Here is a 50,994-nt window from a genome sequence, read left to right as displayed (position 1 = left end):
ATGCTCTGGCTCCGCCACTCCGAATTGTCAGACAGGCCTTAGTGGTCCGCCTTCACCAGGTCGGCCTGTGCGGAGACTCCGCGCAGCATGATGGCGGCGAAGATCGCCACCCCGGTCAGGATCAGGGCCGCGAGGCCGCCTGTCCATGCGAGTGCCTGGGTGAATGACGTCACCGCGGCGTCGGCGAGCGCCTGTCCGAGCGCACCGGGCAGTTCGGCGGTGAAGGCGAGGGCTGCGGCGAGCGTCTCCTCAGCCGCTGAGAGCACAGTGCCGGGCAGGCCGATGGGCGCATGGGAGGCCAGGCCGGTCCGGTAGAACCCGAGCAGGATGGAGCCGAGAACGGCTGTGCCGAGTGCTGTGCCCACTTCGTAGGCGGTCTCGCTCACGGCTGCGGCTTGCCCGGCGTGCTCCGGGCGCACCGAGCTCATGATGATGTCGTTGGTCAGCGTCAGGCCGACCCCGGCGCCGAGGCCGACCAGGCACAGCGAGATCGCGATCACGAACGGCGGGGTCTGGGGTGTGAGGAACAGCAGCATCCCGAATCCTGCCGCGGTGATGACGCCTCCCGCTGACACGAGGATCGACGCAGGGATCCTCTTGACGAGTGCGGCGGCGAGGAACCCCGCGATCGCGGAGACCGCGGCTTGCGGCAGCATCCAGAGGGCGGCCTGAACGGTGGAGAGCCCTGCGATGAGCTGCAGGTGCTGCGTCAGCGCGAAGAGTGCGCCGACCAGGGCGAACACCGACAACAGGTCGACCACGACCGCGCCGGTGAAGGAGCGGACCCGAAACAGCCGGACGTTGATCATCGGGTTCGGGATGCGCAGCTGGCGCACCACGAACAGCACCAGAAGCACGGCGCCGGAGACGAACGTGACGAGCGCCGCCAGTGGCTGCTCTCCCTCGGCGAGGGTCTTGACGCCGTAGACGAGCGTCACCATTCCGGTGAGGGAGAGCGCGATGCTGGGGACGTCGATGCGTCCCGGCATCGGGTTGGCGCTCTCGGGCACGAAGATCGGGGCGAGTGCCAGCAGGATGATCATGACCGGGATGTTCATCAGGAAAGCGGCATGCCAGCTGAAGGCTTCGATGATCCAGCCTCCAACGATCGGGCCCGCCGCGGCGCCCGCGGAACCCATCGCGGCCCACACCGCCATTGCCGTGCGGCGCTGGTTTCGATCGAGGAACATGTTGCGGATGATCGACAGCGTCGAGGGCATGATGGTCGCGCCGGCTACCCCGAGCAGCGCTCGGGCGAGGATCAGCATCCACGGCGCACTCGCCAGCGCTCCCAGCACGGACGCCGCCGCGAATCCCACCGCTCCGATCAGCAGGAGCCGACGGCGGCCGATCCGGTCGCCGAGGGACGACATCGTGATCAGGAGACCCGCGAGCATCAGCGAGTAGATGTCGAGGATCCACAGTTGCTCGGTGCCCGAGGGCTGGAGATCCGTGGTGATCGCGGGCAGCGCGAAGACCAGCACCATGCCGTCGATGGCGATCAGCAGCATCGGCAGTACGAGCACTGCCAGTCCGATCCAGGTACGAGCTGTCGCCCGCTGTGTGTTCTCGGTCATCTTTCCCTCCCGAGCCAGTTACTTCACCAAACGGTATACTACACCAGGCGGTATACTAACCCTGCGGAGACGAGGAGGGGACATGGCGCGACCGAATGCGCGACCGGCGATGATCGAGGCGGCCCTGCGCGTCGTCGAGGAGCGCGGCATCACCGCGCTCACCCTGGACGCGGTCGCGGCCGAAGCCGGGGTGACCAAGCGCGGGCTGATCTACCACTTCCCGACGAAACACGCGCTGCTCGCCGGGATTCACGAGTTCCTCGCCGACCGCGTCGAGCGGGGGCTGCGCGAGGCGACCGGCAAGGAACCGGAGGAGGCGACGCTCGCCGAACGCACGAGGGGATACGTGCTGGCATGCACCGGAGCCTCCACGCGTCTGGAGACGCGTCTGATCGCCGAGGCGGGCAACGAGCCCGACTGGATGGCTCCCTGGCAGCGGGTCTACGACCGCTGGTTCCCCGGTGACGCGGCGCCGATCGACGAGCACGACGACGAGGCGATGCGGTGCCTCATGGCGCGCATGGCCGCCGACGGGTTCTGGGGATACGAGAACGCCCTCGGCGCCTCCTTGCCCAGCGGGGTCAGGGAGCGGCTTGTCGACGAGATTCTTGCCCTCATTCCTGAGCCGCCGGCGCCCTGAGCGGGTCTGCCCACCGCCTGGGCTCACCTTATGAGCGGTACCGCAACTCGATCTGCCCGGCCTCCTCGCCGACCACCGGCGACGGCCCTGCCCGCCAAGCCCTCGCCGTCGGGCAGGTCATCCGCCGCGGCCAGGGCCACTCGCTGCGCCCGTCGGCCCCGTTCACCCTTCACCGCGCCGTGTTGGAGCAGGACGTCAGCCTCATCGAGGGCACCGAACCGCGTCATCAGTGGCAGGCGGTACCGCGGACGACGCCCGCCGCTGACAAGAACTCGACGTCGGCTCCTCAGCGGCCCGGCGCCCAGCAGTGGCTTCCGCTCGCATCCTGCTTTGAGGGCCTCGGGAACGATTGACAAGCTGACCTGGCATCAGCCGGTCCGCGACGAGGCATCGGGCCGGTTGCGTCGTCACCCTGCCGGAGTGACGTCCTTGACGCAGGTGACGTCGCCACCGGGCAGGACGCCGTCGATCAGGTAGCGCTCGACGGTGGTGTTGACGCAGGAGTTGCCGGCGCCGAGGTAGGTGGCGTGGCGATAGGCGCCGCGCAGGGTGACCATGCGGGAGCCGGTCAGCGCCCGGTGCATGGCCTGCTGGCCGAGGTAGGGGGAGCCTGGGTCGCCGTCGTTGCCGACGACCAGCACCGGGACACCGTTGCGGACCTTGGTCGGCGCCTCCACCGGAGCGGTGGGCCAGAACGCGCACGGGGTGATGTTGCGGATCAGCGGCCCGTACAGCGGCTCGTCGGCGCGGTGGGCCTGGATGTCGCGGAAGTAGGTCTCCGGGTCGCGGGAGGCGGCCCGGTCGGCGCAGATGATCGGGGCCTGGGCGTCGAGCGCGCCCGTCCCGGTGAACAGGCTGTCGAGGGACGCCTTCAGCGACGGCGGGGCGGTGACCACGGTGCCGCGGGTGGCGTCGGCCAGCGCCCGCACCTGGGTGGCGAAGTCGGCGTAGGCCTTTTCGCCGTCCTCGTAGAGAGGCCCGAAGAGCAGGTAGGGGATGTGGTGAGAGTCGATCCGGTACCCACCGATCCGCAGCGGGCGCCGGGCGGCGGCCCGGTTGACGTGGTTGACGGTGGCCAGGACCTCGGTGGTGGTGTCGCCCAGGCCGTGATCCTTGTCGTGCGCGGCGGCCCAGGCGGCCCAGTTTCTCAGCGCGGCGGTGATGGCCGGCTCGTTCCCTGACAGCAGGCCGGGGCCGTAGGTGTCGGGGTTGACCGCGCTGTCCAGCACGATCCGGTCGGCTCTCGCACCGAACATCTGCGTGTAGACCGCCCCCAGGTAGGTGCCGTAGGAGTATCCGAGATAGGACAGTTTCGGCTCACCGAGGACGGCGCGGACCACGTCCATGTCGCGGGCGGTGTTCCGGGTGGAGGCGTACGGCAGCACGTCGCGGTTGCCCCGGGCGCATTTGGCCGCCAGTTCCTTCATCAGGGCCGCGCTCTCGTTGAAGGTACGGCGGTTCGGACCGGCCGAACGCAGGAAGACGTCGGTCTTCCATCCGCAGCGGATCGGTGTGCTGCGGCCCGTGAAGCGCGGGTCCATTCCGATCAGGTCGTAGCGGGAGGTGAGGGCGGGTGACCACTGCGCGAGGGACGCCACCAGGTCCAGTCCGGGTCCTCCGGGGCCGCCAGGGTTGGTCAGCAGAACGCCGCGCCGTCCGGCGGGGTCGGTGGCCTTGATCCGGGAGATCGCCACCGAGATGGTTCGCCCGCCGGGCCTGCGGTAGTCCAGCGGGACGGTGACCTCGGCGCACTGGGCGCCCGCCGCGTCCAGGCTCGCGCCCGCCCTGTCGTCCGGTCCTGTCTTACAACCGTGCCAGTCGAGCCTTTGATGGTGGAAGCGGATCGGCCTGTCGGCTCCCGCGGGGGTTTCCGCGAAAGCCGGGGCGGCGGCCAGGCCGAGGGCGCCCAGTGCGACGGCGGCCGCGGTGGCCAGGGCCGGCAGGCCGTGCCTCCTGGCAGGACCGGACGTGACCGGAGGGGATGGAACGGTGGAGTGCGACATGGGATCTGTCTCCCTGCTTGATGACCGGTTTGCGGTGCTATCGAGCATGGTGCCGAGATGATCCGTGATCGACCCCGCTGAATGGAGTCGTGAAGGTACGGCCAGCCCTACCGTCACGCCGCAGGAAACTCGCCGAGAACCCGTGACGGTGACGAGCCGACCGGCGCGGGAAGGCGAATGAGGTCTCGTCGGGCGACCGGGTCACCGTACTTCTCGGAGACGCCGCCGAAGGTGACACCGCTCATGAACGGCGCCGGGCGTAGTGGTGGACGATCAAGGCCGCGATGGAGCCGCCGGAGATGATCCCGGCGACCAGGCCGACGCCCTCGCCGACGCCGCCGATGCTGTTGCCGACACTGTTGACGACGGCGCACACGGTGAAACCGGTCCACAGGAGCACGCGGAGCACGGTGCCGTCGCGCGGTGGCTCGGGCCGGCGGAAGGGGGCGGACGGCCGAGGCCGGTCGGCAGGTGTGACGCGGCAGGGGTCATTCATACTGATCACCCTAGAAATTGGCTCTGCCTGGGGAAATGCCGTAATCTGCCAGGCCGATGGTAGTGCAGGGTGGAATGAAACGGTCCTCCGCCTCAGCTTAGGGTGGGGGAGATGAGCAGGGACGCTTTCGAGGCTTTGGAGCGCCTGGCGGGAGGTCTCGGCACCGCGATCCTCGCCTTCCTGGTCCTCGTGTTCTGGATCATGGTCGCCGCGGCCTGCCTCGTGGGGGTGGGTCTGCTGATGATCCCGCCGATGCTGGCGCTGACCAGGGCGGTGGCCGAACGGGAACGCGGCCGGCTCAACCGCTGGGGGCTGGAGGTCGTCACCCCCTATCCGCAGCAGGACACCGCGACGGGCTGGACGGCCAGGATCCGCGCCGCCCGCCGCGACCCGGCGACCTTCCGCGATCTGGGCTGGGTGGCCGCGCACGCCACGCTGGGGCTGGCGCTCGGCCTTGTCGCCGTCCTGATGCCGACGATGACCTTGCGGGACGCGACGTCCCCGTTCTGGTGGGGCCTGATGCCGCCGGAGGGCCGGATCACCAGCTACGAGCTGCCGATCACCACGTTTCCGGCCGCGCTGGCAGCCGCGCTGGCGGCCGTGGTCGTCCAGGTGATCGCCGTCATGCTCGCCCCGCGGATGGCCAGGTTGCAGGCGCTGCCCGGGGTGCGGCTCCTGCGCCCGCATCCGTCGATCGACCTGTCGCGGCAGGTCGCCCGGCTCACCGCGACGCGCGCGGGCGCCCTGCGGGCACATGCGGCCGAACTGCGCAGGATCGAGCGGGCGCTGCATGACGGCGCGCAGAACCGGCTGGTCGCCGTCGTGGTGACGGTCGCCGTGGCCAAGCGGGCGCTGGCCAGAGAGGCGGCTCGGACAGGCCTGGCGCTCGACGGGCCGCGGGAGGCGCTCGACGAGGCGCAGAGTGCCGCCGAGCAGGCGGTGGCCGAACTGCGCGGGGTCGTCCGCGGCATCCTGCCGCCTGTCCTGGAGGACAGGGGGCTGTCCGGGGCGCTGAGCGCTCTGGCGGCGGGCAGCGCGATCCCGTGCGCCTTGACCGCCGACGACCTGGGGCGGCTGCCGCTGTCGGTGGAGACCACCGCCTACTTCGTCGTCGCCGAAGCGCTGACCAACGTGGCGAAACACAGCGGCGCGCGGAGAGCCCTGGTCGAGGTGCGCCGTGACGGCGGCCTGCTACGCGTGGTGGTGAGCGACGACGGCAAGGGCGGAGCCTCGGAGGCCGACGGCACCGGGCTGGGCGGCATCCGCCGCCGGGTCGAGGCACACGACGGAACCATCGTGCTGACCAGCCCGCGGGGCGGGCCGACAACCATCGAAGTGGAGTTGCCGTGCGGATCGTGATCGCCGAGGACGACGCGTTGCTGCGCCGGGGCCTGGTGCTGCTGCTGACCGGCGAGGGATTCGAGGTGGTGGCCGCGGCCTCCGAACCTGAGGGGTTCCTGGCCGCGGTGGCCGAGCACCGGCCCGATGTGGCAGTGGTGGACGTGCGCATGCCGCCCACCCACACCGACGAGGGGATCAGGGCCGCCGTCGAGGCCCGGCGGCTGAACCCCGGCCTGGCGGTGCTGGTCCTGTCGGCCTACGTCGAGCAGGCCTTCGCCACGAACCTGCTGGCCGAGGGGACCCACGGGGTGGGATACCTCCTCAAGGAGCGCGTGGGCAAGGTGGAGGAGTTCCTGGACGCCCTGCACCGGGTGGCCGCGGGCGGGACGGCGATGGACCCCGAGGTGATCGCCCAGCTGTTCACCCGCCGCCGCGACCCGATGGAACGGCTGACCGCCCGCGAACGCGAGGTGCTGGCCCTCATGGCCGAAGGGCTGGGCAACACCGCCATCGCCCAGCGTCTGGTGGTGACCGACGGCGGCGTGCAGAAACACATCCGCAGCATCTTCGCCAAGCTCGACCTCGCCCCGACCGACCAGGTCGACCGCAGGGTCGCCGCGGTCCTGCGCTATCTGGAAAGCTGAACGCCACCCGGCTTCTCCGGGACGTCAGGGCCGTCTTGGCTTGTTCAGGTCATCGTTCGGCGGCTCTCCGGCTGACTCGTCCCGCCGTTTCACCTCTATGCCCCAGCGCTTGCGGAGCCACTCCACCCCGGCGTAGAAGCCGGCGACACCCGGCAGGGTGAACAGGGCGGAGCCCCACCCCTGGGAGAGATGCACGTTGATCACGCCGAAGGCCAGCGGCGGGCCGAGCAGGCTCCAGGTGAGCCAGTCCGAGGCGAGCACCCAGCACGCGATCCGGCGTAGCCGATGGAACCGTGGCCGGTCCGGCCTCAGGAGGGCCTCGCGGAGTTGCCACACGCGGCCGAACTGCCGGAGGGCGTAGACGACCTGCACGGTCCTGGTGGACTTCAGCTGTGCCAGGTCGTACAGCTCGGCGTTGAACTCCTCGGCGTAGCGGTCCCGGCGTACGGCCGGGAGCAGCTTCATCATGAGGCTCACCATGTGTTCCGCCGACCGGGATATGGGGACGGCCTTCTCCTCCACCACGACCGGCTCCGCCGGCGACGCCTGCGCACTGAGCCTTTCGAGGCGCTCGGAGATCTCCACGGCCCTCTGCCCCATGGCGTCCAGGTGGTCGGCGAGGATCCGGGCGCGAGCGCGGGTGCGGGCGTAGTCGAGGTCGAGTTCGTAGGTGGGGATGCGGTCGAGGTCGAAGCCGAGGGCGTGGGTGCGTTCGAGCGCGTGGTGAAGGGCGTGGGCGAGGTCGCGGGCCTGGTGGGAGCCGCGCTGGAAGTCCAGCGTGTAGGTACGGACGAAGGTGAGGGTGTGGTCCAGCCTGCGAGCGAGGGTCAGGGCGCGGTCCAGGTCGATGACGTTGGTGCGGCTGAAGCTTTGATCTTCGAAGGAGTGGAGGTAAACGGGGCCGGAAGCGAGGAGCTGGGCCTGGTCGAGGGCGTGGACGAGGGCCCGGTCGAGGGCGAGGGCGAGGTGGCGGTCGATGACGAACCTGCTGGGGTTGGCGATGGAACCCTGGGGGAGGTCGCTCAACTTCCGCCGCCCAGCCGTGGGCTCAGCCCACGCAGCGTGCCGATCCTGGTGTGTGCCTGGGCGAGCGCGAGGCGGGCGTTCTCGGCGCCGTCGGGGGTGAGCCGGTAGTAGCGGCGGCGAGGCCGGGCCGCCTCGTGGGGGTTGACGTCCTCGAAGCGTGACTCCAGCCAGCCGATGCCCTCGAAGCGGGCGAGGATGGGATGGATGGTGCCGCTGGCCAGGCCGGAGGCGGCGCAGACCTCCAGTCCGTACATCTCCCGCGTGGGGTCGTCGAGGAAGGCGCGTAGCACGAGCTGGGTCGGGATGGTCATCCTGGGAGGCTTACCCATGCTCTAACTCTAGCTAGGGTGCGGGCGAAGAGGTAGTGGTGGCGATCCACGCCGTGAACCTGTCTGTCACAACGGCGCCGGCCGTCTCGTCCTTGTGATGTGTTCAACCAAGACAGGAGGTCGTCATGGCACAGGCCGTCACGGGAAACGTGCTCCGCACGCCGGTCTTCGGCGTCTGGACGCGGAGTTGGCCGCAGGCGTGGGAGCGGGTGCGATGAGGGTGCTGCTCGCAGGCGCGACCGGTGCGATCGGGTTGCCGCTGTTGTCGGCGCTGGCCGGGTCGGGGCACGAGGTGATCGCGCTCATCCGTCATCCGGCCAAGCGGCGGCTCGTCGTGGATCGCGGCGCGTTCCCGGTGATCGCGGATGTGATGGATCGTGACGGGTTGCTGCGCGCGGTCGAAGGGCACCGGGCCGACGTGGTCATGCACCAGGCCACGGCGCTGCGGAAACCCGGACTCAGGCTGCGCCCCGACGACCCCACCATCGCCCTCCGCGACAGGGGCACCGCGCACCTCCTTGAGGCATCGCGGGTGGTGGGCGCGCGTCGCTTCGTCACCCAGTCGCTGATCACCGGGTACGGCTACCGCGATCACGGCACCAGGGTCCTGACCGAGAACGACGTCTTCGGGCTGCGCGTCGGCAACGTGGGCGACCTGGTGACGGACTCCAGCGTGGCGACCGAACGGCAGGTGTTCGACGCGGACGGCATCGAGGGCATCGCCCTGCGGTACGGGATGTTCTACGGCAGGAACGCGTTCAGCGACATGTTCGCGGACCTGATGCGCAGGCGGGCTCCCGTACTCCCGCGAGGGAGGACGGGGACCACCTCCTTCGTCCACGTGGAGGACGCGGCGGCGGCCACGGTCGCGGCCATGGAACACGGCGGCGCGGGGGAGGCGTACAACATCGTGGACGACCGGCCGATGAGCTGGCGCGACTTCCTGACCACGGTCGCCCGTGCGCACGGCACGCCTCGTCCCGTCGTGACGCCGAGATGGTTGGTCAGGCTGGCCGTGCCGTACCTGGGCTGCCTGCTGATCGACACCACGATGCGGGTCTCGCACGCCAAGGCCACCCGCGACCTGGGCTGGACCCCGGTGCACCGGAGCGTGTCCGACGGGTTGAAGGTTCGCTGAGAACACGCCGGGGCGGGGCCGCCCCGGCGGTCTCAGAGGATCTCGACGTACCCTTCGGCGCCGTTCACCCGGATGCGCTGGCCGTCCTTGATCCGCCGGGTGGCGTCCTCCACGCCGACGACCGCGGGCAGCCCGTACTCGCGGGCCACCACGGCGCCGTGCGTCATCACCCCGCCGACCTCCATGACGACCCCCTTGACCGAGACGAACAGCGGCGACCAGCTCGGATCGGTGAAGACGGTGACGAGGATGTCGCCGTCCTCAAGGTCGGCCTCGGCCATGCTGTGGATGACCCGCGCCCGGCCCTCCACGACTCCCGACGAAACGGCGATGCCCGCCAGCGCCCCCTCCGGCAGGGCGCCCGGCTCGTACGCGCCGGAGATCACCTCGCCCTCGGAGGTGATCACCCGCGGCGGAGTCAGCCTCTGGTAGGTCTCGTGCTCCTCCCGCCGCCGCGTGATGACCGAGTAGTCCAGCTCGCCGGTGTTGACCACCTTCCTGAACTCCTCGATGGACAGGAAGTACACGTCCTCGGGCTCCTTGACGACCCCGCGCGCGACCAGCCCGGCGGCCTCCTTCATCAGCGCCCGCTTGTAGATCTCGTACCGCAGAAGGAGCGCGTGCTTGGAGTATTCGCGGTAGCCGATGAAGTGGCGGATCAGGCTCATCTTCCTGGCCGCCCTCCTGGCCTTGCCCGCGCCGCCCGGCAACTCGCGGAGGCGGGCGAGCAGGTCGTTCATGGCGCGTTCGGCCTCGGCGCGGCCCTGTTCGGCCTTGCGGCGGCGTTCCCCGGGCGGGAAGTTCCTGATGTCGCTGAGGACGAGCGGCACGAGCAGCGTCGGGTCCTCGCTCCACCGGGTCCTGGTGAGGTCGATGTCACCGGCGCAGTGCATCCCGTACGTGTCCAGGTAACCGCGGACGGCGTCACCCACGGCCGCCCCGCCCGCGCACGCGGCCAGCCCCTCGTAGAAGGTGTCGCACCGGGCGGTCTCCAGGTAGCGCAGCACGTCGGGATGCTCGCGGACGGCGTCGGCGACGTCGAGCAGGTCGAGCCCCATGGCGGCCACGACGTTGTGGTCGGCGGACTGGGCGATCGCGTCGGCGGCGTTCTTCTCACCCAGCCAGGCCTCCATGTGCTTGTTGACCCAGTTCACCGACTGGATGCCGAGGAAGGCCGCCGCCACGCTGCGCGGGTCGAAGGTGAGCTCGGCGAGCACGTCGTGGTCGTCGATGATGCAGGCGAACAGTTCGTCGCCCGACTTGCCGGCGATCTCGCTCCGCAGCCGCTCCACCGTCGCCTCGGTGCGCGCGATCAGGTCCGGCACGACGCCGGGGTCGTCCTCGCGGGCGAGCCTGAGATAGTGACGCACGATCGGCAGCACGCCGCCCTCGCCGAAGTCCAGCATCGAGGTCTTGCCGCGCGCCAGCCCGGCGGCGAACTCCTTGCGCCTCAGCACGGCCCGCAGCGCGTTGGCCATCAGCACGTCGACCTGGTCGAGACTCTTGAGCGTGGCGGGTCTGGCCCAGACCGAGGTGAGCTCGGCCGAGACGTCCTTGTAGAAGCGGTTGCCGGCCACGGCGCCCGCCGTACGGCCCAGCTTGTCGTGCAGGAGCGAGAAGAACGACAGGCCCAGTGGGGCGAAGGCGTCGGTCATCATCTGCCGGTGCCCGTAGGAGACGTACACGTGGTTCTTGCCGTCGTGCGCCGGCGGCACGGGATAGAGCGTGGTGATGGGGCGGCTCTGCAGGATGTGGAACGCGCCGTCGTACAGCGCCCACTCGATGTCCTGGGGGCGGCCGAAGTGCGCCTCGATCTCCCGCCCCAGTCTCTCCAGCAGCAGGATCTGCTCGTCGCCGAGTTTCTGCGCGTTCTGCCGCGCGGGCTCGACGGGAAGCTCCTCGGTGCCGCCCGACGGCAGAGCGCGCAGTTCCTTCGTCTGGGCGGCGATCTTCCTGTCGATGATCCGCCCCGCCCTGACCCGGTAGTTGTCGGCGTTGACCAGCCCGGAGACGAAGGCCTCACCGAGGCCGAACCCGGCGTCGATGGAGACCACCGTGCGGTTGGCCGAGACCGGGTCGGCGGTGAACAGGATGCCCGACGCCTCGGGGAAGACCATCTGCTGGACGACCACGGAAAGCCGTACGGCGCGATGGTCGAAGCCGTTCTGGATGCGGTAGGCCACCGCCCGGTCGGTGAACAGCGACGCCCAGCACCGCCGCACGCTGTCGATCACCGCCTCGGCGCCCCGTACGTTCAGGTACGTGTCCTGCTGGCCCGCGAAGGAGCTGGACGGCAGGTCCTCGGCGGTGGCGCTGGACCTGACCGCGCAGGCCACGTCCGCGCCGCCCATGTCGCCGAGGTTGCGCTCGATGTCGCGCCGGATCTCGTCGGGCACGGTCAGGCCCTCGACGGCGGCGCGCAGCCGGGCGCAGGCGGCGGCGATGCCCGCCCGGTCGTCGGCCCGCAGCCCGGTCAGCCCGCCGATCAGCGCGCTGACCGACGCGTCGCGTTCCACGACCTGCTCGTACGCGTCGGTGGTGACGCAGAAGCCGCGCGGCACGCGGACGCCCCGGATCGCGGACAGCTCGCCGAGGTTGGCCCCCTTCCCGCCGACCAGGGGCAGTCGTGTCTCATCGATGTCGTGGAGCCCGAGCACATAGGCACTCATGGCGGATCCTGTCTCTCACCCGATGTTTCAATACAGTACAGTACTGTATTGAAATCAGGGGTCGCCGACAGGGGAAGGACGCCACCTTGACTCCCAAGATCTGCCTGGTCACCGGTGCCTCGTCCGGCATCGGCCGCGCCACCGCACTGGAGCTGCGCCGGGCCGGCCACATCGTGTACGGCGCAGCCCGCCGGGTGGACCGGATGGCGGAACTGCGTCAGGCGGGCGGTTACGCTCTGGCGATGGACGTCACCAGGGAGGACGATCTGGGCCGCGTCGTGGACGCCGTCCTGGACGAGCAGCACCGGATCGACGTGCTGGTCAACAACGCCGGAGCCGGTCTGCACGGCGCCGTCGAGGACGTGCCCGTCGAACGGGCCCGTCACCTGTTCGAGGTCAACCTCTTCGGCCCGGCCCGGCTCACCCAGCTCGTCCTGCCGCACATGCGTGAACGGCGCTCAGGCACGATCGTCAACGTCTCCTCGATCGCCGGTGAGATCTCGCTGCCGCTCGTCGCCTGGTACCACGCCTCCAAGCACGCCCTGGAGACCTACTCCGACTCGCTGCGCCAGGAGTGCCGGTCCTTCGGCGTCCACGTGGTGGTCGTACAGCCGGGCATCATCAGGACGGAGTTCGAACAGGACACGCCACGCGAGTTGCGCGAGACCTCCGGTCACGGGGCCTACGGCGCGCTGGCCGAGTCGATGGCGAGCCGGGCCGAGGGCAACACCAGGGGTTCCGCCCCCGCCGTGGTCGCCAGGACCATCAGGAGCGCCGTCGAATCACCCAGGCCGAAACCGCGCTACCCGGTCGGCTACCTGGCCAGGACACTCCTGGCCCTGAACCGGATCCTGCCCGACCGCGCTTTCGACGCGCTGGTCACCAAGGCCGGATAGCGCCGCCGTGACACGACCTCGACGACTCCCACCGGGGCGGCCGCGCAGCCAGGAGGTGGACGCGGCGGTTCTCGCGGCGGCTCTCGACCTCTTCATCGAACGTGGCGCGGGCGGAACCAGCATCGAGCAGGTCGCCCAGCGCGCCGGCGTCACGCGGGCCACCATCTACCGGCGGTTCCCCGACAAGACGGCCCTGCTGATCCAGGCCATCGAGTCGGTGCACCACGATCACGACCCCGGCGCCCTCGACTGGCCCGACATCGAGCACATGCTCGGCAACTGGGCGACCTACCTGAGCAACCCGCGCAACCGGCGCATGCTGCGGCGGCTGTACGGCGCCGTGGACGACCACCCCGAACTGCTGCGCGCGTACCGCGACTCCCACGGCGGACGGCGCGCGGCGGCCGAGCACGCCGCGCTGAGCCGCTCGCGTGAGCGCGGGCAGCTTCCCGGCGACTGCGACCTGAACGCCGTCCAGCAGCTGCTCAACGGCGCGGTGCTGCACCACCTGGGTTCCTACCCGGCCACCGAGAGCGCCGACGCCGTCAAGGCCTACTTCGTGACCATCCTGCGACAGGTCGGTTACCGGGAAGGCGCGGACGCCGTCGGCTGACCGGCGAGGCGGGATGAGCCGTGTCACACACCGCCCTGGGCGCTCGTCCTATCACCAGAGCGAGCACAGGAAAGGGACACGACATGACGAACGGCTACAGCAGGCAGGCCAGGACCTTCGTCCAGGTGGCCGTGGTGGTCGGCGCGCTGACGATGCTGGTCTTCGGCGTGTGGATGCGCATCGACCCGGCGGGCTTCTCGGTCTTCGCCCGGTTTCCCAATCACGTGCACTTCCTGCACGACGCCGGGGTCTTCCAGATCGGCATCGGACTGATGATGCTGAGCGCGCTGGTGTGGCGTGACGTGCTGTCGATCGTGCTGGTCGGGTTCTTCGTCGCCAACACTCTGCACGCGGTGAACCACGCGGCCGACCTGGACCTTGGCGGCAGTCCGGACAACTGGTGGCAGCTCGGCCTCGTCTCACTGCTGACGCTGGCCGGTCTCGTGGTGCACCGCAGGCAGCTCAGCCGCTCCGGTGGAACTCGACCTTGAGGACACCGGGAACGGCCGTGTCGACTGAGATGTCACACGGCCGGCGACGGGTTCGTCCTATGTGGGAAAGGCAGGCAACCGGGGAGTCGGGGGACGGAAGTGGCGGACGACATCGTGGACGAGCGGACGACGGTCTTCGCCGCGAACCGCAATCTGCTGTTCGCGGCGGCGTACGACATTCTCGGCAGCGTCACCGACGCCGAGGACGTCGTGCAGGACACGTGGCTGAGCTGGGAGAGGGTCGACCACGCGGCGATCGAGCATCCGCGCGCGTACCTGATGCGCATCGTCGTGCACCGGGCGGTCGACCAGCTCCGCAAGGCGCGCAGGCTGCGCGAGGACTACATCGGCCCGTGGCTGCCGGAACCGCTGTGGACCGAGGAGGGCGCCGACGGCCGGGAGGAACGCCGTGATGGTGTCGCGCTTGGTCTGCTGGTCGTTCTGGAGACGCTGTCGCCGCTCGAACGGGCCGCGTTCGTTCTCAGGGAGGCCTTCGCCTACGAGTACGACGAGATCGCCGGAATTCTCGACAGGACGCCAACCGCGGTGCGCCAGCTCGTGCACCGGGCGCGGGGACACGTCCACGCGCGGCGACCCCGCTTCACCGCCGACCGGCGCGACGCCCAGGTGGCGGCGGAGCGGTTCGTGAACGCGGCCGTCGGAGGCAGTGTGACCGATCTCCTCGACGTACTGGCGCCCGAGGTCACGCTGTGGAACGACGGAGGCGGCCGGGTCCGCGCCGCGTTGCGGCCGGTGCACGGCGCCGGCAAGGTGGCCCGCCTGCTGGCCGCCGTCGGGCCCCGCTATGCGGGGTGCGAGGTCCGCTGGGCGTTCCCCGGTGGCACGCCGACCGCCCTGATCGTCGCCGGTGACCGGCCGGTCGCGGTCGTCACCGTCGAGGCGGACTCCTCCGGAGGCCGGGTACGCGCCATCTACGGCATGGCGAACCCGGAAAAGCTTGCTCACCTGTCGCAGCACAACTGACGAACGAAGGGACATGCGAATGCCGAAGGTCCTGGAAGACTTCATCCCGCAGCCGCTGGGCTCCGAACGCCACGAGTTGCACATCCGGCAGCGGCCGGAAACGGTCTGGACCGCGTTGAACACGCTGTCGCCCGGTGAGCTTCCGCTGGTGCGGCTGCTCATGAGCGTCCGCTCGCTCTCGGCGACAGGGGCGAACGAGGCGCCGACGATGATCGGCACGATGCTCAGCCGGGGCTGGTTCGAGCTGGCCAGCGAGTCGCAGCGGTATGTCGTGCTCGGCTCGATCAGTCAGTTCTGGCGTCTGCGGTCGGCGGAGTTCCGCCGCAGTTGCCCGACCGGGCAGTTCCGCGACTATGACGTGCCCGGCTTCGCCAAGTCGGCGTCCGTCTTCGAGCTGATCCCGACCGAGCATGGCACCCTGCTCCGCACCGAGACGCGGGTCACCGCCGGGTCGGTGGACACCCGGCGCAGGATGCTGGCCTACTGGCGGCTCATCCGGCCCTTCAGCGGGGTCATCCGCCGCGTCATGCTGCACGCCATCGCCAGGAAGGCGGCCTCCTACGGCTGATCGTCGTGGGCGTCCGCGGCGGACCACCGCCCGTGGCGCTGTGGGGTGCCCGCGCCTCGCAGGCGGCGACCTTCGGCTCCGACCGCGACGGGAAACCGGGCCCGTTCCGGGAGCGGACCCGGAGGAACAGGCGCACACTGAACTTGCTCAGGACTTTTCCGTTCCGTCCGCAGATGGAAACCCGAGGAGGATCATGTCCGGCAAAATTCGGACCGCCGCCCTGGCGGTCGCCGTGTCCCTCACCATCGTCCCCGTCGGCGCGACCACGGCCTTCGCCGCCGCCGCCAAGCCCAACCTTCGTGCCTGCTACGACGGTAACTGCAAGATCTCCATCACCAGGAAGGTCTCGTTCCGGATCGACCCCGGCTTCGGCATCACCAAGCTGACCCTGTCCTTCAACGCCGGCGGCGTCCATGTGAAGTCCAGCGGGCCGGGTGTGAGCGGCTCGGCGTACTTCAGCGGAAGCGGCTCGGTCACGGTCAACGGCATCACCGTCCAGGCCCTCTCGCTGTCCAGCAGAAAGGCGGTGCTGCGGCTGACGACGAGCTGAGCCGAAGGGGTCACGGCCCTCGCGCCTCATCTCGTGCGGGTCTGCCCGACCCTTGTGACGAAGGCGGGCGCGGCGAGGTCAGTCGCGCGGACGGTGGACGACCTTGTCCTTCGAGCGACCGGGATGGACGACGAGCAGGTGCTCCTCCAGCGGCGCTTCGGGGTCGTTCTCGTCCCACGGCAGCGTGCGGGCGTAGATTCGCAGGCGGTAGTGGCCCGGGCCGGCGACGGCCAGGTCCGGCAGCGGCCTGGCCGCACCGCCATCGCCGCCCTCGGGGTACGTCGGCACGACCAGGCGGCCGCTGCGGCTGGCGATGCCCACCTCGACCACCTGGCCCCAGCCGGTGAGCCGGAGCGGCGGGGAACGGTCGAACGCCTTGACCGTCAAGCACATCGCCGCGTCCCCTCTGGTCACGATGGCGGCGCTGCTGCCCACGACGTCGACGAAGCCGTCCTCGACGGCGTCGAAGATGTCGGCGACCTCGTCGCCGTCACCGTAGATGTCCCCGGGACCGCCTGCGCTGTCGTCACGGTCGTCGAAGACGGCGTAGCCGCCGCCTTCGGGCAGCATGTACGCGGCCGTGCCCTGCCGTCTGGCCCGCGTCCCGGGCCACGGGTCGTCGCACCGGGCGTTGGCCTCGGCCTTCCACCTGGCCTCCTGCAGGTCACGCTCTGCCTGACGGCGGTGCGCATCGGCGGTCTGCCGGGCGACGATGCCGGGGCACAGGTACTCCAGAGCCGCGGCCAGCTCGATGGCGTCCGCCGTACCACCGGCCCGCTCGTGCAGCGCGTTCCGTTCCCGGTCGCCGGGCAGCGCGCACAGCTGAGCGCCGTGGGCGAGGACGCGCTGGTCGGCCAGCCGTTCGGGGAACATCGCGTTCGCCGCGAAGGTCTCGCTCCTGGCCAGGCAGAGGAACGACCGCCGCCGCTCCTCGGGCCCGAGGGCGGTCGCGGGCCGGAGCCGGTCGCGGCAGCCCTCGTCCGCGGCCGTGTAGGTGAGCCGGGCGTCCTCCTCGGCGCCGACGACCGCAGCCGGCAGCGCGAGCACGAAGGCGGCGGCGATCAGCCGCGGCGTCCGGCCGGTTCCCGGCGCCGGGACGCCCTGTCCGGGCGCGGCGAGCTCGTGCGCGGTGCGCGCCGCCCACACGACGAGCAGCCCGTCGAGCGCGTGCACCGCGAGCGACAGGCCGTCGAACGCCACCCGTCCGATCTGGAGCAGCGAGTAGACCTGCGGGACCAGCAGGGCGGTCCAGCCGATGCCGACCGTGACGGCGCTGAACCGTCTGTCGCGTCTCTGCCCGGCAATGATCATCACCTTGCAGCCGAGGGCCGCCATCGCCACCAGGAACGACGCCGTCAACGGGATCTCGGCGAACGGCCGCAGCGCCGCGGCCAGCACCCCGGTCAGACCGAGCCCGAGAGCGATGACCCGGAACCGGGCCGACACCCCGGCCAGGGCCCGCACCAGCAGGAACATGGTGGCGGCCCACACGGCCCAGCGCGCGACGTACTCCGCGACGCCGGACACCTCGTCGAGGAGTTCCCAGAGCAGCAGGTCGCCGGCCACGTCCGTGTAGAGCAGGCGCCGCAGCCACACCACATCACGCGGCAGCGCCCCGGCACGCGGCAAGGCCGGGCCGCGCAGGATCTGCCACAGCGCCCACGCGTTGAGCACGCCGATCGCCGCGGGCAGGAGCCGCGCCCCGTCGTCCCACGGCCAGAGACTCGCCGTCGTGACGACGGCGAACCACCGCCCGCCGTCGTATCCGGCGGCGACGGCGGTCAGGTAGAGCGTGACGGCGACGGCGGCCGGACGCCCGAAGCGGTGGCGGGCGACGGCGGCCCGGAGTAAGGCTACGATGCGGATGATCTTATTGGACCGCCCAGGTCGGTCGGCCCCGGTGAAACCGGACGCCGGGATACACGGCCCAAGCGCGGTGCGCGGCTCCGCGGGCCGTTCCTGAGGCAGATCAAGAACGGTTGGCGAGATCCCGTCTGGTCGCCTGATCGGGCGGGATCTCCTCGTTTCCGAGGACCTGGGAACGCTTCACGGTCTTGAGTATGGCCACGGTGTGGAGGTATGGGGCAGGTAGCGTGCAAACCAGCGTATGGATGAGGCACTGCCCCTACCGTCACAAGGCATGCAGACAGTGGATGTACTGGTCGTGGGTGCGGGGCTGGCCGGTCTGAGCACGGCCCGCCTGCTCGCGGGACGGGGCCTGAGCGTGATGGTGGTCGACCGTCGCAGGTCGCTGTCGACGGGCGTCCGCACGACAGGGATCTTCGTGCGCCGCACCCTCGACGACTTCGACGTGCCGGATCGTCTGCTCGGGCCAGGTGTCCGGGACGTGCTGCTGTATCCGCCGTCGCGGCGGGCACCGATCCGGCTCACCAGCGACCGGGACGAGTACCGCGTGGCCGACATGGCGGCCGTCTACGAACACGCGCGCCGCGCGGCGGAGTCGGCCGGGGCACGAGTCCTTCTGGGCGTACGGTATGTCGACACGACGATGGGGTTCGTACGGTTCGCGGGCGCGGAACCGGTGACGACCCGGTTCGTCGTCGGCGCGGACGGCGCCCGCTCCCGGGTGGCCCGTGACCTCGGTCTTGATGTCAACCGGCGCTTCCTCGTCGGCGCCGAGATCGTCCACCCGATCGCGTCGGGCACGACCACCCCGGCGTTCCACTGCGTGCTGGACCCGCGGATCGCCCCGGGGTACCTGGGGTGGGTCATCGACGACGGCCGGCACGCGCATGTCGGCGTCGCGGGATATCCGAACGCGATGCGCACCGGCATCCGCCACCTGCTGGACGCCTTCGCCGCGGACGCGCCCGGCGGCAAACCGCCGGCCGGGCCGGTTGAGCGCCGAGGTGGTCCGATCCCGGTCGGCGGTGTGCTGCGACGGTTGGCGTGTCCCGCCGGGCTGCTCGTCGGAGACGCGGCGGGCGCGGTTTCGCCGCTGACGGCCGGTGGGCTGGACCCCTGTCTCCGCATGTCCGAGCTGGCCGCTGCGGTCATCGCCGGGTACCTGCGTACCGGCGACCAGCGTGTGCTGAGCCGGTACGACGGAGACGCTTTGCGGACCCGGTTCCGCGGCCGGCTGCTGCTGCGCCGCGTGTTCGCCGGTATTCGATCCCCTGCCGCCGCGGAGGCGGCGGTGACCGCGCTACGCGGTCGTGCCGGCCGCGCCCTGGCGGCACGGACCCTGTTCGGCGACGGTTCGTTTCCCGAAGTCGGCCCACGTCTCACGGACCTGGCGACCGGCCGCCCCCACCGGTGACACCGGCGTCTCGCGCGTAGGACTTCGGGCGCCCCTCGACCGGGTCGGCCAGAAGGTCCCTGAAGGTCCCTGGAGATCACGGCCAGGCACCGCCCCGCTCCGCGTACGGCGGAACGGGGCGACACCCCCGGACGGCTCGGCCGCAGCGGTGGCGAAGCCGGGCCGGTCATCTCCGGCCGGTCTCCTCGACGGACTTGAGTACGGCGTCGGCGATCGAACGTGGGTCGACGCCGAAGTGCTCGCGTACGGACTCCCGGGTGCCGGAGAGGCCGAACCCGTCGGTGCCGAGGGAGGTCCACGGCCGGTCGATCCACGGGCTGATCTGATCCGGCACGGCGCGCATCCAGTCACTGACCGCGATCACCGGACCCTCGGTCCCGGCCAGGGCCTGCCGGAGGTAGGGCACCCCGGTGGAGGTCATCGCGTCGCGGCGCAGTTCGCTCCACGAGGTGACCGACCAGACGTCGACGCCCACGCCGTACTCCTCCTGGAGCAGCCGTTGCGCGGCCAGCGCCCAGTGGATCGCCGTGCCGCTGGCGAGCAGATGGGCCTGGCCGCCGCCGGAGGAGTAGCGGTAGATGCCCCTGAGGATTCCCTCGCGCACGCCTTCGGGCATCGCGGGCTGGGGGAGCGGCTCGTTGTAGAGGGTGAGGTAGTAGAAGACGTCCTCGCCGTCGGGCCCGTACATGCGCCGGAGCCCTTCGCGCACGATCTCCGCGACCTCGTAGCCGAAGGCGGGGTCGTAGGCCAGACACGCGGGGTTGGCGGAGGCGAGCAACTGGGAGTGCCCGTCGGCGTGCTGCAGCCCTTCGCCGGTCATCGTGGTCCGTCCCGCGGTGGCGCCGATCAGGAACCCACGGCCGAGCTGGTCGGCCAGCGCCCACATCTGGTCGCCGGTCCGCTGCCAGCCGAACATCGAGTAGAAGATGTAGAACGGGATCATGGCCTCGCCGTGGGTGGCGTAGCTGGAGGCGGCGGCCGTGAACGACGCCATCGATCCGGCCTCGGTGATGCCCTCGATCAGGAGCTGGCCGTCGACCGCCTCCTGGTAGGACAGCAGCAGGTCCCGGTCGACCGACTCGTAGCGCTGGCCCAGCGGCGAGTAGATCTTGGCGGTGGGGAACAGCGACTCCATGCCGAAGGTCCTGGCCTCGTCGGGCACGATGGGCACCCAGCGGCGCCCGGTCTCCGGCTCCTTCATGAGGTCCTTGACCAGGCGGACGAAGGCCATCGTGGTGGCCACCGGCTGCTTGGACCCCTTCTCCAGGGACTGGAACGGCCGCTCGGCCGGCGCAGGCAGCGGCTGGTGGGAGACGGTTCGGTTGGGGATGGGCCCGCCCAGGGCGCGGCGGCGCTCGGCCACGTAGCGGACCTCGGGCGAGTCGGGCCCGGGGTGCAGGTACGGCGGCAGGTCCGCGTCGAGCGCCTCGTCCGGCACTGGCAGCCCGAGCCGGTCACGTAGCGCGCGGAACTCGTCCCGGGTGAGTTTCTTCATCTGGTGGTTGGCGTTGCGCGCCTCCACGCCGGCCCCGAGCGTCCACCCCTTGACGGTCTGCACGAGGATCACCGTCGGCGCGCCGCGGTGGTCGAGGGCCCGGCGGTAGGCGGCGTGCACCTTGCGCGGCTCGTGGCCGGCCCGTGAACCGCCGACGATGCGCCGCAGGTCCTCGTCGGAGTACGGCACGTCCAGCCCGTGGAACAGGTGTTGCCTGATGTAGGCCCCGGTCGAGGTGGCGAAGGTCTGGAACTGCCCGTCCGGCATCTCGCCCAGGCGGGACACCAGTTCGTCGGAACCGAGCAGCCCGTCCCATTCGGCGCCCCACAGCGCCTTGACGACGTGCCAGCCCGCGCCCCTGAAGACGCCTTCGAGTTCCTGCACGATGCGGGTGTTGCCGCGCACCGGCCCGTCGAGCCGCTGCAGGTTGCAGTTGATCACGAAGGTCAGGTTGTCCAGCCCTTCGCGGGCGGCCAGGGTGATGGCCGCCGTGGACTCCGGCTCGTCCATCTCGCCGTCGCCGAGGAAGGCCCATACGTGGCTGAGCGAGGTGTCCTTGATGCCGCGGTTGTGCAGGTAGCGGTTGAACCTGGCCTGGTAGATCGCGTTGAGCGGCCCAAGGCCCATGGACACCGTGGGGAACTGCCAGAACCCGCGCATGCTCCGCGGATGCGGGTACGACGGCAGCCCGCCCTCGGGCTCGCGCCGGAACAGGTCGAGCTGGCCCTCGGTCAGCCGTCCCTCCAGGAACGCGCGGGCGTAGATGCCCGGGGACGCGTGGCCCTGGAAGTAGACCTGGTCATGACCGCCGTGGAAGAAGTGGTTGAACCCGACCTCGTACAGCCAGGCGGCCGAGGCGTAGGTGGCCAGGTGGCCCCCGAGACCGAGCCGGCTACCCCTGGTGATCATCGCCGCCGCGTTCCACCGGTCGTAGGCCGCGATCCGCTCCTCCAGTTCGAGGTCACCGGGGTAGCCGGGCTCCTCCGACGTCGGCACGGTGTTGATGTACCGGCTGCTCGTGGCCAGCCGCTTCAGCAGGTATTCGGCCCGTTCGGGGCCTGCCGCCCGGCGGACCGCCTCCAGCGACTCCAGCCATTCCGCGGTCTCCTGCGGGTCAATGTCCTTCTCCATACCACCATTAAACACCCTATGATCGATCGTAGGATGTTTCCATCCGTCATTATGGGACTGTGAAACCTGTCATGCGACTCCCGCTTCGTGATCAGATCCGGCAGGCCGTACTCGACGGCCTGATCAGCGGTCGGTGGGAGCCCGGCGACCGCGTCGTGGAACGGCACATGGCGGCGGAGCTGGGCGTCAGCCAGGCTCCGGTACGTGAGGCGCTGCGCGAGCTGGAGGCGCTCCGGCTCATCGAGTCGTCGCCGCACAAGGGCGCGCGGGTCCGCCGGATCACCGCGACCGACCTGCGCGAGATCTACGAGGTGCGGGCGGGCCTGGAGGAGACGGCCGTGCGGCTGCGGCACCCGTCCGTCGAGGCGCTGCGGGTCCACCACGCAGGCCTGCGACAGGCCGCGGCCGCCTCCTCCGTGGCCGACCAGGTACGCCACGGCGTCGCGTTCCACCGCGAGATCGTCAAGGCCTCGGGCAACGACGTGCTCCTGGCGGTGTGGGAGTCACTCGGCATCGAGGTGTGGACGCACCTGTCGATACGGCTGTTCCGGATGCGGCTCTGCGAGAACACCGCCGACCACGAGCCGCTCATGGCGGCGTTCGAGCGCGGGGACCCCGACGCGGGGGCCCTGCTTCGCGACCACATCCTCGGCTACGCCCCGCTCAACTGAGCGCACCCGGTCTCCACGCCGGGCACGGCCGCCACGCTCTCCACGGCCCGGCGGACCCGCTCCTGTACGGCATCACCGGCTGCAGGGACTGCGACGTCACCGCCAAGTCTTGCAAGTTCGCCCCAGGGCGACCTGGTCAAGTGGTACCAGCGGTCGCGCCGGGACACCGGCTCCTCTGAGCCCCATCGTCTCCGCGACGCCGAACGCCGCCCGGCTGAACCGTGCCCGGCCCAGGAATCCGGCCCGGCGGCCGAGGGGGTCATCGATGACACCGCCGTAGGTGAGCCGCAACTCCACGGACAGGGTGGTCGCCTTCATGGTGAGGTCGCCGCCGATCACGTAGTCCGTGCCGCTACTCCGCACGGTGGAGGAACGGCAGCCGATCAAGATCGGCGGGATCGGCGATGACCGGAACGTCGATCTCCTCGCCGCCCATCACGATGTCGACGGATCCGACGTCGGGGCGCCTGGCGAAGGACGCGGCGATGGTGTCGACCTTGCCGTGCGGGACCCGCGCCTGCAGCAGCGTGGCACCGATGCTCTGTTCTGCCGCGATCGTCCGCATGGCGGTGATGCCCCCTCGCGCGTACGCGTGAGGGGGCGGGTGACCGTACGGGCCGAGACGCCCAGGACGGCCGCGATACGGCAGATCTCCGCTCGCCCGTCAATCTGGAGGGCCCCGATGATGCGTCGATCCAGGTCATCGAGGGCGATGCCGGAATCCACCGTAGAGATGTGTTTCACGACTGATATCCGCCGTCTGGACAGGCTTCTGGGCCGCCCTTTCCCAGTGGCCCTGACCCCGATCGCTTCGCCGATCCGGGGTCTCTGGTGCCGGCCCGGGACGGGCCACCGAGGTCCGGCTCCGGCGCAGGCTTGGAAACCCGCGCCGAGCTGGATCGACCCACCCCTTCGCCCTTGGCCGTGGCTTCGGGAGTCCTGGGCCGTCACCGACGGTGGGTCTCCACGTGGGCGGGGCGCCCTTCGCCGGCGCTCTGCCGACGGCCGGCGGCCGAAGAAGGTGGGCCCGTCCGGTTCGGGCCTACGGAAAGGGCGCTGCCGGGCCTGTGACGCATTTTCTGGGCGAAAGGTTGGTTTGTCCGGCTATGTGATGACTCACTGCGCAAGGCCCCTTATTCCGGGGCGACTGCATGGCAAGATGATCTTTGGTTACCCCGAACGGAGAGAAGAAATGCGCAAGACATCGGCTGTCACGACTCTGGCTGCCGTGGCGGCGTTCCTGTTCGTCGCCTCCCCTTCACCCGCCCTCGCCGCGCCCTCGGCACCGGCCCTGGCCGCCGCATCGGGCCTGAAGACGGTGTACGGCTGGGCGAAGCGGTCCGGCAACTCCGCCATGATCGTCACGCCGTACCGGGCGCACCGCGAGGGCACGGGCGGCGACTGGTATCTCGGCAAGCGCGCCGGTGACCCCGTCAGGATCGACTACACCGAGGGTCTGGACTACCGCCAGATCAACAAGAAGTGCGGCTACGGCCCGTCGCCGTACAAGAGCCGCAACACCCGGAGCACGTCCGCGACGGGCACCGTGAAGTGCGACCCCGGCCACCTCTACCTTCGGCTCCGTGAGGGACGCACCCCGGTGAAGGTCGTCTACGACCCCGCAGGACCGATGGCGGTCAAGGTCTACGAACTGGTCGGTCCGTAACCGCGTCCGGCATGCCACAGGGCCCGCACGCGGGCCGGACATGGACGTGCCGCCCCTGCCTGGCATCGGATGCCAGGCAGGGGCGGCACGTTCGGCCGTGTCGACACGGCCCGCAACCAGCTGACGGTGCTGATCGGCACCTCCGCCGGTCGGGCCTATGCGCGTGCCCGGTGGCCCGTGCCGCGGGCCGGTACGGCCAGCACGATCGCGCGGTGGACCAGCCATTCCAGCGGCCCGCGCCGGAACCGGCGCAGCCACAGCGGGGAGAAGACCAACGCGAAGACAGCCATACCCGCGAACAGGGCGAAGCCGTACGGTGGGCCACCCGCCACCCGCTCGATGAAGACCTGGTGGGCGGCGTACCACGTCAGCGCCAGGCTTCCGACGGCGGTCAGCGGCAGCAGCGCCCGCCGCCACCCGGGCCGCTCCAGCAGCGTGAGGAAGGCGGCCAGCAGCAGCAGGCCGACCCCGGTCATCATCGGTGCCATCGGAACGCTCAGCGCGTACAGCTGGTGCGGCGGCAGGGTCAGCACCGAACTCCACGGCTGCAGCATCGGCCCGCCGGTGGACTCCATCATCGCCGCCAGCGCACGCTCGGCGCCCAGCGGGCCGAGCGCGAACCACGAGATCAGCCAGCAGAGGACGACCAGCGATGAGCCGAAAAGAACCATTCGCCGACGTACGGCGCGGCTGCGCAGGTCCAGCCGACCGATGGCCAGCCCGGCCAGCAGCAGCGGGATCGCGTACGGTGTCTGGAAGCCACCGCCCAGCAGCAACTGGTGGAGCTTGGCGAGCCAGTCCTGCGGGTGGATCAGCAGCGTCAGGCCGAAAGCGGGCTCGGCGCCGGTGTTCATCGGGGAGATGGCCCAGGTGCCGCCGTAGTTCAGCACGACGAAGCAGAAGACGGGCAGCACGGCGCCGAGGACACCGGCCGCGGCCAGCAGCGTGCCCGGCCGTAGCCGCACCAGCGGCATCAGGATCAACAGCCACACGGCGTAGAACTCAAGGATGGACAGGTTCAGGCCGGACAACTGGTCCACACACAGACTGACCAGCAACAACATGGCCGCGCGGATCGCAAGCCGTTTCCTGGCCACCTTCAGCCGATCGCCGTCCAGCGGTTCGGCTCCACCGGTCATCAGCGCCACCGAGATGCCGGCCATCAGCACGAACAGGCTCATCGACCGGCCGGAGACGGTGTGCTCGATCCAGTCGAGCACGGCCGGTTTGTCCCGCATCGGAGCCGGGCTCAGCCATCCGGTCGGGCTGACGTGCATGTAGACCATGCCCATGATGGCCAGCGCCCGTACGGCGTCCAAGCCCAGCAACCGCCCCCGCGGGGGCTGGGATCGGACCACCGGCGGAGCGGCCACCGGGGCGTCGTACGGAACGTGCGCGGGATGGTTCATTTCAGGTAGTCCTCCAAGAGCGCGGGCGTCAGCCCGTCTTTCCTCGCCTGATCGATGAATGCTTCGATGTCTTCTTTGAATTCGTCACGGAAATGCATGAGAACGATGTCGCCCGGAACGAGACGGTCACCGGCGGCGAATTCGATATGGCCTTTGGCGATTTCCGCGCTCCAGTGCACCAGCTGTTTGACGCTGCATTCGGCGGCGACCTGCACGGTGGTGGCGTCGAAGCTGCCGTACGGCGGCCGCAGCAAGGTGGGGCGGCGGCCGAAGACCTTTTCGAACCGGTCGGAGGCCGCGCAGATCTCCTTGTGCTGAAGAGCGCGCGGCCTGCCCGCCAGATCCAGGTGGCCGACGGTGTGGTTCTCGACCACCGCGCCGGTCCGGTCGCGCATTCGGCGGAAGAAGCCGCTGTCCTGCCGGACGTACTGGCCGGTCAGGAACAGCGTCGCCTTGATGCCTGACCCGCGCAGCAGGTCGATCATCCCCGCGTGGCGCTTCAGGCCGTCGTCGACGGTGAGGAAGACGACGCGATCTTCGGTGGGGACGCGGTGGACGGCCTTGCCGGCCTGGCCGGTCTGGCCCGCCGGTTGTGGCGCGGCTGCGAGCGTCCGGGCCGTCAGGCCGGACGCGAGAACCGCGGCGGCGGCCAGCACCGGAACCGCGCCGGTGAGAACGGTCCGCCTCCGATGCTTTCCCGGCCCTTTTCCGTGTTCCATGGCCGCCACCTTAGGGGCCGCCTCCGTAGGTTTATTTCAGCTTTTCCATCGGCCGCCCAGAGGTAATCCATAGGTTCTGTAACAATGCGTGGACGGTATTATCGGCGGCATGTCGCTGAAAAAACGGTTCACCGCCGCGGGAGCCGTGCTGTTCGGTCTCGTGGTGGCCGGGACGGTCTCCCTGGCCGGGTGCGGGATCGATCCTCGGGTGCGTCTGGAGCACCCGGCCGGGCAGGAGACCGGGCGGAGCACGTCCTCCACGGCGCCGGCGCAGACCGCGGTCGCCGTCCCCTCCGACCTCGACGGTCTGCGGGTGCTGCGGGAGGATCCGCGCCTGGGCACGAAGACCACCTCCGCGATCAGACGCTGCGAGGGCGGCCGGTTCCCGGTCTACTCCGAGGAGATCTCCCTGTCCGGTCAGTCGGAAGGCGTCCACCTGATGGCCGTCACCGTCTACACCTGTCCCGGCCGCAGCTGCGGGTACGAGGGGACCCGCGGCACCTACGTCTACCGCCTCGAACAGGGCCGGCCGGGTGAACGGGTCTACGCCCACCAGGGCGCGGGCAGCCGCGTGGAGGTCCGCGACGCGGCCCTGGTCCTGATCCGGCCGGACTACCTGCCGGGCGACGACGCCTCCTGCCCGACCACCACCCGGGCGACACCGCTGCGCTGGAACGGCCGCACGCTCGTTCTCGACGGCGCGTGAGACGACACGAAAGGACGAGGGCAGGATGTCCATGGACGCCGCCGAGACCCCGCATGTGCTGTTCGTCGAGGACGACGAGGTGATCCGGAGGTGACCCAGCTGACCTTGGAACGCGACGGTTTCACGGTCACCACCGCCGCCGACGGGCCGGCCGGGCTGGAGGCCTTTCGCGCCCGCACTCCCGATGTCGCGCTGCTGGATGTGATGCTGCCCGGGATGAACGGGGTGAGCCTGTGCCGGCGTATCCGCGCCGAGAGCCTCGTCCCGGTGATCATGCTGTCGGCCCGGGACGACGCCGTCGACGTGGTCGTCGGTCTGGAGGCCGGAGCCGACGACTACGTGACCAAGCCCTTCGACGGCTCGGTGCTGCTGGCCCGCATTCGCGCGGTGCTGCGCCGCAGCGGGCGCAACGGCGCGGCCGGTGCGGACACCGGGCAGCGTGCCCGTCAGCTGCGCTTCGGCGATGTCGACATCGACGTCGACGGCGTACGGGTGCTGCGCGGCGGCAGGCCGGTGGCGCTCACCCCGACCGAGATGCGGCTGCTGCTGCGTTTCGCCGAGTCCCCCGGCACGGTGCTCAGCAGGGACGTGCTGCTGGAGAGCGTCTGGGACTACGCCTACGGCGGCGATTCGCGCCTGGCCGACATCCATGTGCAGCGCCTGCGCAACAAGATCGGCGCCGACCGCATCGAGACCGTGCGCGGGTTCGGCTACAAACTGCGCGCGGAGAACGAGTGAGGTCCTGGCCGAGATCTCGGCGTACGGCGGGAGCGCGGCGGATGAGCCTGCGCTGGAAGATCAGCGCCGCCGTCGCCGTGGTCAGCGTCCTGGTCGCGGTGGCGCTGAGCCTCAGCGTCCATCTCGCCTACGCCCGCAGGCAGGCCGACGACGCCCACCGCCTGCAGGCCGAACGCATCCGCCTGCTGCTGCGCGAGTACCACCGAAGCGGCCAGACGGTCTTCGGCAGCCAGCTGGACGACCCGGCCGTGCCGGCGGACCTGCGCGCGGCGGCGCGGGACGGGGTCGTCGCCACCGCGCTGCGCCGGACCCGCGAGGGCACCTTCGTCTGGGCGGCGGCCGGGACCGGCGGTCACGTCCTGTCACTGCGCTCGGACTACGGCCCCAGCCTTGCGGACCTGGCCGCGCTGGACCGGGTCCTGGTCCTGGGCTCGGCCGGGGCCGGTGTCGGCGGCACCCTGGCCGGGATCGCCGTCGGCGCGCGCCTGTCACGCCGGCTGCGGCGGGCCGCGGCCGCCGCCCGCCACGTCAGCGCGGGCGATCCCACCGTCCGGGTCGGCGCGGAGATCGGCGGCCGCTCCCATGACGAGGCCGCCGAACTCGCCCACGCCGTCGACGCCATGGCCGAGGCCCTGCAGGGCCGTCTGGAGGCCGAACGCCGGGTCACCGCCGACATCGCCCACGAGTTGCGCACCCCGCTCACCGGCCTGACCACCGCCGCCGAGCTCCTGCCGCCGGGACGGATGACCGACATCGTCCAGGACCGGGTCAAGGCGCTGCGCGCCCTCACCGAGGACGTGCTGGAGGTGGCCCGCCTGGACACCGCCACCGAACGTCCCGCCCTGTCCGACGTCGCCCTCGGCGATTTCGTCACGCGCCGGGCGACCGCCTTCGTCCCTGACGCGCAGGTGCGCGTCCGCACCGGCACCGTGGTCGCCACCGACCCGCGCCGCCTGGAGCGCATCCTGGCGAACCTGCTCACCAACGCCACCCGGCACGGCCGGCCGCCGATCGCCGTGGTCGTGGACGGCCTCCGCGTCACCGTCCATGACCACGGTCCCGGCTTCCCCGACCATCTGCTGCGCGCCGGGCCGATGCGTTTCCGCAAAGGCGGCGACCCGGCCGCCGCGGGCCACGGGCTGGGTCTGACCATCGCCGCGGGCCAGGCCGCCGTGCTGGGTGCCCGTCTCACCTTCACCAACCCTCCCGAAGGCGGCGCGCTGGCCACGCTCGACCTGCCCGTGGCCTCCGACGTTCCATGACGCGGCCTGCTCAAGGCGGTTTCAAACAGGTCGACACGGCACGCGGCGGGCATCCGCCCCGTGAACACCGTGTGAGGGGCGGCCCCTGACCGACCTCCGCGCCTCCGCCGGACGCGGTTTCCGCCTGAGCCGCGCTCACCGCCCGGCCGTGTGCGCGAGGACGGTGGCGGCCAGTTCCTCGTGCACCTCCGGCGGCAGCGTGTGCCCCATGCCCTCGATGATCATCAGCCGCGCCCCGGGGACGCGTTCGGCGATGATCGCGCTGTGGCCCGGCTTGGCCGGCTCGCAGCTGCCCTCGATGACCAGGGTGGGCGCCTTCACCCGGTGCAGCACGCCCTCCGGCTCGAAGTCCGGCTTGGCCATGGCGGCCAGCCGGTGGTTGGCCACGGCCGACAGGTCGCGGGCACGGTCGTAGATCCGCTCCTGCAGCCGGCGCGCCGCGTCCTCGTCGAACGGCAGTTCGTCGCCGTGCAGGAGGCGCTGTTCGGCGATCATGCCGTCGATCGTCGCGCGCCTGCCCTCCGGCGGCGGGCCGGCGATCAGCGCGCGGTAGAAGTCCACGAACGCCGGCGTCGGCTCCGGCAGGCTGCCCTCGGGCTGTGGCTGTCCCATCAGGGCCCGCATGATCACCTCGCCCTCCCTGCCGCCGAGCGGCGAGGAGCCGATGACGGTCAGCGAACGCACCCGCTCCGGGCGTTCCACGGCGACGTACTGGCCGAGCAGGCCGCCCGCCGAGTGACACACCAGGTGGGCGCTGTCCAGCCCGTGGGCGTCCATCACGCGGTAGACATCGTCCTTGATGTCGTTCCACGTGTACGGGTGGGCCGCGAAGTCGACGGTGCCCGACATGCCGGTGTCCCGGTGGTCGTACCGGATCACTCGGCGGCCTCCTGCGGTCAGCCGACCGACGAACTCGTCCGGCCACAGGATGGCCTGCGACATCGAACCCATGATCAATAGGATCGGCGCATCCGTCTCGGCGCCGAACTCTTCACTCCAGATGGTGACGTTTTGCATGTCTCAAAGCATGCCGTCGCCGGCTACGGGCGCCTTCTGTAGAACTACTAGCCGCGCCAGATCCGTACGGGAGCCGATGCCCAGTTTGGGATAGATCTTGTACAGGTGGTACTCGACCGTACGCGGACTCAGGAACAGCTGGGCGGCGATCTGCTTGCTCGACAGACCGTCGGCGACCAGGCCCGCGATGCGCAGCTCCTGTGGGGTCAGCGCGTCCAGCAGAGACGCGGGGGCCGCGTGCGACTCACCCGCCGCGCGCAGCTCCTCCTGCGCGCGCCGCGCCCACGGCCTGGCCCCCGCCCGCTCGAACGTCTCCCATGCCGTACGCAGGTGCGCCCGCGCCTCACCCGGCCGTTGCGCGCGGCGTAGCCGTTCGCCGAGCAGCAGGGACGTCCTCGCCGCCTCGAAGGGGTTGGTGTGCAGCTTCAGCGCTTCGAGGAAGGCGTCCTCGGAGGAGCAGGCGAGGCCGCGGCAGCGGGCCAGCAGCGCGCGTGACTCGGGCGTCGCCGCGTTCGCCGACCATCGTTCGTACGTCTCCAGCGCCGCCCGCGCGCCCGCCTCGTCACCCGCGCCCACGGCCGCCTCCACCCGGTCGGGGGTCGTGCGCCACACCACGGTCGGGTGCCCGCCGCCCGGCCCCGCCGACGCGATGGCCGTGAAACGGTCGTGCGCGGAGGCGTACCGGCCGAGGCACAGGTCGAGCAGCGCCCGTGCGTACGCGGCCACCCCGATCCGCAGCCCCACCCGGTGCGGGACGGCGATCGCCAGCGCCTCCCGCGCCTGCCGCTCGCAGGACTCCTCCTCGCCGCGCAGCGCGGCCAGCACCGCCAGGTTGGCGAGATGGGCGGCCACCGTGTTGGCGTATCCGGCCTCCCGGGCCAGCTCCAGGCCCTCCTCCGAGACGGCCTGGCTGCGCGCGAGCTGCCCGGCGATGCGCTCGGCGGTCGCCACGAACTCCAGCACCACCGGCAGCTGCCCGGCCATCCCCGACACTCTGGCCACCCGCCCCGCCCGGCCCGCCAGCTCGTTGGCCAGATCCGGCTCGCCCAGGTAACTGGCCGCGGCCGACGCCCACAGCCATCCCGCCGCGTCCTCCAGCTCGCCCGTCCTGGCCAGCGCCCGCCGCAGCAGGACCGGTCCGGAGGCGTCACCGTCCACGGTCAGGCCGATCCCGGCCACGACGTCCCGCAGGAACCCCTCCGGGTGCGCCGCCGCCCGCCTGCCGAGCTCGACGACCGCGCCCATGTCGCCGACGTACGAGGCCGCCTCCGAGGCGTCGGCCAGCATGTCCAGGCCGTCGCCCGCCGCGAGGATCCGTACGGCTTCGGCGGCGTTGCCCGAGTTGAGCTCGAACCTGCCCCTGAGCCGGGCGATCTCCATGGCCAGGGTGGCGTCGGCACCCGCGCGTTCGCGGGCCTCGGCCAGCAGGGACTCCGCCTGTCCCGGACGGCCGCCGAGCCAGGCCGCGACGGCGGCGTCCTTCAGCCGTACGGCTCGGGTGTGCGGTCCGGGCGTCAGCTCGGCGGCCCTGGCCAGGGCGGTCGCGGCGGCGGCGTACCCGCCCCGGTCGCGTGCCCGTTCGGCGGCCTGTTCCAGTTCGGCGGCGACCCTCTCGTCCTGGCCCAGCGCGGCCCTCGCCAGATGCCAGGCCCGCCGGTCGCCCGTGGCCGACTCCGCGAGGACGGCATGCACCCGCCGCACGTCAGCTCCTTGGGCTGCCTCGTGGACCGCCGAGCGTATGAGCGGATGCCTGAACCGCACCCCGTCACCCGCCGTCTCGACCAGCCCCGCCGTCTCCAGCTCGCCCAACGCGACCCGCCCGGGTTCGGAGCCGGGCCGGGGGAGCAGGTCGGCGGCGGCGCGCAGGACGAGGGACAGGTCGGTCTCGACGGCGGCGACCAGCGCGACCAGCCGGGCATCGGGGGACAGACCGGCCACGAGGTCGCCGAACAGCCGGGAGCCGCCCGGCAACGGATCGGGCAGTGGCTCACGGCCGGTGAGCTGCGCGGGCGTCAACCGGGCGGCGATCTCGCCCAACGCGAGCGGGTTCGCGCCGGTCAGCGTGACGAGCTCGCGCCTCACCGGCGCGGGCATCTCCCCGTGACGCGTCTCCAGCAACTCGTCCGCGGCCGCCTCCGGCAACCCCCGTACGTCCACCGCCGCCGTCACCCCCTTGACCGGCGCGTCACCGCGTACGGCGAGCAGCATGGCGACGCGTTCGGTCCCGAGCCGCCGGGCGGCGAACAGCAGCGCGTCGGCCGAGGCGCGGTCGACCCACTGGAAGTCGTCGACCACGCAGATGAGCCCGTCCGGCGCGGCGGCCTCGGCCAGCAGCGACAGCACCCCGGCCCCCACCAGGAACCGGTCACCCGCGCCCCCCGCCGCCATGCCCAGCGCGGCGCGCACGGCGTCGCGCTGCGGCTCGGGCAACGCGTCGAGTGACCCGGTCACCGGCCACAGCACCTGGTGCAACGCCGCGAACGCCAAATCGGACTCCGACTCGACGCCCGTGGTGCGCAACACCCGCATCGACCCGCCCCGCGCCGCCGCCGCGTCGAGCAGCGCGGTCTTCCCCGTCCCCGCCTCCCCCCGCAACACCACGGCGCCGCCGCGTCCCTCACGCGCCCCCGCGATCACCTCGTCAAGCGCACCGATCTCCACCGATCTCCCAAAAAGCACATCCCCACCCTAGGAGCCCTCCCGGAGAGGTCGATCGCGTCCGTTGGGCGCTCCGAGGCGGCAAAGCTGTGAGCGAGCGACCGCCGTCGGCCCCGTTGGGTCGGCTTGGGGGCCTTCCAGTGACTTCCCAGCCCTGCGGACAGCGGGCTGCCTGACCTGGCCCGGTTCGGTGGGTCGCGTTTCGAACGCGGCCTCGGTCGTCGGCGAGGAAAGATGGGCGTGGTGAGCGACCACGTGTCCGGCGAGCTGCTGGAGATAGCCGAGGCCCTTCTCCCCGGAACCTCGCTGAAAGCGGCGCGGTTCTTTCGCGGCGGGGTCCACGACGTCGTCCTGCTTCCGGGGGTCGCGGCGGTGCGGGTCAGCAGGCTGCCGTCCGGGGCACAGGCCCTGCCACGGCGGACCGAGGCGCTGCGGGCGATCGCGGCGGCCGGCCTGCCGTTCGCGGTGCCCGAGCCGCTGACGCCGGTGACGATGTTCGGAGCTCGCGCCGCGGTCGCCGTCTCCTGGATCGACGGTTCCGGACTGCCTGATGGAGTGGGCGATCCGGTGAGGATCGGCGAGCTTCTCCGGGCTCTACGGGAGTTCTCCGTCACCCCGCGGCTGCGCGCCGTACTGGGTGCGCCGCGCACCTTCACCGGCGGCCATCACTGGGCCGACATCCTGGCCGAAGAGGTCATCCCGCGCCTGCCCGGCAGGTGGCGCGAGGAAGGCCGGCGGCGCCTGGAGGACGCCCTGGCCCTGGAGGAGGTCCCAGACTGTCTTGTCCACGGCGATCTCGGCGCGGACAACGTCCACTGGAGCGGCGACGGTACGCTGATCGGAGTTCTGGACTGGGATCGGGCTCATCTGTTCGACCCGGCGGTCGACGCCGCCACCATGGGATGGCTGCATGGCTGGGACAATCTTCGCAAGGCCGTAGACGGCGCCACCTACAGGCGTGCCCGGGTCTGGGACCGGACGTTCGGGGTGACCCATCTTGTCGCGGCGCTGGACGGCAGGGCGCCGGCGAACGCCGACAGCTACGCGCGGCACATCGTCGCATGGTTGGAGGCAGGCGCCTCGAACGGGTGAACTCCCCGACGGGGCGGCCGGGCCCACGAAGGGTGTACGAGTTCTCGCCGATGACAGGCATGCGCCGGGAAACGGTGATGGCCATCGCGTGACCTTCGGGTGGCGAAGACCGAGTTAGGAGGGTCGGCCGGACCGCTGTACGGCCTGGTTCGGCGCCGTGATCACGTGGCGGAAAAAGGAGTGGGCGGGATCGCATCGGACTGGTAGCTTGCAGCTGACCGTGACACCGCCGAGGAGGTGAGACCCATGAACGCTGTATCGATGTGGGTGCTCCCCCTTCCCGTCACGGCCGGGCGATTGACGTAGGTGTCGCCGGGAGCGCCTCGCCAAAAAGGCACTCCCGGAAGGCAACACCATGGACTTTTCGCAGGTCACCGCTGGGCTGTCGTCGAACGACACGGTCGAGCGCGACTTCACCCCGGCAGCCCCGGGCGCCGATCACGCGCCTCTCGTGTTCGACGTGATCATCGCCGGGTGCGGGCCGACCGGCGCGACGCTGGCCGCGGAACTGCGGCTGCACGATGTGCGGGTGCTCGTCCTTGAGAAGGAGACCGCGCCCAAGTCGTTCGTCCGCATAGTCGGTCTGCACGCCCGCAGTCTTGAGCTGATGGCGATGCGCGGACTGCTGGACCGCGTCCTCGAACACGGAAGGCGGCGTCCGGCCGGTGGTTTCTTCGCCGCCATCCCCAAACCCGCGCCCGAGAACCTGGACTCCGCGCACGCCTATCTGCTGGGCATCCCGCAGCCGGTCATCGAACGTCTCCTCGAAGAACACGCCATCGAGCTGGGCGCTCAGGTCCGGCGTGGCTGGACGGTGACCGGGTTCGAGCAGGACGACGAGGGCGTGACCGTCGAGCTGGCCGACGGGCGGCGGCTGCGTTCGCGCTATCTCGTCGGCTGTGACGGCGGGCGCAGTACGGTGCGCAAACTGCTCGGCGTCGGCTTCCCCGGCGAGCCCTCGCGGGCCGAGACGTTGATGGGCGAGATGGAAGTGGGTGCGCCGCAGGAGGAGATCGCCGCCAGGACGGCCGAGGTCCGCGAGAGCCATCAGCGATTCTGGCTGCGGCCCTTCGGGGGAGGGGTCTACAGCGTTCTGGTCCCCGCCGAGGGAGTCGGCGATCGCGCGGAACCGCCCACCCTCGAAGATTTCAAACAGCGGTTGCGCGCCGTCGCCGGAACGGACTTCGGCGTGCACTCCCCGCGCTGGTTGTCCCGCTTCGGGGACGCCACCCGGCTGGCCGAGCGTTATCGGGTCGGGCGGGTGTTGCTGGCCGGTGACGCGGCGCACATCCATCCACCCATCGGCGGACAGGGCCTGAACCTTGGCGTTCAGGACGCGTTCAACCTCGGCTGGAAACTGGCCGCGCAGATCCGCGGCTGGGCCCCGGAAACACTGCTGGACACCTACCAGGCCGAACGGCACCCCGTCGCCGAGGACGTGTTGGACAACACCCGCGCACAGACGGAACTGCTGTCCACCGAACCGGGCCCGCAGGCCGTGCGCAGGCTGCTCACCGAACTGATGGACTTCGACGAGGTGAACCGCCACCTGATCGAGAAGATCACCGCGATCGGCGTCCGCTACGACTTCGGCGCGGGCCCCGACCTGCTTGGCCGCCACCTGCGTGACATCGAGGTGAAGCAGGGCCGCCTCTACGATCTGCTGCGTCACGGCCGCGGCCTGCTGCTGGACCGCACCGAACGCCTGACCGCGGGCGGCTGGTCGGACCGGGTCGACCACCTCGCGGATCCCACCGCGGCGCTGGATGTTCCGTGCGTTCTGCTACGTCCCGACGGCCACGTCGCCTGGGTCGGCGACGACCAGCAGGATCTGGACGACCACCTCTCCCGCTGGTTCGGCAGGCCCGCCGACTGATTTCGTCTGAGCGGTCACCTTCGGGGCCGAGCCGGATCAGGGTTCGGTGGTGAGCGACCGGAGTTCGGCGATCACGTCCGCGCCTGAGGGAGCGTGGTCCGGATCAAGCAGCCATTGCATCATCAGACCGGTCAGCAGGGCGAGGGGGACCGAGCCGCCGAGTCCCTCTCGCCCCTCCCGCTGCCCTCTGGCGAGGTGTTCGCGCACCTCCGGTGACCGCTCCGCCTGCACCACGGCCTCAAGCTGCGCCACCCACAACGCCCGGTGGGTGGTGAAGCTGTCGATCAGGGCCTGCCAGTGTCGCTCCGGCTCGTCCGAAGAGGTGCGGTGGGCGAGTTCGTCGCTGAGTTCGTCGACCGCCTCCACCAGGGCCTGGGTGAGCAGCGCGTCCTTGGAGCCGAAGTGGTAGCCGATGGCGGCATGACTCACTCCGGCGGCCGAGGCGATGTCCCGGACGGTCGTGTGAGCCCAGCCGCGTTCGATCAGGCACCGCTTGGCCCCGGCCAGCAGATCCTCTCGGTTTCCCATGCGGTGCAGCATAGCCGATGATTTGACCGTTCGGTCTATCCAAATGGATTGACCAAATGGGCAAATCGGCTTACCGTCATGCCCCATGACCAAGACGAAAGTTCTGATCTCCGGTGCGAGTGTGGCCGGGCCCGCCCTCGCCTTCTTCCTGAACCGCGACGGATACGAGGTGAGCGTGGTCGAGCGAGCCCCTGAGCTTCGTGACAGCGGATACGCGGTGGACTTCCGCGGTGAGGCGTTCGACGTGTTGGAGGACCTGGGCGTTCTCGCCGAGATGCGTGGGCACGACACGAAGATCGGATCCAGCCGAGATGCGGGCAAAACCGGCTATGAGTCGATCTTGAGATCGTACGGCATGCCCGCTGCGGGTCCGGGTTGATGGGCTATCCGGTGCCGAATCAGGCTCGCTGCGGGGTTGGCGCGTAATCTCGGAAGTCGTCCGCCGATCAGGTCGCCGCGCGCAAGCTGGCCGAGCAGGCGATCCGGCTGGCGGCCAAGACCAAAGATCACCCGGCTGATCTGATCAACGTGGCGCTGGAGGATCTGGCCAAGAACAGCTGCGAGTTCCCGGCGTTCTCCACCCTGGATGACCTGGCCTCTCAGGTGCGTGCGGAGGTCAACGGCGCCATCTTCACCCTGGCCTACGGCCGGATGAGCTTCGACGACCACACGCGCATGCCGGCGATGCTGGAGGTGGATCCGGCTACCGGCCGCAGCGGTCATGACCGAGCCAAGAAGAGCGCACCGCGGGCCACGGTGACCAAGCTGCGCCAGCAGTTGGACCATCTGGCCTGGCTGGACGGCATGGGCGGGGCCAGCGACGCCTGGCTCAAAGGGGTGCCCGCTTCCAAGATCGCCCATTTCGCGGCCGAGGCGCGGGCGCTGGACGCCGCTGAGATGCGCGACTACGGCGAGGTCAAGCGGATCGTGCTGGAAGCGTGCCTGCTACACCAGGCCCGGATACGCGCCCGCGATGACCTGGTGACCATGCTGTGCAAGCGGATGGACACCATGTACAACAAGGCCCGCGAGCTGCTGGAGACCTTCGCGCCGAGCAGCGTCAGCGCAATGGGCGGATGCTGGACACGATCGAGAGCAACGGCGGCCTGGCCGGCCTGGTGGCCGAGCGCGAGGCTCTGGCCGCCTTCCACGGCGACAACTACCTGCCGCTGCTGGAGCGCTTCTACCGCTCACACCGGGGGCTGCTGCTGCGCCTGGTCGACGTGCTGGTGCTGGAGCCGGCCAGCGCGGACCGCAGGCTGCTGGAGGCGCTGCAGTTCGTGCGCGTCAATGCCACCCGCACCAGCGAGTTCATCGGCGATGAGTACACGGTCGAGGAAGACGTCGTCGATGAGACGACCGGCGAGATCTCCGCGGTCACGGTGCGCAGGCACGTGGACGTGTCCTTCGCGCCGGAGGCATGACAGAAGGTGATCATCGACAAGCGCCGCCCCGGCAAGGTGGTGCGCCGGCATTTCGAGATCTGCGTGTTCTCCTGCCTCGCGGACGAGCTGGTGCGCGGCGATGTGGCGGCGGTCGGCTCCGAAGCCTACGCCAACTGGCAGTCCCAGTTGCTCAGCTGGGAGGACTGCCAGCCGTACCTGGCCGAGTACTGTGCCGAGGCGGGCCTGCCCACGACGGCTGCGGATTTCGTGGCGCAGTTGAAGATGCGGATGAAGGCTGAACATGTCGCTGGTGCTCAACCGGCTGCGCAGCGAAGGCGAGACAGTGCATCGCGCCGACGTGGCCATCATGTCCGCTACCAGGAGGACAACGTGCGCCGCTTCGGCGACTACGTCTACGACCTGAACGCACCGCTGGAGGACATGGAGGTCAACCTCGAGCTTGGCGAGGAGACCGATGCTGCCCGAGAGGCGCCGTTGCCGGGGTAGCCGCCACGTTGTCAGACAGTGGGCGGGGCCGGGCCGGCGCTTGGCGTTATCGATCGTCATGGAGCGGGGATACCAGGCCGGCGTCGTAGGCGGCGATGACGAGCTGGACGCGGTCGCGGGCGCCGAGTTTGGTGAGCAGGCTGGCGATGTGAGCTTTGGCGGTGCCGGGGCTGATGTGCAGGCGGGCGGCGATCTCGGCGTTGGACAGGCCGCGCCCGGCCAGGGTCAGCACCTCGCGTTCTCGCGCGGTGACGCCCGTCAACTCGCGCGGCCGCGGGCGGGGTTCGGGCCGTCCGGCGAACTCGGCGATGAGGCGGCGGGTGACGCTGGGGGCGATCAGGGCGTCGCCGGCTGCGACCACGTGGACGGCGGACAGGATGTCCTCCAGCGCCATGTCCTTGACCAGGAAACCGCTCGCTCCGGCCCGCAGCGCGGCGTGGACGTTGGCGTCGTCGTCGAACGTGGTGAGCATGATCACGCGGGTGTCCGGGGATTCGGCGGTGATGGCCTGGGTGGCCTCGATGCCGTCCATGCCGGGCATGCGGATGTCCATCACGACGACGTCGGGACGTAGCTGCCGGGTGAGCTGGACGGCTTGGGCTCCCATCCCGGCCTCCCCCGCTACGACGACGTCGGGGGTGCCCTCGATGACCATGCGCAGGCCGGCGCGGATCAGCGGCTGGTCGTCGGCGAGAACGACGCGGATGGTCATCGTGCCTCCGCCGGGGTGGTCCGGGCGCGGTCGGGCAGCGTCGCGGTGACGCGGAAGCCGCCCTCCGGGCGCGGCCCGGCGCTGAGGCTGCCGTCGAGCAGGGCGACCCTCTCGCGCATCCCGGCGATCCCGAACCCGCCACCGGCAGAGGTCGGCGCAGCTGTGGTGTCACCGTGGCCGTCATCGGTGATCGCGATGTTCAGTTCGTCGGACGCGTAGTCGAGGACGACCTGGCAGTGGTGGGCGCCGGAGTGGCGGACCACGTTGGTCAGCGACTCCTGGACGATACGGAAGGCGCACCGGTCCACGGCCGGAGGCAGCCCCCGCGGGTTCCCCCGCCGAACCACGTCCACCCGGACGCCCGCGGTCGCTGTCGTCTCGGCGAGCCGGTCGAGATCGGCCAGCCCCGACAACGGCTCCGAGACGGCCGCGACGGGATCACGGAGCACGCCGAGCAGGTCTCGGAGCCCGCGCAGCGTCTGCCTGCTGGCGTCCTCGATCGCGCCGAGCGCGTCCCGCGCCTGGTCAGGCCGGCTGTCAATCACCCGTGCCCCGGCGCCGGCCTGGATGGCGATGACGCCGATGCTGTGCGCGACCATGTCGTGCAACTCCCGCGCGATCCGCAGCCTGTCCGCCGTGACCGCCTGGAGTTCTGCCTGCGCACGCAGCGCCTGGCCGTACTCGCGTCGTTGCCGCAACGCCGTGCCGGCCGTCCAGGCGACGACGACGCCCAGCCCGAGCAGGACCGACAGCGCGACGAAGCCGGGCGCGAAGACGCGCAGCCCCTGGATCAGCAGGGCACCGTGCCAGGCCGCCTGCTGAACGGCTAGCGTGGCGCCCGCCGTGACCAGTCCGATGCGGCGAGTATGGCCGGCTGTGATGAAGCAGACGAGCAGGTCGGTAACCGGAAGCAGCGGCCAGATCCGCTCGGCGGGCTGCGCGAGCGCTATGGCGGCGAGCAGTCCGGCCAGCAGGACCGCCAGCACCGCGCACGGTCGCCGCCGGGCCCACACCAGCGGGACCGCCATCGCCGCGGCGAAGCCCGCGTGCGCCGCGCCCACCGGCAGCGGGCTCTCGCCGTCGGTCAGCGTCACGGCATACAGCAGTGGCAGGCAGGCCGCGACGGCGCACCAGGCCAGCGCCGTCCGCGCGCCGGGCGTCAGCCGCTGCATCAGGGGTGGCCTGGGCGTTTGTTCGCGCACCCGGCCGATCGTAGTCACCGGCTCGCGCTGCCCGCATCGGCCTTCCGGCCTATGCCCGCAGGCCACCCCGCCGGCGCGGAAACCGGCCTGCGGCCAGATGTCGCACCCGCCCAGCCTGCGACAACGTTGACCGGGTGATCGAAGTCAACCAACTGACCAAACGCTACGGCGAGGTGACGGCCGTCAACGGGCTGACGTTCACCGTGCGGCCGGGCTGCGTCACCGGATTCCTCGGCCCGAACGGCGCGGGCAAGAGCACCACGATGCGGATGATCCTCGGCCTGAACAGGCCCACCAGCGGAACCGCCACGATCGGCGGCCGCCTGTTCGCCCGCCACCGCACCGGCCTGCGGCACGCGGGGGCGCTCCTGGACGCGGGCGACGTGCACGGCGGGCGCAGCGCGGCGGCGCACCTGTCCGCGCTGGCCCACAGCAACGGCCTGCCGCGCCGCCGCGTCGGCGAGGTGCTGCGGGAGGTGGGGCTGGAGGGCGTGGCCCGACGCCGGGTGAGCGGTTTCTCCCTGGGGATGCGCCAGCGGCTCGGCATCGCCGCCGCCCTGCTCGGTGACCCGCCGGTGCTGCTGTTCGACGAGCCGGTCAACGGCCTGGATCCCGAAGGGGTGCGCTGGGTGCGCGGCCTGTTCCGCCGCCTGGCCGGGGAGGGACGCACCGTGCTGGTCTCCAGCCACCTGATGAGCGAGATGGAACACACCGCCGACCGGCTCGTCGTCATCGGCCAGGGCGAGTTGATCGCCGACGAGAGCCTGGCCGAGTTCGCCGCCCGCGGCACGGGCGCGTCCGTCACCGTGCGCGCCGCCGACCCCGCCGAACTCGCCACCGTCCTGTCCCAGGCGGGCGCGCGCGTACGGCAGGGCGACGACGGTGCGCTGATCGTCACCGGCATGAGCGCGGCCCGCATCGGCGAACTCGCCTTCGAGCGGCGGATCCTGCTGCGTGAGCTGGCTCCGCGCACCGCCTCACTCGAGCAGGCGTTCATGGAACTGACCGCCGATCGCGCCGACTACCGCGCCCCGGCGCTGGCCGGTGACGCGCGATGACGGCCGGGCGATTCGGCGACCTGCTGGCGGCCGAGTGGATCAAATTTTGGACGCTGCGCTCCACCCGGTGGCTGCTCGGACTCGGCACGCTGGCCGTCGTCGCCTTCGCCGTACGCAACAGCCTGGAGGCCTACCAGGACTGGCCCGGTTTTCCGGCGATGGAGAAGGCGCGGTTCAGTCCGTTGACGGAGGCGTTCAGCGGGCTGTCGGCCACCATGGTCATGATCGGGGCAGGCAGCCTGGGGGCGCTGGCGATCGTCGGCGAGTACGCCACCGGGCTCATCCGCATCACCCTGAACGCCGTCCCGGCGCGGCACCGCGTCGTGGCGGCCAAGCTCGTCGTCGTCGGCGGGGTCATGCTCGCGGTCGGCGTGTTCGTGTCGGCTACCACGTTCGGCGCCAGTCAGGCCATTCTGTCCGGTCGCGGGGTCGCCGTCTCGCTCGGCGATCCCGGCGTGCTGCGGGTGCTGGCCGCCAACGCGCTGCTGGCTCCGGTGTCGGGGGTGGTCGGGATGGGGGTCGGCGCGCTACTGCGGCACACCGCGGGGGCGGTGGTGGCGGTCTGCGCGGTGCTGGTCATCGTGCCGACCTTCTTCCGGCCGACCGTCCATCAGTGGCTCAACGACCTGTACGCGCTGGTTCCCTTCTACGTCTGGCGGACCTGCCTGGGGTTGCCGCAACTCCGCGACGATCCCGCCCTGCCGACGGTGACCGGATCCTGGGCCGTGTTCGCTGCTTGGCCGCTGATCGCCGCTGTTCTGGCCTTGCTCGCCGTACGCCGCGACGTCTGACCCTTTTGAAAGGAAATCTGATGAGTTTTTTCGTGCTCCGGCGCCTGCCCGCCGTACCGCTGATGGCGTGTCTTGCCCTGGCCGTTACGGCCTGCGCCACGCCTGCGGCGGCGGCCACGCCGTCCAGCCCGGCGGCGGCCGCCGCGCCCAGGCTGGAGTTGCCTCGCCCCACCGGCCCCGACCCGGTCGGCCGCGACCTCCTGTACCTGGTCGACGAGGGCCGCAAGGACCCCTGGGTCCCGGAATCCGGCCCACGCCGGCTGATGCTCTCGATGTACTACCCCGCCCGCTCCACCACCGGCGCCGCGGCGGAATACATGACCACCGAGGAGGCCGCGTCCTTCCTGCGTCGCAAGGCCCCAGGCACCAAACTGCCCGCCGAGTTCATCAGCGGCATCCGCACCTACGCCCACACCGGCACGCCACCCAAGAAGGGCCGCTATCCGCTAGTACTGGTCTCCCCCGGCCTCAGCCTGCCCCGCGCCAGCCTCACGGCGCTCGCCGAGGACCTGGCCAGCCGCGGTTACGTCGTCGCGACGATCGACCACGCCTACGAATCCTCAGGCACCGTCTTCCCCGGCATCGGCCTGCTCACCTGCGAACCCCTGTGCGACCAGCCCAAACCCCCGCCCGGCGGCAAGGCCACCATCACCAGGAACCGCGCCAAGGACGTCTCCTTCGTCCTGGATCGGCTGACCGGCCACCACCCGGCCTGGAAACGCGCCAACCTGATCAACTCCAAGCGGATCGGCATGGTCGGCCACTCGCTCGGCGGCGACGCCGCATCGGCCAGCATGCTGGCAGACACGCTGATCAAGGCGGGGGTCAACCTCGACGGCACGATCAGCGCAACGCTGCCCTCCACCGGCGTCGGGAATCGCCCCTTCCTGCTGATGGGCAGCCAGAGCGACCACGTCCCCGGGAAGGACGAGACCTGGGATAGCACCTGGAAGGCTCTGCACGGCTGGAAGCGGTGGCTCACGGTCGCGCACACCGAACACAACAGCTTCACCGACCTGGCCATCCCGAAGAGCAAGCTCGGCCAGTCGGCTCCCGACACCATCGCGGCCGAGCGCGGGATCGCGATCACTCGAACGTACGTCGCGGCCTTCTTCGACCTGCACCTCAAGCACAGGAAGCAGCCCCTGCTCGACGCCCCCACTCCGGCCAACCCCGAAGTCACCTTCCACAACCCGTGATCCCGCACTGCGTGATCATTCCCAGGCTACGAGCCTCACTGCACTAATCGCCGGACGAATCCGCCGTACTTCCGAGATTGACACAATCTCGGAAGTGCACTCCCAGGTGTGGCTTCCGAGGTGGCTGCTGCGCGATGGCCCGGCCAGGCGCAGCCGCGTCTACGTCAACTCCGTCCTCGCCGCCCTGGACGACTTCCACGTCCGCCGGGGTCTGGGCAAGGCCGACGTCGGCCGCGAAGATCTGCCCAAGAGCGCGCCGCGCGCGCCGGAGGAACGCGCCCGCATCCGCCGGCTGCGCGCCGTGGAGGCGCATCTGTCGCCCCGTGGCCGGTGCATCGCGCTGATCCCGTACTACGCGGGCGCCCGCATCGGCGAGGTCGTCCGCCTCGACATCGACGACGTCCAGATGCCGGCCCGCAAGGACCGCCTGCGGCTGTACGGAAAAGGCGGTAAGTTCCGCGAGGTCGACATCCACCCCAAACTCCGTACCGAGCTGCAGCTCTGGCTCGACGAACGCCCCAACTGGCCCCACGCTGGCGACAACCGAGCCCTGTTCCTCAACGCCAAAGGCGGACGGCTAAGCGCCCGCGCCGCCGGCGGCATCATCGCCCAGGCGGCCGGGCTGGACGATCCCACCACAGGGCACGTCCTGCGCCACACGCTCGCCACCACGCTGGTCCGCGGCAAAACCGACTTGGTCCTGGTCGCCGAGATTCTTGGCCACGCCCGCCTGGAAACCACCCGCCGCTACAGCTTGCCGTCCGACAAGGACAAGGAAGACGCCCTCAAGTTGATCACGGTTGACCACTGACCGTACGTCTGCCTGCGGAAACGGCCGTCAAGATCGACTCATGGCCGGTTTTCCCGATATCTCGGCTGGCCCCGAAGATGCGCGGCACCACCTTGCTGGACGACAAGGGCGTGGAGACCGGACGGCTGCCCGCCGAGGCGTTCGCCGGTGAACTGGAGGTACCGAAGCAGGAACTGACCCGGATCCTTCACCGCATCACCACCGACGACGTGACCTACGTGTTCGACGACTCGATCAGCGCGCTGACCCAGCACGGGTCGGGCGTCACGGTCGAGTTCGAGCGCGGAGCCGCCCGGGAGTTCGACATGGTGATCGGAGCCGACGGCGTCCACTCCAAGGTGCGGCAACTGGCCTTCGGCCCGTGCGCCGGGGCGCTACGCCACCTGGGCCTGTCCGGAGCCGGTTTCAGCACCGCCAACCACCTCGGCCTGGAGCGTGGCGGCCTGCTGCAACAAGGCCCTGGCGCGGCCCTCTACCTGTTCGGTTCCGGCGCGCCGGACCGCCTTACCGTCAGCTTCTCCTTCGCCACCGCCTCACCCGCACTGGACCGACGCGGCCGAGACGAGCAGGAGAACGCGGTGCGGGCGGCCTTTGCCTGTTTCGGTGGGCAGGCGCCCCGGCTGCTGGAGGCGATGAGCGAAGCGGACGACTTCTACTTCTCCTCGGCCTGCCAGGTCCATCTGGACCGCTGGTCGTACGGCCGGATCGCCCTGGTCGGCGACGCGGGCTACTGCGCCGCCCCGACCAGCGGCATGGGCACCTCACAGGCGCTGATCGGCACCCGGGCGCTCGCCGGAAACCTCGCCTCGGCGGCCGGAGACCACATGGCCGCCTTCGCCGCCTACGAGGAAAGGCTACGGCCCTACGTCACCGGGAACCAGGCCGCGGGCCGCCAGGCCGCGACGATGTTCGGCGGCGACGCCGGCCTGACCGGCTCATAGGAGGCGGAGAACATGGTGAGCGGCGTTCACCACGCCGTCTCCTGTCGTCCGGTGAGGCAGTGCTGTACGACCGGACCGAACCGGGCCACCAGCTCATCGGTGGACGCGGAGGCGATCGGCTCGATCCGCATGATGTAACGCGCCACCGCGAGGCCCAGAACCTGGACGTTCACCATCCCCGCCCGTAGCGCGGCGTCCGGTGTGCCGAGCATCGTCACGAGCCGGCCGGTGATCTCCCGGTCGATGAACTCGCGGAGCAGCGCTTCCGACGCCTCATGGGTGGGGGCCGACCGGGTGAGCATCACGAGCGGCGTGCGGTCGGATTTATCCAGGTTCTCCAAGAGCGTCCGGATGATGCGCTCACCGATGCCGTCGAGACCGCCGGCGAACATCGACTCGATGGCCGACGTCAGGTGGGCGGGCATCTCGGTGACCGCGGCGAACAGGCCCTGCTTGGTGCCGAAGAAGTAGAACACCATGGCCGGGTCCACCCCCGCCTCGGCCGCGACCGCGCGCACCGTCGTGCCGCCGTAGCCGTTCTCGCGGAACAGCGTGCGGCCGGCCTCCAGGATCTGCTGCCTGCTCTGCTCACCGGATCGCCAGCGTCCGGGACGACTGTGTTCTGTCATGGCGGGAAGATCCTATCGGACATTTCTTCACCAGTCGATGATGTTTCTTCCCCGGCGCGGGGTACGCTGAACTTCATCAACCGATGAAGAAAGGTGGAACGGAATGCGGGTGATCGTTGTCGGTGCCGGACTTGGCGGGTTGACGCTTGCCCACGGGTTACGCCAGGCGGGCGTCGACGTCGTGGTGTACGAGCGGGACGGGCCGCGGGGGCGCCCACAGGGCGTCAGCCTGCATTTCGACGACAGGGGAACCGCCGCGCTGCGCGCGTGCCTGCCGCCGCGGCACGTCGCGATGGCGGAGGCGACCATGGGCGGTCCGCGCGAGCGGAGGCTGTTCCTGTCCGACGTGGACGGGGAACTCAAGGTCGTGCGCACCCAGCCGCTCGCCGGTACCGCGGGACCGGTGCGGCCCGGCCGGCAGGCGCACCGGCCGCTGCTACGGGCGGTGTTGCTGACCGGACTGGAGGAAACGGTGCGGTTCGGGGCGCGGTTCACACGGTTCGAGCAGCGGGCCGACGGCACCGTCCGGGCGTGGTTCGCCGATGGCGGCACCGACACGGCGGACGTGCTGGTCGGCGCGGACGGCATCGGTTCCGCGGTCCGGCGCCAGTACCTGCCGCACGTGCGGGTGGCCGACGCGGGAAAGCGCATGGTGATGGGCGCGACACCGCTGCGGGCCGTGGCCGGTACCGGGCTGCCCGAGCTGATCGGCCACAGCGCCACCAGTGCGCGCTCGCACGGCACGATGATGGCGATGGGCGCGTTGCGGTTCACCCGGCCACCGGCCGCCGCGCGGGAGAAGTGGCTGCCCGCCCTGGACCACCGCGCCGTCGCCGCAGCCGAGGACTACGTGATGTGGACGCTGTCCGTCACGCGGGAACGGCTCGGTTCTACCGGCTCACCGGCCGACGCGTGGCGCCGGGCCAGGGGACTGGCCGTCGGCATGCACCAGACGTTGCGGCTGGTCGTCGACCAAGCATGGCCGGACCTCACCGTCGCGCTGCGGATCGGGCTGATCCCGCCGACGCCGGCATGGCCGGCCACTCCGGTGACGCTCATCGGCGACGCCATCCACGTGGCACCGGGTTTCGGGGGCAACCTGGCGATGCGGGACGCCCGCCGCCTGCGTGACGAACTGGTCCAGGTCGCCCGGGGAAAGCGGGACCTGCGCGCCGCGATCGGCGCCTACGAGGACACGACGCGCCGCGACAACCTCTCCGCTCCCGGCGCGGCGGCCGGAACCGGCCCGGGACCCCGGCAGCGGACCGGCGCCACGGAGCCGAGCGCATGAACCTCACCATGCTGACGCGGAGGTCGCTGTCCTTGTTCGCCGCGGTGGGTGGCTGGCGCACACTCGCGGAGGCCGTCGCGTCTCGTGCGCTGTTCCTGGTCGCCTATCTGACGAGCGGTCGCGTATCGGCCTCCGCGCTGATCGCGGTCGTCGGCGTGCTCGCCTTCGCGGTGGCCCGGGTGTGGACCGACAGGAAGTACTGGCAGGCAGCCGGTGGGCTGCTCGTGGTGGGGGTCTCCGCGTTGCTTGCGGGGAGCACCGGGCGCGGGGTCGACTTCTACCTTGTGGGCGTGCTGACCAGTGCGGTCGGCGGGGCCGTGTTCCTGGTGTCCGTGCTGGTGCGGTGGCCGGTGGTCGGGCTGGTGCTGGGGGCGGCGCGTGACGATCGGTTCGGCTGGCGGCGGGATCGCGCGAGGCGGCGGCGCTACCAGAGGTGCACGGCGATCTTCCTGGCGAAGTTCGCCCTCGGCACGGCGTTGATGGTGCCTCTGTACCTGGCCGGGCAGGTGGTCGCGCTCGGGATCGCCAGCACACTGCTGACCACGCCCGCGACGGGCGTCTGCGCCTATCTCAGCTGGCGCATCCTCCGCGCCGAGGCGGACCCCGCAGGACCGGGCCCCGCCGTGACGACGCCGAGCCCCGGCTGACGGCCGCGTCCGGTCCAGCCGGTGCGCCGGCTCTGCGACCGCCGTGTTTCGAACGGAGCGTGGTGACGCGGCACCACCGGGAGGCGCGTCAGGGGATCGCGGCCTCGATCCGGGCGAGGTGGGCGGCGAGGATCTCATCGAACGCGGCCCGGCGGTCGGCTCCGAGGGGGCGGATCTCGCGGGCGAAGTGGGCCAGGGCGGGGAAGCGGTCGGGGTCGGCCCCGAGGACCGCGACGCGGAACTGCTCCATGCCCTGTTCGTACTCGTCCGGGGTGAGGGTGCCGATTCCGGCCTCGGAGACGATCAGTGCGGAGAGGAGGATCACGAGCCGGTGGTAGCGGGAGGGAATCTCCTCATCGGGCAGGCCAGAGGTCCGCAAAGCCTGTAGTGCCTCCTCCATGACCAGCCGGGAACCGGTACCGCCGGATCCGTAGCGTCCCCAGACCGCGGCGAGCTGGGGGTGCCGGCCGAAGGCCTCTCTCAGGCGCAGGGCTGTCGCGGTGATGCGCTGCCTCCAGTCACCCTCGGGGCGGTAGCCGTCCATCGCGGCCACCAGGATCCGGTCGGCGACCGCGCGCAGAAGCTCGGTCTTGTTGCGGAAGTGCCGGTAGAGGCTGGAGGAGTCGGTCCCGAGCGTCGCGGCGAGCCTGCGAACACTGAACGACTCGGCGTCGTCCGTGCGCAGCAGTTCCGCCGCCGTGTCCAGGATTTCCTCCGTCGACCAACGCCTTCGGCCTGTCATCTCGCCCCTCTCGTCCGCGCCCGGCCCAGCATATCTTATGCACTTGCCGATGCACGCACCGCGTGCATAATGGAGGCGTCTTACTGGCTGGAAGAAGAGAGAAGGCGAGATGAGCGAGACCACTGCCGTCAAACGGCCGCCGGAGCCGGACTTCTCCACGATGACGGTCAAGCAGCTGATCGACTACCGCACTGCGGAGAACCGCTGGCGGGCCTCCGGCGCGGCACGGGCGATCCTCGGAGAGCCGGACCCCGGAGCCGCCGTCGAATGGCAGGACATCGCGCTGCCGGGTCGCGACCTTCCGGTCCGGGTGTACCGGCCGGTGTCTCCTGCCGGCGGCGAAACCACCGCCAGGACCGGCCTGCCCCTCGTGGTCCACGTGCACGGAGGCGGTTTCGTGGGCACAGCGGCGCAGTGCGACTGGACCAACAGCCACCTCGCCGCCCGGTTGCCCGCGCTCGTCGTCTCCGTCGAGCACCGCCTCCTCGCCCCGGGCAGCCCCCTCGCCGACGCCGCCGACGACGGCTGGGACGTCCTCCGGCACATGGTGGAAAACGCCGCACGGTGGGGCGTCGATCCAACGCGTACGGCCGTCGCCGGCGAGAGCTTCGGCGCGCTGGTCAGCGCCCTGACGGCCGTCCGGGCCCGGGACGCGGGCCTGCGGCTCCGGGCGCAGGTGCTGGTCAACCCCGTGGTCGAGGTGACCGAGACGATGTGCGACTACCCCTCCGTGGCTGAGTACGCCTACAGCCCGACCCCTGCCCTGCCGCTCCTGCGGTTCCTGCGACGGCTCGCCGTCCCGCCGGGAACCGACGCCCGCGCGTTCTCGCCGCTGTACGCCGATGATCTGAGCGGGCTCGCTCCCGCGCTGCTCGTGGTGCCGACCAAGGACGCGGTCGCCGATCACGGCCGCCGCTACGCCGGGCGACTGCGGGCGGCCGGGACGTCCGTACGGCTCACCGAGTATCCGCAGGCGCGGCACGCCTTCCTCACCCTGCCAGGGGTGGAACCGCAGGCCGAGGTCGCCCAGGCGGAGATCTTCGAGTTCCTCCGCGCGGCTCTGGCGGGGTGACGGGACGGCGACGCGAACCATCTCAGCGGCGTCTGCGGCCCTCCAGGCCCCTGGCGACCAGTGCGGCGTCTTCGCCCACCCAGCCCAGCAGGGCCGAACCTCGGCAGCGCTGGAAGGGCAGGCCCAGGTAGGCCAAACCGGGTACCGGGCTGATCCCCTCACTGTGGCGGGGCAGCCCGCCGACCAGGGCACCGGGAACCCGCAGCCAGCGGTAGTCGGGGCGGTAGCCGGTCGCCCAGATCACGCTCCGCGGGGCGATGGTCCGGCCGCCGGCGGTGCGCAGCAGGGAAACGGTGGTGCCGAGCCGGACCGGCAGCTCGAAGTGGGCCGCGTACGCCCGCAGGTAGTCGGCCACCTCGTCCTTGCCCGGATAGCGGTCGGCGCCGGGCATGGGCAGGCCGGGCAGCGCGCTCAGGGAGACGGGGGTGAACAGGCGCAAAGAGTCCCAGCGGCGCCGCCAGGACTCGCCCAGCCGCGGGTGGGCCTCCAGCAGCAGCACGTCATGTCCGGCCATGCGCAGTTCGCGGCCTGCCGCGAGCCCCGCCTGTCCGGCGCCGATCACGAGAATCACGAAACCAAGCCTGGCCGAGAGAGTGGCGGCGGGGCTTGAACGATCCTGCTACCGGGTTCGTCCGTGGTGCTCCGTCCTTCAGGCCGGAGAGCGTCAAGGCAGCCATCGCACCCCGGTCGTCAGGGTGGAGGGTGCCTGGCCCATCATCCGGCGGACCACCTGGTCAGGTGGGCGGAGTCCGCGAACCCGGCCGTGTGCGCGGCCTCGGTGAGCAGGGCGCCGTCCGCCAGCGACGACATCGCCGCCCGTAGCCGCGTCCACAGCACGTAGGGCCGGAACGGCAGCCCCAGCTCGCCGGCGAACAGGTGGGACAGCCTGCCGCCGGACAGGTGCACGGCGAGGGCGGGGCGGCCGGAGCTCTCCATGCCCCGGACAATACAGTCGATACTGAATCAAGCTAATAGTTTATTCAGTCACGACTGAACAGTAGGTGTGGCCCTTCAAGTGGGCGATCCGGGCCGCCAGCGGGGGCTCGCGCCGGTGTCGCGCAGGGACCACTGCCCGTCGGGGTGCAGTTCGTCGTCGTAGTAGAAGACGGTGGAGGGCAGGCCGAGGGTCGGGCCATCGTGCGCGACGAAGGCCTCGCAGGCCGCCTGCCGCAGCCGGTGGGGGTCCACGGCGAGGGTGTCGGTGGCGACCTGGACCAGGCGCTCCAGCGCGTGGTGGGCCATGAAGCTGTCATAGGCGAGGCTGAAGACGTGCGCCGCGGGGTGCCGTACGTCGCGGGAGATGATGTTGACCGGCGGCAGCGGACGCGTCAGGCCCTGCCGAAGGCGGATGGCCGGGTCGACGTTGATGGCGCAGTCCCGGTAGAAGACGGCCGTGCGCTGCCCGTCGAGGTCGTAGCCGAACAGGGTGTTCTGGCCGTGCATCTCCAGGGCGCATCCGGTGCGCGTGGCGGCGCGGGTCCACAGGGCGACCATGGGTGCCACCACGCGGCGGACCAGCCACTGTGTCGGGTCTTCGCCGCTACGGGAGATGAGCTGCGTCAGCACGGCGGGGTGCCGAGGCTGGAGGATGTCACGGCCGTACAGGGCGAACAGCGGCACCGTGTACCGCAGGGGCGAGGCGAGGATGTCAGCGGTTGCGGAGTTCCCGCCGGGCGGTCCGACGGCGGTGCCCGTGCGCGGGCCCGCCTCGCGGACGAGGAAGCCCCAGGCGTCGCGCGGCCGGTGTCCCAGGACTCCGCCCGCTACCTCGCAGAGCACGGGGAGCTCGTTGCG

At 70.9% G+C, this 50,994-nt stretch carries 50 protein-coding genes and 3 pseudogenes (1 of these 53 cut by a window edge); 30 read left to right on the top strand and 23 right to left on the bottom strand.

All coding sequences use genetic code 11. The annotated features are described in order from the left end of the window. Positions 1 to 38: 38 nt before the first annotated feature. Positions 39 to 1,577 (bottom strand): MFS transporter, encoded by a 1,539-nt coding sequence (locus ACFOYY_RS41270; protein ID WP_386196963.1) that lies wholly within the window; start codon positions 1,575 to 1,577, stop codon positions 39 to 41. Between the two features lie 82 nt (positions 1,578 to 1,659). Between ACFOYY_RS41270 and ACFOYY_RS41265 the strand changes: the two genes are divergently transcribed. Further along, positions 1,660 to 2,217, top strand: a complete 558-nt coding sequence (locus ACFOYY_RS41265; RefSeq protein ID WP_352012115.1) for a TetR/AcrR family transcriptional regulator — start codon at positions 1,660 to 1,662, stop codon at positions 2,215 to 2,217. A 407-nt stretch (positions 2,218 to 2,624) separates the two neighbouring features. Here the strand turns inward: ACFOYY_RS41265 and ACFOYY_RS41260 are convergent, their stop codons facing one another. Both ACFOYY_RS41260 and ACFOYY_RS41255 read right to left on the bottom strand, forming a co-directional pair. Further along, on the bottom strand, positions 2,625 to 4,220 hold the full coding sequence (locus tag ACFOYY_RS41260) for an alpha/beta hydrolase (RefSeq protein WP_386196961.1): 1,596 nt from the start codon (positions 4,218 to 4,220) through the stop codon (positions 2,625 to 2,627). Between the two features lie 241 nt (positions 4,221 to 4,461). After that, on the bottom strand, positions 4,462 to 4,716 hold the full coding sequence (locus ACFOYY_RS41255) for a hypothetical protein (RefSeq protein WP_362912789.1): 255 nt from the start codon (positions 4,714 to 4,716) through the stop codon (positions 4,462 to 4,464). A 111-nt stretch (positions 4,717 to 4,827) separates the two neighbouring features. On the opposite strand from ACFOYY_RS41255, the gene ACFOYY_RS41250 reads away from it, so the two are divergent. Together ACFOYY_RS41250 and ACFOYY_RS41245 are read left to right on the top strand one after the other, a co-directional pair. Continuing rightward, a complete protein-coding gene (locus tag ACFOYY_RS41250) occupies positions 4,828 to 6,075 on the top strand; it encodes a sensor histidine kinase (protein WP_386196958.1) in 1,248 nt (415 codons plus the stop codon). Next, a complete protein-coding gene (locus ACFOYY_RS41245; RefSeq protein ID WP_352012119.1) occupies positions 6,063 to 6,701 on the top strand; it encodes a response regulator transcription factor in 639 nt (212 codons plus the stop codon). Before ACFOYY_RS41250 ends, ACFOYY_RS41245 begins: the two co-directional genes overlap by 13 nt. A 24-nt stretch (positions 6,702 to 6,725) precedes the next feature. Here the strand turns inward: ACFOYY_RS41245 and ACFOYY_RS41240 are convergent, their stop codons facing one another. Then, positions 6,726 to 7,727 carry a hypothetical protein gene (locus tag ACFOYY_RS41240; RefSeq protein ID WP_386196956.1) on the bottom strand — a complete coding sequence of 334 codons (1,002 nt, stop codon included), beginning with the start codon at positions 7,725 to 7,727 and terminating at the stop codon, positions 6,726 to 6,728. Then, positions 7,724 to 8,056 (bottom strand): helix-turn-helix transcriptional regulator, encoded by a 333-nt coding sequence (locus ACFOYY_RS41235; RefSeq protein ID WP_352012121.1) that lies wholly within the window; start codon positions 8,054 to 8,056, stop codon positions 7,724 to 7,726. Before ACFOYY_RS41235 ends, ACFOYY_RS41240 begins: the two co-directional genes overlap by 4 nt. A 214-nt stretch (positions 8,057 to 8,270) precedes the next feature. On the opposite strand from ACFOYY_RS41235, the gene ACFOYY_RS41230 reads away from it, so the two are divergent. Next, complete coding sequence (locus ACFOYY_RS41230; protein ID WP_386196954.1) at positions 8,271 to 9,194, top strand: NAD-dependent epimerase/dehydratase family protein; 924 nt, start codon at positions 8,271 to 8,273, stop codon at positions 9,192 to 9,194. Between the two features lie 32 nt (positions 9,195 to 9,226). Here ACFOYY_RS41230 and rph read toward each other — a convergent pair whose 3' ends face one another. Continuing rightward, positions 9,227 to 11,863 carry a rifamycin-inactivating phosphotransferase gene (rph, locus tag ACFOYY_RS41225; RefSeq protein ID WP_386196952.1) on the bottom strand — a complete coding sequence of 879 codons (2,637 nt, stop codon included), beginning with the start codon at positions 11,861 to 11,863 and terminating at the stop codon, positions 9,227 to 9,229. 86 nt (positions 11,864 to 11,949) lie between these two features. Between rph and ACFOYY_RS41220 the strand changes: the two genes are divergently transcribed. From ACFOYY_RS41220 to ACFOYY_RS41195, 6 genes are all read left to right on the top strand, one after another. Then, on the top strand, positions 11,950 to 12,759 hold the full coding sequence (locus ACFOYY_RS41220) for an oxidoreductase (RefSeq protein WP_386196950.1): 810 nt from the start codon (positions 11,950 to 11,952) through the stop codon (positions 12,757 to 12,759). A 55-nt stretch (positions 12,760 to 12,814) separates the two neighbouring features. Further along, positions 12,815 to 13,372 carry a TetR/AcrR family transcriptional regulator gene (locus ACFOYY_RS41215; protein ID WP_362785393.1) on the top strand — a complete coding sequence of 186 codons (558 nt, stop codon included), beginning with the start codon at positions 12,815 to 12,817 and terminating at the stop codon, positions 13,370 to 13,372. An 83-nt stretch (positions 13,373 to 13,455) separates the two neighbouring features. Further along, positions 13,456 to 13,863, top strand: a complete 408-nt coding sequence (locus ACFOYY_RS41210; protein WP_386196948.1) for a hypothetical protein — start codon at positions 13,456 to 13,458, stop codon at positions 13,861 to 13,863. 99 nt (positions 13,864 to 13,962) lie between these two features. Continuing rightward, positions 13,963 to 14,847 (top strand): RNA polymerase sigma factor SigJ, encoded by an 885-nt coding sequence (gene sigJ, locus ACFOYY_RS41205; RefSeq protein WP_352012127.1) that lies wholly within the window; start codon positions 13,963 to 13,965, stop codon positions 14,845 to 14,847. Positions 14,848 to 14,866: 19 nt separating this feature from the next. After that, on the top strand, positions 14,867 to 15,415 hold the full coding sequence (locus ACFOYY_RS41200) for a hypothetical protein (RefSeq protein WP_352012128.1): 549 nt from the start codon (positions 14,867 to 14,869) through the stop codon (positions 15,413 to 15,415). Positions 15,416 to 15,608: 193 nt separating this feature from the next. Beyond that, a complete protein-coding gene (locus ACFOYY_RS41195; protein ID WP_386196947.1) occupies positions 15,609 to 15,965 on the top strand; it encodes a hypothetical protein in 357 nt (118 codons plus the stop codon). Positions 15,966 to 16,043: 78 nt separating this feature from the next. Here the strand turns inward: ACFOYY_RS41195 and ACFOYY_RS41190 are convergent, their stop codons facing one another. Beyond that, positions 16,044 to 17,639: a hypothetical protein gene (locus tag ACFOYY_RS41190; RefSeq protein ID WP_386196945.1), complete on the bottom strand. Its 1,596-nt coding sequence runs from the start codon at positions 17,637 to 17,639 to the stop codon at positions 16,044 to 16,046. 466 nt (positions 17,640 to 18,105) lie between these two features. Between ACFOYY_RS41190 and ACFOYY_RS41185 the strand changes: the two genes are divergently transcribed. Beyond that, positions 18,106 to 19,245 (top strand): NAD(P)/FAD-dependent oxidoreductase, encoded by a 1,140-nt coding sequence (locus tag ACFOYY_RS41185; protein WP_386196943.1) that lies wholly within the window; start codon positions 18,106 to 18,108, stop codon positions 19,243 to 19,245. A 166-nt stretch (positions 19,246 to 19,411) separates the two neighbouring features. Here ACFOYY_RS41185 and aceE read toward each other — a convergent pair whose 3' ends face one another. Next, the gene (gene aceE / locus ACFOYY_RS41180; RefSeq protein ID WP_386196941.1) at positions 19,412 to 21,871 is read right to left on the bottom strand and encodes a pyruvate dehydrogenase (acetyl-transferring), homodimeric type; all 2,460 of its coding nucleotides are present in this window, start codon (positions 21,869 to 21,871) and stop codon (positions 19,412 to 19,414) included. A 71-nt stretch (positions 21,872 to 21,942) separates the two neighbouring features. On the opposite strand from aceE, the gene ACFOYY_RS41175 reads away from it, so the two are divergent. After that, entirely contained in the window at positions 21,943 to 22,542 is a 600-nt protein-coding gene (locus ACFOYY_RS41175; RefSeq protein WP_352012133.1) for a GntR family transcriptional regulator, read from the top strand. A 96-nt stretch (positions 22,543 to 22,638) separates the two neighbouring features. On the opposite strand, the gene ACFOYY_RS41170 is transcribed toward ACFOYY_RS41175, so the two are convergent. The 3 genes and pseudogenes from ACFOYY_RS41170 to ACFOYY_RS41160 all read right to left on the bottom strand — a co-directional run. Next, positions 22,639 to 22,905: a YceI family protein gene (locus ACFOYY_RS41170; RefSeq protein ID WP_386196939.1), complete on the bottom strand. Its 267-nt coding sequence runs from the start codon at positions 22,903 to 22,905 to the stop codon at positions 22,639 to 22,641. Beyond that, positions 22,895 to 23,107, bottom strand: a complete 213-nt coding sequence (locus tag ACFOYY_RS41165; protein WP_386196967.1) for a hypothetical protein — start codon at positions 23,105 to 23,107, stop codon at positions 22,895 to 22,897. Before ACFOYY_RS41165 ends, ACFOYY_RS41170 begins: the two co-directional genes overlap by 11 nt. Positions 23,108 to 23,154: 47 nt before the next feature. Continuing rightward, positions 23,155 to 23,268: pseudogene (locus ACFOYY_RS41160) on the bottom strand (AsnC family protein); the annotation flags it as partial. A gap of 466 nt (positions 23,269 to 23,734) precedes the next feature. Here ACFOYY_RS41160 and ACFOYY_RS41155 point away from each other — a divergent pair. Further along, entirely contained in the window at positions 23,735 to 24,208 is a 474-nt protein-coding gene (locus tag ACFOYY_RS41155; RefSeq protein ID WP_352012141.1) for a hypothetical protein, read from the top strand. Between the two features lie 155 nt (positions 24,209 to 24,363). On the opposite strand, the gene ACFOYY_RS41150 is transcribed toward ACFOYY_RS41155, so the two are convergent. Together ACFOYY_RS41150 and ACFOYY_RS41145 are read right to left on the bottom strand one after the other, a co-directional pair. Next, complete coding sequence (locus tag ACFOYY_RS41150) at positions 24,364 to 25,617, bottom strand: DUF418 domain-containing protein (protein ID WP_386196936.1); 1,254 nt, start codon at positions 25,615 to 25,617, stop codon at positions 24,364 to 24,366. Further along, on the bottom strand, positions 25,614 to 26,336 hold the full coding sequence (locus tag ACFOYY_RS41145; protein WP_386196934.1) for a polysaccharide deacetylase family protein: 723 nt from the start codon (positions 26,334 to 26,336) through the stop codon (positions 25,614 to 25,616). Before ACFOYY_RS41145 ends, ACFOYY_RS41150 begins: the two co-directional genes overlap by 4 nt. Before the next feature lie 109 nt (positions 26,337 to 26,445). Here ACFOYY_RS41145 and ACFOYY_RS41140 point away from each other — a divergent pair, with 109 nt between their 5' ends. The 3 genes and pseudogenes from ACFOYY_RS41140 (at position 26,446) to ACFOYY_RS41130 (ending at position 29,042) form a co-directional block, all read left to right on the top strand. After that, positions 26,446 to 27,042 carry a hypothetical protein gene (locus ACFOYY_RS41140; RefSeq protein ID WP_352012144.1) on the top strand — a complete coding sequence of 199 codons (597 nt, stop codon included), beginning with the start codon at positions 26,446 to 26,448 and terminating at the stop codon, positions 27,040 to 27,042. Positions 27,043 to 27,073: 31 nt separating this feature from the next. Further along, positions 27,074 to 27,780 (top strand): annotated as a pseudogene (gene cseB / locus ACFOYY_RS41135) (two-component system response regulator CseB). Positions 27,781 to 27,821: 41 nt separating this feature from the next. Beyond that, complete coding sequence (locus tag ACFOYY_RS41130) at positions 27,822 to 29,042, top strand: HAMP domain-containing sensor histidine kinase (protein WP_386196932.1); 1,221 nt, start codon at positions 27,822 to 27,824, stop codon at positions 29,040 to 29,042. 135 nt (positions 29,043 to 29,177) lie between these two features. On the opposite strand, the gene ACFOYY_RS41125 is transcribed toward ACFOYY_RS41130, so the two are convergent. Both ACFOYY_RS41125 and ACFOYY_RS41120 read right to left on the bottom strand, forming a co-directional pair. Beyond that, positions 29,178 to 29,984, bottom strand: coding sequence for an alpha/beta fold hydrolase (locus ACFOYY_RS41125; protein ID WP_386196931.1), 807 nt, complete (start codon positions 29,982 to 29,984; stop codon positions 29,178 to 29,180). Positions 29,985 to 30,062: 78 nt separating this feature from the next. Continuing rightward, positions 30,063 to 32,738: an ATP-binding protein gene (locus ACFOYY_RS41120; RefSeq protein WP_386196929.1), complete on the bottom strand. Its 2,676-nt coding sequence runs from the start codon at positions 32,736 to 32,738 to the stop codon at positions 30,063 to 30,065. 213 nt (positions 32,739 to 32,951) lie between these two features. Here ACFOYY_RS41120 and ACFOYY_RS41115 point away from each other — a divergent pair, with 213 nt between their 5' ends. Beyond that, positions 32,952 to 33,809, top strand: a complete 858-nt coding sequence (locus ACFOYY_RS41115; protein ID WP_386196927.1) for a phosphotransferase — start codon at positions 32,952 to 32,954, stop codon at positions 33,807 to 33,809. Between the two features lie 451 nt (positions 33,810 to 34,260). Continuing rightward, positions 34,261 to 35,685, top strand: a complete 1,425-nt coding sequence (gene rox, locus ACFOYY_RS41110; protein WP_386196965.1) for a rifampin monooxygenase — start codon at positions 34,261 to 34,263, stop codon at positions 35,683 to 35,685. Positions 35,686 to 35,721: 36 nt separating this feature from the next. On the opposite strand, the gene ACFOYY_RS41105 is transcribed toward rox, so the two are convergent. Beyond that, the gene (locus ACFOYY_RS41105) at positions 35,722 to 36,213 is read right to left on the bottom strand and encodes a TetR/AcrR family transcriptional regulator (protein WP_386196925.1); all 492 of its coding nucleotides are present in this window, start codon (positions 36,211 to 36,213) and stop codon (positions 35,722 to 35,724) included. 85 nt (positions 36,214 to 36,298) lie between these two features. Between ACFOYY_RS41105 and ACFOYY_RS41100 the strand changes: the two genes are divergently transcribed. The 4 genes and pseudogenes from ACFOYY_RS41100 to ACFOYY_RS41085 all read left to right on the top strand — a co-directional run bounded on the left by ACFOYY_RS41100 (position 36,299) and on the right by ACFOYY_RS41085 (position 38,105). Next, positions 36,299 to 36,592: an FAD-dependent monooxygenase gene (locus tag ACFOYY_RS41100; RefSeq protein ID WP_386196923.1), complete on the top strand. Its 294-nt coding sequence runs from the start codon at positions 36,299 to 36,301 to the stop codon at positions 36,590 to 36,592. An 86-nt stretch (positions 36,593 to 36,678) separates the two neighbouring features. Then, positions 36,679 to 36,759: pseudogene (locus ACFOYY_RS41095) on the top strand (hypothetical protein); the annotation flags it as partial. 530 nt (positions 36,760 to 37,289) lie between these two features. Next, positions 37,290 to 37,637 (top strand): hypothetical protein, encoded by a 348-nt coding sequence (locus ACFOYY_RS41090; protein ID WP_386196921.1) that lies wholly within the window; start codon positions 37,290 to 37,292, stop codon positions 37,635 to 37,637. Between the two features lie 6 nt (positions 37,638 to 37,643). Continuing rightward, positions 37,644 to 38,105 carry a hypothetical protein gene (locus ACFOYY_RS41085; protein ID WP_386196919.1) on the top strand — a complete coding sequence of 154 codons (462 nt, stop codon included), beginning with the start codon at positions 37,644 to 37,646 and terminating at the stop codon, positions 38,103 to 38,105. 46 nt (positions 38,106 to 38,151) lie between these two features. Here ACFOYY_RS41085 and ACFOYY_RS41080 read toward each other — a convergent pair whose 3' ends face one another. Both ACFOYY_RS41080 and ACFOYY_RS41075 read right to left on the bottom strand, forming a co-directional pair. Next, on the bottom strand, positions 38,152 to 38,817 hold the full coding sequence (locus tag ACFOYY_RS41080) for a response regulator (protein ID WP_386196917.1): 666 nt from the start codon (positions 38,815 to 38,817) through the stop codon (positions 38,152 to 38,154). Beyond that, complete coding sequence (locus tag ACFOYY_RS41075; protein WP_386196915.1) at positions 38,814 to 40,019, bottom strand: sensor histidine kinase; 1,206 nt, start codon at positions 40,017 to 40,019, stop codon at positions 38,814 to 38,816. The genes ACFOYY_RS41080 and ACFOYY_RS41075 overlap by 4 nt, the downstream gene beginning before the upstream one ends. A gap of 134 nt (positions 40,020 to 40,153) precedes the next feature. On the opposite strand from ACFOYY_RS41075, the gene ACFOYY_RS41070 reads away from it, so the two are divergent. From ACFOYY_RS41070 to ACFOYY_RS41050, 5 genes are all read left to right on the top strand, one after another. Beyond that, on the top strand, positions 40,154 to 41,077 hold the full coding sequence (locus ACFOYY_RS41070; RefSeq protein ID WP_386196913.1) for an ABC transporter ATP-binding protein: 924 nt from the start codon (positions 40,154 to 40,156) through the stop codon (positions 41,075 to 41,077). Next, positions 41,074 to 41,868: a hypothetical protein gene (locus tag ACFOYY_RS41065; protein WP_386196911.1), complete on the top strand. Its 795-nt coding sequence runs from the start codon at positions 41,074 to 41,076 to the stop codon at positions 41,866 to 41,868. The genes ACFOYY_RS41070 and ACFOYY_RS41065 overlap by 4 nt, the downstream gene beginning before the upstream one ends. A gap of 20 nt (positions 41,869 to 41,888) precedes the next feature. Next, on the top strand, positions 41,889 to 43,067 hold the full coding sequence (locus tag ACFOYY_RS41060) for an alpha/beta hydrolase family protein (RefSeq protein WP_386196909.1): 1,179 nt from the start codon (positions 41,889 to 41,891) through the stop codon (positions 43,065 to 43,067). Between the two features lie 94 nt (positions 43,068 to 43,161). Continuing rightward, a complete protein-coding gene (locus ACFOYY_RS41055; protein WP_386196907.1) occupies positions 43,162 to 43,878 on the top strand; it encodes a tyrosine-type recombinase/integrase in 717 nt (238 codons plus the stop codon). 77 nt (positions 43,879 to 43,955) lie between these two features. Continuing rightward, on the top strand, positions 43,956 to 44,819 hold the full coding sequence (locus ACFOYY_RS41050; RefSeq protein ID WP_386196905.1) for an FAD-dependent monooxygenase: 864 nt from the start codon (positions 43,956 to 43,958) through the stop codon (positions 44,817 to 44,819). 26 nt (positions 44,820 to 44,845) lie between these two features. Here the strand turns inward: ACFOYY_RS41050 and ACFOYY_RS41045 are convergent, their stop codons facing one another. Next, positions 44,846 to 45,448 carry a TetR/AcrR family transcriptional regulator gene (locus tag ACFOYY_RS41045; RefSeq protein WP_386196903.1) on the bottom strand — a complete coding sequence of 201 codons (603 nt, stop codon included), beginning with the start codon at positions 45,446 to 45,448 and terminating at the stop codon, positions 44,846 to 44,848. Between the two features lie 103 nt (positions 45,449 to 45,551). On the opposite strand from ACFOYY_RS41045, the gene ACFOYY_RS41040 reads away from it, so the two are divergent. Together ACFOYY_RS41040 and ACFOYY_RS41035 are read left to right on the top strand one after the other, a co-directional pair. Then, positions 45,552 to 46,739: an FAD-dependent oxidoreductase gene (locus tag ACFOYY_RS41040; protein WP_386196901.1), complete on the top strand. Its 1,188-nt coding sequence runs from the start codon at positions 45,552 to 45,554 to the stop codon at positions 46,737 to 46,739. Then, a complete protein-coding gene (locus tag ACFOYY_RS41035) occupies positions 46,736 to 47,386 on the top strand; it encodes a DUF3159 domain-containing protein (RefSeq protein WP_386196899.1) in 651 nt (216 codons plus the stop codon). Before ACFOYY_RS41040 ends, ACFOYY_RS41035 begins: the two co-directional genes overlap by 4 nt. An 88-nt stretch (positions 47,387 to 47,474) precedes the next feature. Here ACFOYY_RS41035 and ACFOYY_RS41030 read toward each other — a convergent pair whose 3' ends face one another. Beyond that, entirely contained in the window at positions 47,475 to 48,128 is a 654-nt protein-coding gene (locus tag ACFOYY_RS41030; protein ID WP_386196897.1) for a TetR/AcrR family transcriptional regulator, read from the bottom strand. Between the two features lie 109 nt (positions 48,129 to 48,237). On the opposite strand from ACFOYY_RS41030, the gene ACFOYY_RS41025 reads away from it, so the two are divergent. Further along, positions 48,238 to 49,200 (top strand): alpha/beta hydrolase, encoded by a 963-nt coding sequence (locus tag ACFOYY_RS41025; protein ID WP_386196895.1) that lies wholly within the window; start codon positions 48,238 to 48,240, stop codon positions 49,198 to 49,200. Between the two features lie 22 nt (positions 49,201 to 49,222). Here the strand turns inward: ACFOYY_RS41025 and ACFOYY_RS41020 are convergent, their stop codons facing one another. The 3 genes from ACFOYY_RS41020 to ACFOYY_RS41010 form a co-directional block, all read right to left on the bottom strand. After that, a complete protein-coding gene (locus ACFOYY_RS41020) occupies positions 49,223 to 49,771 on the bottom strand; it encodes an FAD-dependent oxidoreductase (RefSeq protein ID WP_386196893.1) in 549 nt (182 codons plus the stop codon). A 143-nt stretch (positions 49,772 to 49,914) separates the two neighbouring features. Next, positions 49,915 to 50,136 (bottom strand): helix-turn-helix domain-containing protein, encoded by a 222-nt coding sequence (locus tag ACFOYY_RS41015; RefSeq protein WP_352012159.1) that lies wholly within the window; start codon positions 50,134 to 50,136, stop codon positions 49,915 to 49,917. Positions 50,137 to 50,211: 75 nt separating this feature from the next. Further along, a protein-coding gene (locus ACFOYY_RS41010; RefSeq protein WP_386196890.1) for a ferric iron reductase crosses the window boundary here: on the bottom strand, positions 50,212 to 50,994 show its 3' portion. Its footprint extends 504 nt past the window's final position; the window shows 783 of its 1,287 coding nt (coding positions 505-1,287); the start codon falls outside the window, past its right edge — the gene reads right to left on this strand; its stop codon occupies positions 50,212 to 50,214.

The organism is Streptosporangium jomthongense (assembly GCF_042650425.1).
Taxonomy (GTDB): Bacteria; Actinomycetota; Actinomycetes; order Streptosporangiales; family Streptosporangiaceae; genus Streptosporangium.
Note: the sequence above shows the minus strand (reverse complement) of the source record. Positions and strands in the feature narration are given on the sequence as shown.

Excerpts from the sequence above, each read along its gene's own strand:
- ACFOYY_RS41270 (WP_386196963.1), bottom strand. The coding sequence starts at position 1,577 with ATGACCGAGAACACACAGCGGGCGACAGCTCGTACCTGGATCGGACTG.
- ACFOYY_RS41265 (WP_352012115.1), top strand. The coding sequence starts at position 1,660 with ATGGCGCGACCGAATGCGCGACCGGCGATGATCGAGGCGGCCCTGCGC.
- ACFOYY_RS41260 (WP_386196961.1), bottom strand. The coding sequence starts at position 4,220 with ATGTCGCACTCCACCGTTCCATCCCCTCCGGTCACGTCCGGTCCTGCC.
- ACFOYY_RS41255 (WP_362912789.1), bottom strand. The coding sequence starts at position 4,716 with ATGAATGACCCCTGCCGCGTCACACCTGCCGACCGGCCTCGGCCGTCC.
- ACFOYY_RS41250 (WP_386196958.1), top strand. The coding sequence starts at position 4,828 with ATGAGCAGGGACGCTTTCGAGGCTTTGGAGCGCCTGGCGGGAGGTCTC.
- ACFOYY_RS41235 (WP_352012121.1), bottom strand. The coding sequence starts at position 8,056 with ATGGGTAAGCCTCCCAGGATGACCATCCCGACCCAGCTCGTGCTACGC.
- ACFOYY_RS41230 (WP_386196954.1), top strand. The coding sequence starts at position 8,271 with ATGAGGGTGCTGCTCGCAGGCGCGACCGGTGCGATCGGGTTGCCGCTG.
- rph (WP_386196952.1), bottom strand. The coding sequence starts at position 11,863 with ATGAGTGCCTATGTGCTCGGGCTCCACGACATCGATGAGACACGACTG.
- ACFOYY_RS41210 (WP_386196948.1), top strand. The coding sequence starts at position 13,456 with ATGACGAACGGCTACAGCAGGCAGGCCAGGACCTTCGTCCAGGTGGCC.
- ACFOYY_RS41200 (WP_352012128.1), top strand. The coding sequence starts at position 14,867 with ATGCCGAAGGTCCTGGAAGACTTCATCCCGCAGCCGCTGGGCTCCGAA.
- ACFOYY_RS41195 (WP_386196947.1), top strand. The coding sequence starts at position 15,609 with ATGTCCGGCAAAATTCGGACCGCCGCCCTGGCGGTCGCCGTGTCCCTC.
- ACFOYY_RS41185 (WP_386196943.1), top strand. The coding sequence starts at position 18,106 with ATGCAGACAGTGGATGTACTGGTCGTGGGTGCGGGGCTGGCCGGTCTG.
- aceE (WP_386196941.1), bottom strand. The coding sequence starts at position 21,871 with ATGGAGAAGGACATTGACCCGCAGGAGACCGCGGAATGGCTGGAGTCG.
- ACFOYY_RS41175 (WP_352012133.1), top strand. The coding sequence starts at position 21,943 with ATGCGACTCCCGCTTCGTGATCAGATCCGGCAGGCCGTACTCGACGGC.
- ACFOYY_RS41165 (WP_386196967.1), bottom strand. The coding sequence starts at position 23,107 with ATGCGGACGATCGCGGCAGAACAGAGCATCGGTGCCACGCTGCTGCAG.
- ACFOYY_RS41155 (WP_352012141.1), top strand. The coding sequence starts at position 23,735 with ATGCGCAAGACATCGGCTGTCACGACTCTGGCTGCCGTGGCGGCGTTC.
- ACFOYY_RS41150 (WP_386196936.1), bottom strand. The coding sequence starts at position 25,617 with ATGAACCATCCCGCGCACGTTCCGTACGACGCCCCGGTGGCCGCTCCG.
- ACFOYY_RS41145 (WP_386196934.1), bottom strand. The coding sequence starts at position 26,336 with ATGGAACACGGAAAAGGGCCGGGAAAGCATCGGAGGCGGACCGTTCTC.
- ACFOYY_RS41140 (WP_352012144.1), top strand. The coding sequence starts at position 26,446 with ATGTCGCTGAAAAAACGGTTCACCGCCGCGGGAGCCGTGCTGTTCGGT.
- ACFOYY_RS41130 (WP_386196932.1), top strand. The coding sequence starts at position 27,822 with ATGAGCCTGCGCTGGAAGATCAGCGCCGCCGTCGCCGTGGTCAGCGTC.
- ACFOYY_RS41125 (WP_386196931.1), bottom strand. The coding sequence starts at position 29,984 with ATGTCGCAGGCCATCCTGTGGCCGGACGAGTTCGTCGGTCGGCTGACC.
- ACFOYY_RS41115 (WP_386196927.1), top strand. The coding sequence starts at position 32,952 with ATGGGCGTGGTGAGCGACCACGTGTCCGGCGAGCTGCTGGAGATAGCC.
- ACFOYY_RS41105 (WP_386196925.1), bottom strand. The coding sequence starts at position 36,213 with ATGGGAAACCGAGAGGATCTGCTGGCCGGGGCCAAGCGGTGCCTGATC.
- ACFOYY_RS41100 (WP_386196923.1), top strand. The coding sequence starts at position 36,299 with ATGACCAAGACGAAAGTTCTGATCTCCGGTGCGAGTGTGGCCGGGCCC.
- ACFOYY_RS41090 (WP_386196921.1), top strand. The coding sequence starts at position 37,290 with ATGCTGGACACGATCGAGAGCAACGGCGGCCTGGCCGGCCTGGTGGCC.
- ACFOYY_RS41080 (WP_386196917.1), bottom strand. The coding sequence starts at position 38,817 with ATGACCATCCGCGTCGTTCTCGCCGACGACCAGCCGCTGATCCGCGCC.
- ACFOYY_RS41065 (WP_386196911.1), top strand. The coding sequence starts at position 41,074 with ATGACGGCCGGGCGATTCGGCGACCTGCTGGCGGCCGAGTGGATCAAA.
- ACFOYY_RS41060 (WP_386196909.1), top strand. The coding sequence starts at position 41,889 with ATGAGTTTTTTCGTGCTCCGGCGCCTGCCCGCCGTACCGCTGATGGCG.
- ACFOYY_RS41050 (WP_386196905.1), top strand. The coding sequence starts at position 43,956 with ATGCGCGGCACCACCTTGCTGGACGACAAGGGCGTGGAGACCGGACGG.
- ACFOYY_RS41045 (WP_386196903.1), bottom strand. The coding sequence starts at position 45,448 with ATGACAGAACACAGTCGTCCCGGACGCTGGCGATCCGGTGAGCAGAGC.
- ACFOYY_RS41040 (WP_386196901.1), top strand. The coding sequence starts at position 45,552 with ATGCGGGTGATCGTTGTCGGTGCCGGACTTGGCGGGTTGACGCTTGCC.
- ACFOYY_RS41035 (WP_386196899.1), top strand. The coding sequence starts at position 46,736 with ATGAACCTCACCATGCTGACGCGGAGGTCGCTGTCCTTGTTCGCCGCG.
- ACFOYY_RS41030 (WP_386196897.1), bottom strand. The coding sequence starts at position 48,128 with ATGACAGGCCGAAGGCGTTGGTCGACGGAGGAAATCCTGGACACGGCG.
- ACFOYY_RS41025 (WP_386196895.1), top strand. The coding sequence starts at position 48,238 with ATGAGCGAGACCACTGCCGTCAAACGGCCGCCGGAGCCGGACTTCTCC.
- ACFOYY_RS41015 (WP_352012159.1), bottom strand. The coding sequence starts at position 50,136 with ATGGAGAGCTCCGGCCGCCCCGCCCTCGCCGTGCACCTGTCCGGCGGC.